51 protein-coding genes and 3 pseudogenes (1 of these 54 running past the window's edge) are annotated in these 57,671 nt (G+C 45.3%); 25 read left to right on the top strand and 29 right to left on the bottom strand.

Annotated elements, in window-relative coordinates; translation table 11 throughout:
* Window positions 1-542: the 3' portion of a class I SAM-dependent methyltransferase gene (locus D7D25_RS15155; RefSeq protein ID WP_122969775.1), read on the top strand. The gene continues 712 nt to the left of window position 1, outside the view; 542 of the gene's 1,254 nt are visible here — the last part of the coding sequence; its start codon lies beyond the left edge, outside the window; the stop codon is at window positions 540-542.
* Here the strand turns inward: D7D25_RS15155 and D7D25_RS15150 are convergent.
* From D7D25_RS15150 to hisG, 13 genes and pseudogenes are all read right to left on the bottom strand, one after another.
* Window positions 531-1,217: an ATP-binding cassette domain-containing protein gene (locus D7D25_RS15150; RefSeq protein WP_122969774.1), complete on the bottom strand. Its 687-nt coding sequence runs from the start codon at window positions 1,215-1,217 to the stop codon at window positions 531-533. The genes D7D25_RS15155 and D7D25_RS15150 overlap by 12 nt on opposite strands.
* Complete coding sequence (locus D7D25_RS15145) at window positions 1,204-2,169, bottom strand: hypothetical protein (protein ID WP_122969773.1); 966 nt, start codon at window positions 2,167-2,169, stop codon at window positions 1,204-1,206. Before D7D25_RS15145 ends, D7D25_RS15150 begins: the two co-directional genes overlap by 14 nt.
* A 126-nt stretch (window positions 2,170-2,295) precedes the next feature.
* Complete coding sequence (lgt, locus tag D7D25_RS15140) at window positions 2,296-3,120, bottom strand: prolipoprotein diacylglyceryl transferase (protein WP_122969772.1); 825 nt, start codon at window positions 3,118-3,120, stop codon at window positions 2,296-2,298.
* Window positions 3,121-3,187: 67 nt separating this feature from the next.
* Window positions 3,188-3,781 (bottom strand): hypothetical protein, encoded by a 594-nt coding sequence (locus D7D25_RS15135; RefSeq protein ID WP_122969771.1) that lies wholly within the window; start codon window positions 3,779-3,781, stop codon window positions 3,188-3,190.
* Window positions 3,782-3,795: 14 nt separating this feature from the next.
* Complete coding sequence (locus D7D25_RS15130) at window positions 3,796-4,287, bottom strand: RNA polymerase sigma factor (RefSeq protein ID WP_122969770.1); 492 nt, start codon at window positions 4,285-4,287, stop codon at window positions 3,796-3,798.
* A 464-nt stretch (window positions 4,288-4,751) separates the two neighbouring features.
* Window positions 4,752-5,339 carry a bifunctional phosphoribosyl-AMP cyclohydrolase/phosphoribosyl-ATP diphosphatase HisIE gene (gene hisIE, locus D7D25_RS15120; protein WP_122969769.1) on the bottom strand — a complete coding sequence of 196 codons (588 nt, stop codon included), beginning with the start codon at window positions 5,337-5,339 and terminating at the stop codon, window positions 4,752-4,754.
* On the bottom strand, window positions 5,336-6,088 hold the full coding sequence (gene hisF, locus D7D25_RS15115; protein WP_122969768.1) for an imidazole glycerol phosphate synthase subunit HisF: 753 nt from the start codon (window positions 6,086-6,088) through the stop codon (window positions 5,336-5,338). Before hisF ends, hisIE begins: the two co-directional genes overlap by 4 nt.
* Before the next feature lie 81 nt (window positions 6,089-6,169).
* Window positions 6,170-6,889, bottom strand: coding sequence for a 1-(5-phosphoribosyl)-5-[(5-phosphoribosylamino)methylideneamino]imidazole-4-carboxamide isomerase (gene hisA, locus D7D25_RS15110; RefSeq protein WP_122969767.1), 720 nt, complete (start codon window positions 6,887-6,889; stop codon window positions 6,170-6,172).
* A gap of 50 nt (window positions 6,890-6,939) precedes the next feature.
* Window positions 6,940-7,524, bottom strand: coding sequence for an imidazole glycerol phosphate synthase subunit HisH (gene hisH, locus D7D25_RS15105; RefSeq protein WP_122969766.1), 585 nt, complete (start codon window positions 7,522-7,524; stop codon window positions 6,940-6,942).
* Window positions 7,525-7,667: 143 nt separating this feature from the next.
* Window positions 7,668-8,756, bottom strand: coding sequence for a bifunctional histidinol-phosphatase/imidazoleglycerol-phosphate dehydratase HisB (gene hisB, locus D7D25_RS15100; protein ID WP_122969765.1), 1,089 nt, complete (start codon window positions 8,754-8,756; stop codon window positions 7,668-7,670).
* A 112-nt stretch (window positions 8,757-8,868) separates the two neighbouring features.
* Complete coding sequence (hisC, locus tag D7D25_RS15095) at window positions 8,869-9,885, bottom strand: histidinol-phosphate transaminase (RefSeq protein ID WP_122969764.1); 1,017 nt, start codon at window positions 9,883-9,885, stop codon at window positions 8,869-8,871.
* A 232-nt stretch (window positions 9,886-10,117) separates the two neighbouring features.
* Window positions 10,118-11,398, bottom strand: a pseudogene (hisD, locus tag D7D25_RS15090) (histidinol dehydrogenase); the annotation flags it as partial.
* 74 nt (window positions 11,399-11,472) lie between these two features.
* On the bottom strand, window positions 11,473-12,330 hold the full coding sequence (gene hisG, locus D7D25_RS15085) for an ATP phosphoribosyltransferase (protein ID WP_122969762.1): 858 nt from the start codon (window positions 12,328-12,330) through the stop codon (window positions 11,473-11,475).
* Window positions 12,331-12,823: 493 nt separating this feature from the next.
* Here hisG and D7D25_RS15080 point away from each other — a divergent pair, with 493 nt between their 5' ends.
* Window positions 12,824-14,929, top strand: a complete 2,106-nt coding sequence (locus D7D25_RS15080; RefSeq protein ID WP_122969761.1) for a putative porin — start codon at window positions 12,824-12,826, stop codon at window positions 14,927-14,929.
* A gap of 11 nt (window positions 14,930-14,940) precedes the next feature.
* A complete protein-coding gene (locus tag D7D25_RS15075; protein ID WP_122969760.1) occupies window positions 14,941-15,768 on the top strand; it encodes a transporter substrate-binding domain-containing protein in 828 nt (275 codons plus the stop codon).
* Window positions 15,769-15,890: 122 nt separating this feature from the next.
* Here the strand turns inward: D7D25_RS15075 and D7D25_RS15070 are convergent, their stop codons facing one another.
* On the bottom strand, window positions 15,891-16,343 hold the full coding sequence (locus tag D7D25_RS15070) for a hypothetical protein (protein ID WP_122969759.1): 453 nt from the start codon (window positions 16,341-16,343) through the stop codon (window positions 15,891-15,893).
* 318 nt (window positions 16,344-16,661) lie between these two features.
* On the opposite strand from D7D25_RS15070, the gene D7D25_RS15065 reads away from it, so the two are divergent.
* Window positions 16,662-17,072 (top strand): hypothetical protein, encoded by a 411-nt coding sequence (locus tag D7D25_RS15065; RefSeq protein WP_122969758.1) that lies wholly within the window; start codon window positions 16,662-16,664, stop codon window positions 17,070-17,072.
* A gap of 7 nt (window positions 17,073-17,079) precedes the next feature.
* Here the strand turns inward: D7D25_RS15065 and D7D25_RS15060 are convergent, their stop codons facing one another.
* From D7D25_RS15060 to proS, 4 genes are all read right to left on the bottom strand, one after another.
* Entirely contained in the window at window positions 17,080-17,994 is a 915-nt protein-coding gene (locus D7D25_RS15060) for a DUF368 domain-containing protein (RefSeq protein WP_122969757.1), read from the bottom strand.
* A gap of 363 nt (window positions 17,995-18,357) precedes the next feature.
* Window positions 18,358-19,896 carry a helicase HerA-like domain-containing protein gene (locus D7D25_RS15055; RefSeq protein WP_122969756.1) on the bottom strand — a complete coding sequence of 513 codons (1,539 nt, stop codon included), beginning with the start codon at window positions 19,894-19,896 and terminating at the stop codon, window positions 18,358-18,360.
* Between the two features lie 257 nt (window positions 19,897-20,153).
* A complete protein-coding gene (gene menA, locus D7D25_RS15050) occupies window positions 20,154-21,059 on the bottom strand; it encodes a 1,4-dihydroxy-2-naphthoate octaprenyltransferase (RefSeq protein ID WP_122969755.1) in 906 nt (301 codons plus the stop codon).
* Between the two features lie 51 nt (window positions 21,060-21,110).
* Entirely contained in the window at window positions 21,111-22,592 is a 1,482-nt protein-coding gene (gene proS / locus D7D25_RS15045) for a proline--tRNA ligase (protein WP_122969754.1), read from the bottom strand.
* A gap of 396 nt (window positions 22,593-22,988) precedes the next feature.
* On the opposite strand from proS, the gene D7D25_RS15040 reads away from it, so the two are divergent.
* On the top strand, window positions 22,989-24,806 hold the full coding sequence (locus tag D7D25_RS15040; RefSeq protein WP_122969753.1) for a DNA mismatch repair protein MutS: 1,818 nt from the start codon (window positions 22,989-22,991) through the stop codon (window positions 24,804-24,806).
* A 76-nt stretch (window positions 24,807-24,882) separates the two neighbouring features.
* Here the strand turns inward: D7D25_RS15040 and D7D25_RS15035 are convergent, their stop codons facing one another.
* Both D7D25_RS15035 and D7D25_RS15030 read right to left on the bottom strand, forming a co-directional pair.
* Window positions 24,883-26,262 carry an MFS transporter gene (locus tag D7D25_RS15035; RefSeq protein WP_122969752.1) on the bottom strand — a complete coding sequence of 460 codons (1,380 nt, stop codon included), beginning with the start codon at window positions 26,260-26,262 and terminating at the stop codon, window positions 24,883-24,885.
* A 101-nt stretch (window positions 26,263-26,363) separates the two neighbouring features.
* Entirely contained in the window at window positions 26,364-28,934 is a 2,571-nt protein-coding gene (locus tag D7D25_RS15030) for a glycoside hydrolase family 2 protein (protein WP_255417338.1), read from the bottom strand.
* Window positions 28,935-29,057: 123 nt separating this feature from the next.
* Here D7D25_RS15030 and D7D25_RS15025 point away from each other — a divergent pair, with 123 nt between their 5' ends.
* Genes D7D25_RS15025 through D7D25_RS15010 form a run of 4 tightly spaced genes read left to right on the top strand, consistent with a single transcriptional unit; the run spans window position 29,058 to window position 32,900 of the window.
* Window positions 29,058-31,259, top strand: a complete 2,202-nt coding sequence (locus D7D25_RS15025; protein ID WP_122969750.1) for a bifunctional (p)ppGpp synthetase/guanosine-3',5'-bis(diphosphate) 3'-pyrophosphohydrolase — start codon at window positions 29,058-29,060, stop codon at window positions 31,257-31,259.
* A complete protein-coding gene (locus D7D25_RS15020) occupies window positions 31,255-31,608 on the top strand; it encodes a transposase (RefSeq protein WP_370453862.1) in 354 nt (117 codons plus the stop codon). Before D7D25_RS15025 ends, D7D25_RS15020 begins: the two co-directional genes overlap by 5 nt.
* Before the next feature lie 41 nt (window positions 31,609-31,649).
* Complete coding sequence (locus tag D7D25_RS15015) at window positions 31,650-32,084, top strand: hypothetical protein (RefSeq protein ID WP_122969748.1); 435 nt, start codon at window positions 31,650-31,652, stop codon at window positions 32,082-32,084.
* An 18-nt stretch (window positions 32,085-32,102) separates the two neighbouring features.
* Window positions 32,103-32,900, top strand: coding sequence for a hypothetical protein (locus D7D25_RS15010; RefSeq protein ID WP_148038952.1), 798 nt, complete (start codon window positions 32,103-32,105; stop codon window positions 32,898-32,900).
* A 793-nt stretch (window positions 32,901-33,693) separates the two neighbouring features.
* Here the strand turns inward: D7D25_RS15010 and D7D25_RS14995 are convergent.
* Window positions 33,694-34,140 (bottom strand): 2-amino-4-hydroxy-6-hydroxymethyldihydropteridine diphosphokinase, encoded by a 447-nt coding sequence (locus D7D25_RS14995; protein ID WP_158602640.1) that lies wholly within the window; start codon window positions 34,138-34,140, stop codon window positions 33,694-33,696.
* A 95-nt stretch (window positions 34,141-34,235) separates the two neighbouring features.
* Between D7D25_RS14995 and D7D25_RS14990 the strand changes: the two genes are divergently transcribed.
* From D7D25_RS14990 to D7D25_RS14980, 3 genes are all read left to right on the top strand, one after another.
* Window positions 34,236-34,406 carry a hypothetical protein gene (locus tag D7D25_RS14990; protein WP_185140271.1) on the top strand — a complete coding sequence of 57 codons (171 nt, stop codon included), beginning with the start codon at window positions 34,236-34,238 and terminating at the stop codon, window positions 34,404-34,406.
* Window positions 34,407-34,500: 94 nt separating this feature from the next.
* Complete coding sequence (locus tag D7D25_RS14985) at window positions 34,501-36,267, top strand: IS1634 family transposase (protein WP_122969743.1); 1,767 nt, start codon at window positions 34,501-34,503, stop codon at window positions 36,265-36,267.
* Between the two features lie 210 nt (window positions 36,268-36,477).
* On the top strand, window positions 36,478-37,872 hold the full coding sequence (locus D7D25_RS14980) for a nodulation protein NfeD (protein ID WP_122969742.1): 1,395 nt from the start codon (window positions 36,478-36,480) through the stop codon (window positions 37,870-37,872).
* A gap of 139 nt (window positions 37,873-38,011) precedes the next feature.
* Here D7D25_RS14980 and D7D25_RS14975 read toward each other — a convergent pair whose 3' ends face one another.
* Entirely contained in the window at window positions 38,012-38,296 is a 285-nt protein-coding gene (locus D7D25_RS14975; protein ID WP_148038951.1) for a hypothetical protein, read from the bottom strand.
* Between the two features lie 247 nt (window positions 38,297-38,543).
* On the opposite strand from D7D25_RS14975, the gene D7D25_RS14970 reads away from it, so the two are divergent.
* Window positions 38,544-39,275, top strand: coding sequence for a 1-acyl-sn-glycerol-3-phosphate acyltransferase (locus D7D25_RS14970; protein ID WP_122969779.1), 732 nt, complete (start codon window positions 38,544-38,546; stop codon window positions 39,273-39,275).
* Window positions 39,276-39,590: 315 nt separating this feature from the next.
* On the opposite strand, the gene D7D25_RS14965 is transcribed toward D7D25_RS14970, so the two are convergent.
* From D7D25_RS14965 to D7D25_RS14955, 3 genes are all read right to left on the bottom strand, one after another.
* Window positions 39,591-42,215, bottom strand: coding sequence for a carboxypeptidase-like regulatory domain-containing protein (locus D7D25_RS14965; protein ID WP_158602639.1), 2,625 nt, complete (start codon window positions 42,213-42,215; stop codon window positions 39,591-39,593).
* 5 nt (window positions 42,216-42,220) lie between these two features.
* Window positions 42,221-43,150, bottom strand: coding sequence for a GLPGLI family protein (locus tag D7D25_RS14960; protein WP_122969739.1), 930 nt, complete (start codon window positions 43,148-43,150; stop codon window positions 42,221-42,223).
* A gap of 214 nt (window positions 43,151-43,364) precedes the next feature.
* Window positions 43,365-43,967, bottom strand: coding sequence for a hypothetical protein (locus D7D25_RS14955; RefSeq protein ID WP_122969738.1), 603 nt, complete (start codon window positions 43,965-43,967; stop codon window positions 43,365-43,367).
* A gap of 42 nt (window positions 43,968-44,009) precedes the next feature.
* On the opposite strand from D7D25_RS14955, the gene D7D25_RS14950 reads away from it, so the two are divergent.
* Together D7D25_RS14950 and D7D25_RS14945 are read left to right on the top strand one after the other, a co-directional pair.
* A complete protein-coding gene (locus tag D7D25_RS14950) occupies window positions 44,010-44,381 on the top strand; it encodes a topoisomerase C-terminal repeat-containing protein (protein WP_221408016.1) in 372 nt (123 codons plus the stop codon).
* On the top strand, window positions 44,378-45,277 hold the full coding sequence (locus D7D25_RS14945) for an Abi family protein (RefSeq protein ID WP_122969736.1): 900 nt from the start codon (window positions 44,378-44,380) through the stop codon (window positions 45,275-45,277). Before D7D25_RS14950 ends, D7D25_RS14945 begins: the two co-directional genes overlap by 4 nt.
* A 167-nt stretch (window positions 45,278-45,444) precedes the next feature.
* Here the strand turns inward: D7D25_RS14945 and D7D25_RS14940 are convergent, their stop codons facing one another.
* The gene (locus D7D25_RS14940) at window positions 45,445-45,633 is read right to left on the bottom strand and encodes a hypothetical protein (RefSeq protein WP_221408015.1); all 189 of its coding nucleotides are present in this window, start codon (window positions 45,631-45,633) and stop codon (window positions 45,445-45,447) included.
* A 4-nt stretch (window positions 45,634-45,637) separates the two neighbouring features.
* Window positions 45,638-46,057: a hypothetical protein gene (locus tag D7D25_RS18175; protein WP_185140272.1), complete on the bottom strand. Its 420-nt coding sequence runs from the start codon at window positions 46,055-46,057 to the stop codon at window positions 45,638-45,640.
* 507 nt (window positions 46,058-46,564) lie between these two features.
* On the opposite strand from D7D25_RS18175, the gene D7D25_RS14935 reads away from it, so the two are divergent.
* From D7D25_RS14935 to D7D25_RS14920, 4 genes are all read left to right on the top strand, one after another.
* Entirely contained in the window at window positions 46,565-47,578 is a 1,014-nt protein-coding gene (locus D7D25_RS14935) for a hypothetical protein (RefSeq protein WP_148038950.1), read from the top strand.
* Between the two features lie 160 nt (window positions 47,579-47,738).
* The gene (locus D7D25_RS14930; RefSeq protein ID WP_122969733.1) at window positions 47,739-50,186 is read left to right on the top strand and encodes a TonB-dependent receptor; all 2,448 of its coding nucleotides are present in this window, start codon (window positions 47,739-47,741) and stop codon (window positions 50,184-50,186) included.
* Window positions 50,187-50,203: 17 nt separating this feature from the next.
* Complete coding sequence (locus D7D25_RS14925) at window positions 50,204-51,250, top strand: DUF4249 domain-containing protein (protein WP_122969732.1); 1,047 nt, start codon at window positions 50,204-50,206, stop codon at window positions 51,248-51,250.
* A gap of 368 nt (window positions 51,251-51,618) precedes the next feature.
* Window positions 51,619-52,458, top strand: coding sequence for a head GIN domain-containing protein (locus tag D7D25_RS14920; protein WP_158602638.1), 840 nt, complete (start codon window positions 51,619-51,621; stop codon window positions 52,456-52,458).
* 79 nt (window positions 52,459-52,537) lie between these two features.
* Here D7D25_RS14920 and D7D25_RS14915 read toward each other — a convergent pair whose 3' ends face one another.
* A complete protein-coding gene (locus D7D25_RS14915; RefSeq protein WP_122969730.1) occupies window positions 52,538-53,524 on the bottom strand; it encodes a peptidoglycan bridge formation glycyltransferase FemA/FemB family protein in 987 nt (328 codons plus the stop codon).
* A gap of 323 nt (window positions 53,525-53,847) precedes the next feature.
* Here D7D25_RS14915 and D7D25_RS14910 point away from each other — a divergent pair.
* Together D7D25_RS14910 and galE are read left to right on the top strand one after the other, a co-directional pair.
* A pseudogene (locus tag D7D25_RS14910) lies at window positions 53,848-54,072 on the top strand (hypothetical protein); the annotation flags it as partial.
* 187 nt (window positions 54,073-54,259) lie between these two features.
* Window positions 54,260-55,291 (top strand): UDP-glucose 4-epimerase GalE, encoded by a 1,032-nt coding sequence (gene galE / locus D7D25_RS14905; RefSeq protein WP_122969729.1) that lies wholly within the window; start codon window positions 54,260-54,262, stop codon window positions 55,289-55,291.
* A 91-nt stretch (window positions 55,292-55,382) separates the two neighbouring features.
* On the opposite strand, the gene D7D25_RS14900 is transcribed toward galE, so the two are convergent.
* On the bottom strand, window positions 55,383-55,604 hold the full coding sequence (locus D7D25_RS14900; RefSeq protein WP_122969728.1) for a winged helix-turn-helix domain-containing protein: 222 nt from the start codon (window positions 55,602-55,604) through the stop codon (window positions 55,383-55,385).
* Window positions 55,605-55,830: 226 nt separating this feature from the next.
* Between D7D25_RS14900 and D7D25_RS14895 the strand changes: the two genes are divergently transcribed.
* The 4 genes and pseudogenes from D7D25_RS14895 to D7D25_RS14885 form a co-directional block, all read left to right on the top strand.
* The gene (locus D7D25_RS14895; RefSeq protein WP_122969727.1) at window positions 55,831-56,124 is read left to right on the top strand and encodes a hypothetical protein; all 294 of its coding nucleotides are present in this window, start codon (window positions 55,831-55,833) and stop codon (window positions 56,122-56,124) included.
* Between the two features lie 50 nt (window positions 56,125-56,174).
* Window positions 56,175-56,300, top strand: a complete 126-nt coding sequence (locus tag D7D25_RS18600) for a hypothetical protein (RefSeq protein ID WP_255417337.1) — start codon at window positions 56,175-56,177, stop codon at window positions 56,298-56,300.
* On the top strand, window positions 56,297-56,878 hold the full coding sequence (locus tag D7D25_RS14890; RefSeq protein ID WP_122969726.1) for a hypothetical protein: 582 nt from the start codon (window positions 56,297-56,299) through the stop codon (window positions 56,876-56,878). The genes D7D25_RS18600 and D7D25_RS14890 overlap by 4 nt, the downstream gene beginning before the upstream one ends.
* 14 nt (window positions 56,879-56,892) lie before the next feature.
* A pseudogene (locus D7D25_RS14885) lies at window positions 56,893-57,671 on the top strand (hypothetical protein); the annotation flags it as partial.

The raw sequence follows: 57,671 nt of genomic DNA, 5'->3' as shown, positions 1-57,671 counted from the left end.
ATATCGTTTCGGTAGATAACGAGTGTAAGGAGTTGCTTTTCCTATTGTCGAAGAGAGCAGTGAATGAACCGCTGTTTGTGGCCGTGAACCTTGGAAGGTCGGGAGGAAAAGAGATTTTTTCTTTCACGCCGGAGCAGGAACGGAATGCGTCAATCCCGTTGGCCGGCGAACCCGGGCGTTATTTATATGAGCCCAACACATCGATCCTGAAAGCGGGCGCTTTTAAATCGGTTGCGCAAGCATACAACCTCCAAAAACTGCATGCCAACAGCCATTTATATACATCTGACGAACTTGTGGCGGATTTTCCCGGCCGTGTCTTTGAAGTAGAGGCGTTTTTTGTCCCGAATAAGAAAAACATAAAAACCTTTTTACAGGATACGAAAAAAGCGAACATCGCAGTCCGTAATTTCCCTATGACGGTTGCCGAGATCCGCCGCAAAACGGGATTAGCGGACGGCGGTGATATCTACCTGTTTGCCACTACGCTTGCTGAAGGGCAGAACGTGTGGATTATTTGCCGGAAAGGATCAATCGATTAATTCCGTGATTAACCCGATATTCTTATTTTCTATTGATTTGAAAAGAGTGTCTTCAAATTCTTGGAAATGGGTTTTATCTGTAGTCAGGACTATTTTTCCATATTCCAGATAATGGATGTAATCGCATAGATTGGTTAATGTTTCCATAATATGCGATGTGATGATAATGGTTTTTTCCCGCTCTTTTAATCGCAATAAGATAGAACGGATAATGCGGCATGTTTCCATATCAAGCCCGTTAAACGGTTCGTCGAGGATCAGGACTGGTTTATCCTGTTTCAGGATGGAAAGTAACACCAGTTTCTTTTTCATTCCTGTGGAGTAATGGTCGATCAGTTCGTCAAGCGGCAACGAAAACAGTTCGTTCCATTTATCCAGGTCAAAACGCACATTCCGGAATAACCCGATGTATTCCCTGCCGGTAATGTTCGAATAGAAATAATTTTCCGTAGTCAGGTAGGATATATCCCTTTTGGTAATTTTCTGGTCCGCACGGTGTATTTCTCCGGAATCCATTTTTATCAATCCGTATATCGCGTTCAACAGTGTTGTTTTTCCTGCTCCGTTTAACCCCACGATACCGTGTATGCTGTTTTCTTCCATGGATAAATCCAGAGAATCAATAACGGTGGATTGTTTATCATACGATATAGTTAGGTCTTTAATGGAAATCATGTAAGTAGATGTTTAAGTTTTTCTGCGATTTTATATAAAACAGAACGGATAACGCCCATATAACAGGCAGGAGAACCGGGATGAACATGCTTACCATCCCGATGGCTCCGATAATCTGTGCGGCCTGTGAATTCCGGTTTGGCTCGTAAAAAGCGTATTTGGTCAATACCAGATAGGCATGTATCGATGTAAGGATCAGAAATTCAATGACCGGAATATACCATTTATTGGAATGGAAAACGATAAAGATAAGGATCAGAGGGAAAGCGACTATGCCAAATAATGTTATCTGCATTCCGATTTTACCGTACAAAAACCGGTTGACGCTTTTTTCATATAGAATAACCATTTGGTACGGTTCGTTTTGACTGTAGAAACCGGAAATGATAATGCCGAGAGTCAACAATGCTACCGGCACGCTTCCTATAAAAAAAGAAGAGCAAAAGCCGATGATCCATACCGGAACAAAGATAAAAAACGATTGCCTTATTCCCACTTTCCATTCAAAGGAGGATGCCGGAATAAAGGATTGAAACTTGGTATTCAGTGTGTGGAGGTGTCGTGGTTTGATGTCGGTCCTGGCAATCAGGAAAATGCTGCTCAATAGCACCAGCAACGCGATCCATTGCAAATGAACGGCCAGAAATAGAATGACGATGGACGCAAGCGCTGCATATTCCGACAAATAAATTTGTGTATGCTTTTCAAAACAGGTTTTCAGGAATAGTTTGTCTTTTCGTCGAATGTGCAGGCTCAGGATGATGAATACCGTTCCGGCGGCAACATACAGCGAACCGGGTTGTTTTTTCGTTGATGCGAACAGGAAGAGTAACAGATAAGCGAACAATAAGACCAGGAAAACAATACGGAACAACCCGATCCCCGTCAGACCCCGGTATAATTGCTTAAATCGTATTTTAAGAAAAGCTTCCACCATGTAATGCCCATTCATTGTGCCTCAAAGTTAGTGAAAAATGAACGGTTTAGATCTTTCATAGATACCCTTATCCTTGTTTTGAGGGAATTCAATCAATTTTCGAAATACAAAACTGATAAGATAGTGTTTATTTCTTGTATTTTATTTTTTTATCGGTTCCTTATAAAAAAATACCAGATAAACACCCAATAGAATAAAAGGAATACTTAACCATTGTCCCATATTCAGCACCAATCCTCTCTCAAAATCGACCTGTTCCTGTTTTAGAAATTCAATAAAAAATCTGAAAGTGAAGATCAACATCAACACCAAACCAAATAAAAATCCTCGTTTCAATGTTTCTCTCTTCTTTGTATAGATGTTGTAAACCAGTACGAAAAATATCAGATATGCGATCGCTTCATATAATTGGGCGGGATGGCGGGGAACCTGATCAACCCTTTCGAAGATGAATGCACAGGATACATTGGTCGGATTTCCAATTATTTCGGAATTCATTAAATTACCTAACCGGATAAACGCCCCTCCCAGCGGAACTGCAATGGCGATATAATCAAAAACCGTAAGATAATGAATACCTGTTTTTCGGTTGAAAACCAGGACGGCTATGATTAAGCCGATTGCTCCTCCGTGGCTGGCCAGCCCCCTGTAACCAGTCAACACGAACCGGCCGCCTTCCCATGAAAATGGGAGAATCATCTCTAAGGGATGTTTCAGATAATAATCAGGCTGATAAAACAGGCAATGTCCTAAGCGGGCGCCCAATACAATGCCCACCACACAATAGAGAGCCAGCTTTTCATAGTCATTGTCCGATAATCCTTCTTTTTGAAAGATCTTTCTTGCGATCCATGCGCTTAATATCAGTCCTCCGACAAATAACAAACTATAATATCCCAAACTGAATCCGTTTGCATCTATCAGCTTCGGATTCACATCCCAGTGAATATATAGGAATCCGTTCATATAAACTATACTTTATTGAACTTTCGTGTGTTATGCGATTACCGCTAAATCTTTTGGCTGGCGATGTTTATTCTTCTTCCAGTTCTTTGATCTCTCCGAGGCTTTTCAGGATCGAATCTATATTTTTTTGGTAAAGCCTTTTATATGACCATGCGGTTATCAGGGACGCTAAAACAAACATGGACCCCAACAATATCCATAACGAAACACTTACTTTCGCTTCGGCATACGCAGCGATGCAAAGTAAAGCGATGCTGGGCCCGACAAATGCCATGATCAGTTTTTCCCTTTTAACTAGAACCGCATATTTATTGGTGTAATAAATATTGTCGCGGATATTTTCCGTAACGTCTATTTTTATTAATTCCCGAATCTTATATATATACCATATAGCGGAAACGACGCAAATAATACCCCCATAGATAACTGCAATATCCCCGAACAGTAGTCTTCCTGAGTATTTGTCGAGCCAATAAACTATGACGGGAATGACCGCAATCAGGATGAAAACCGAAAAAATATCCCAAAATATTAACCTGTTTAACGTTTTTTCCACTTTTACTTGTATCATTTTCAGGATGATAACTTCGTTCAGTGTATTGTTCTCTTTTAACCGTTTGTCTAGCGCAGCCCACGTGTTTTTTAATTCGTCTAATTCCATAATTCCTGTTTTTTTTAGAGGTGTGACATTTCTCTGAGTTTCTCTTTTGCACGTTTCAGCTTTGTGGCCACATTACTTAATGTCAAGCCGGTGATGTCGGCGATTTCCTGATAGGATTTTTCTTCGAGATAAAGGAGGACAACCACTTTTTCGAGTGTTTTCAACCGATTGATCAGCAGGTACATTTCACGGATATTTTCGTTCAGGCTGTCCTGTTCGATAAACCAATCGGATAAATCTTCGATAGTGTAATCGCATTTCGGGCGTTTCTTCTCCTTGCGTATACCCGAGATACAGGTGTTCAAGGCAATTCGGTAAATCCATGTTCCGGGAGAACTTTCATTCCTGAATTTCGGGAAACTTCGCCACAAGTTACAAACCACTTCCTGATACAGATCGGCAAGGGGAAAGGTGTCCGAAACATAGAAAGAGCAGACTTTATAGATGATCCGTTCGTGTTCCTGAACGATTTTTACAAAGGCATGCTCTTTTTTATTCCCCTCCATTATCTTCTTTTTCTATATTAGACGCAATATATCCGGAAAAATGGCAAAAATAAACAACTTTTTTTATTAAAATAATTACCCGTCTCCGAAATCTTTTTATAATTTTTCCCTGCATGTATTCTGATATGTTAACTATCGGATAATATGTAAAATGAAGCATTTTAACTGACAAATATGCTTTCTATTTGAGAATTTCAGGTAAACACTGATATATATATATATATATACGACACTTATACCATTTATGAGTCCACTTGAAAAAGTCAAAATGTGGAGTTTTTAATATCTCAACTTCCTGATAATCAAAATGTGATTTTCTTCGCAAGAAGTTTTTAAAGTGGACTCATAAAACAATATCCGTAAAAACATACTCTTCGTACATAAACGAATACAAGACAGAACCAGACCAACAGTTTGTTTTTGAAATTGTTGAGTTCTAATGTAGGATCGTCCGGGTTTTTTAACTATTTGTGCCTCTCAACCAATATGGCTTCAATATCTTCCAGTTTGAGTTTTTTTGTCTTTAACAGGATCAGGAAGTGGTAGAGCAGGTCAGCAGCTTCATTTTTGAACAGATCGATATTGTCGTCTTTCGCTTCGATTACCAACTCCACGGCTTCTTCCCCCACCTTCTGCGCCACTTTGTTCACACCACGGCTGAACAGTTTTGAAGTATAGGAGCCTTCCGGGTTTTCGGTGATCCGCTTCTCTATCACATTTTCCAGTTCATAGAGAAATCCTTTCGATTGTTTGCCGCCGAAACAGGATGCGGAACCGGTATGGCAGGCCGGCCCCTGCGGATAGGCTTTGATAAGGATGGTGTCACTGTCGCAATCCGTCAGGATCTCGTCGACGATCAACCAATTGCCCGATGTTTCCCCTTTTGTCCAGAGGCGGTTCTTACTTCTGCTGAAAAAAGTCACCTTTCCTTCTTGCTCTGTTTTCTTCAACGCTTCTTCATTCATATAGCCGACCATCAACACCTGTAAGCTGAGCGTATCCTGAATGACGGCAGGAACTAATCCTCCCGATTTTGAAAAATCGATATTCATCGTATGGGTATATTTTGAGTTTTTAAATAATCTTTGAGTGTGGGGATGGAAATCTCCCCGAAATGAAAAATACTGGCCGCCAGTGCCGCGCTTGCTTTCGTTTGTGTGAATACTTCAGAAAAATGTGCAACGGTTCCGGCGCCGCCTGAAGCGATCACCGGGATGCGTACCGCTTCGCTGACAGCGGCTGTAATGTCGATGGCAAAACCATCCTTCGTGCCGTCGTTATTCATCGAGGTAAGCAGGATCTCCCCCGCGCCACGGTGTTCGCCTTCCTTTGCCCAGTCGACGGTGCGGAGGTCCGTCGGCGTTTTACCCCCATGGGTATATACGATCCATTCATTATTCTCGTAATGAGTATCGATAGCAAGTACTACACACTGGCTTCCAAATTGACCGGCAATTTCGGTGATCAGTTCCGGTCGCTTGACAGCTGCAGAGTTCAGACTGACCTTATCGGCCCCGGCCTGGATTATGGCGCGCGCGTCGTCTAACGAGTGGATACCTCCCCCCACGGTGAACGGGATATTGATCTCCTGTGCGACACGCGTCACCAGTTCCGTGAGCGTTTTACGCCTCTCGACAGTAGCGGTGATGTCTAAAAAGACCAATTCATCCGCACCTTCCCGCACATATCGCTTGGCAAGTTCCACCGCATCGCCCGCGTCGCGGATATCCACGAAATTGACCCCTTTGACGGTACGTCCGTCCCTGATATCAAGACAGGGAATAATTCTTTTTTTCAGCATTGCTTTTTATTTTAGATTTGAGATCCGGGATGAGGAGATCTCCCCGGCCTCCCTCTCCCGTTTTCCCTTATTTGCCTTTCCTTATCCACTAATAAACTCCCGCAATTCACGAAAAGTGATTTTTCCCTCGTAGAACGCTTTTCCTATGATTGCCCCGTCGCAACCAAGCTGCTTCAATACCTGCAGATCGTCGATTGAAGAAACGCCTCCACTGGCAATCAGTTTCACGCCGGTTTTTTCGATGATCTCTCGGTATAATTCGTTGGAGGTACCCTGTAGCATGCCGTCTTTCTGAATATCAGTGCAGATGACATAGACGATACCTTTCTTTGCGTGATCAGAAATAAAATCGACCACCTCCAGTTCCGATTGTTGCATCCAACCGTGTGTCGCTATTTTCCGATGGTTGCTGTCGGCGCCAAGAATAATCTTTTCCGGCCCGTAGGTGCCGAGCCATTGACGGAAAGTGTCAGGTTGCTGTACCGCGACACTTCCACCGGTAATCTGTGACGCTCCATTCTCGAAAGCAATACGGATGTCTTCATCTGATTTGATGCCACCGCCAAAATCAACTCTCAACGAGGTTTTCGAGGCGATATCGTGTAAAATCTTATGATTGACAATATGCTTCGAGCGGGCGCCGTCGAGATCCACCACATGCAGGTATCGGATACCGTTCGCTTCAAATTTTTTGGCTACTTCGAGCGGATCGTCGTTATATATCTTCTGTGTGTTATAATCGCCTTTGGTGAGGCGTACACACTTGCCGCCGATAATATCTATGGCTGGAATAATTCTCATTTTTCGATTTTCATACTGGCACATTGATTCACATTATTCATATTGGCACATTAGCGTGATAGGTCCAGAAAATTCTTCAGGATCTTTTCGCCCACGTCACCCGATTTTTCAGGATGGAACTGTGTGGCATAAAAATTGTCTCTTTGCATTGCGGCGCTGAAGGGCAAGACATAGTCGCAGCGGGCAATAGTTTGGGGACATATTTCCGCATAATAGCCATGCACGAAATAAACGGTATCATCTTCACCGAAACCGTTGAAAAGTGGATTAACCCCGACCTCCAGATTGTTCCATCCCATGTGGGGGACAATATCCGTTGCGGGGAATTTTTTCACTTTCGCATCGAAGATGCCAAGGCACTTTCTATCACCCTCTTCCGAATGCCGGCACATCAGTTGAAGCCCAAGGCAAACACCCAATGTGGGTTGAACCAAAGATGGAATAATTTTATCTAATCCTTTACTCTCCAAATGATTCATTGCTGATTTTGCTTCTCCCACACCCGGGAAGATGACTTTCCCAGCAGATAGAATTGCATCCATATCATCGGTCACCTGACACTCATAACCCAGCCGTTCGACCGCATTTTTGACCGATGTGATATTGCCAGCGTTGTATTTGATTATCGCTATCATTGTTGAATTATTTCAAATTCAAAATTTATATTATTATATTGATCTTGACTCCACCTGACGTTGATTCAATTCAGATTTTATCACCATCTCGTCACCCCGCCATCTCGTCACCCCATTCACAAACCAATCCATCATCACATCCACTACAGTGTTCCTTTCGTGCTGGGCACACCTTCTGTTCCATCTCGCTTTACTGCCATCTTTATTGCCCGGGCAAAGGCTTTAAATATAGATTCGATCTTGTGATGCTCATTGTCGCCTTCCGCTTTAATATTGAGATTGCAGCGGGCGTTGTCACTGAACGATTTGAAGAAGTGCATGAACATTTCCGTGGGAAGATCACCCAAGAATTCGCGTTGAAATTCCGCTTCCCATACTAACCAGGGGCGTCCTCCGAAATCAATGGCCACTTGTGCCAGACAATCATCCATCGGTAACAGGAAACCATACCGTTCCACTCCCTTCTTTTTTCCCAACGCCTGTGTAAAAGCTTCCCCCAGGGCGATTCCCGTATCTTCTACCGTGTGATGCTCATCCACCTGCAGGTCACCTTTGACGCGAATGGCAAGGTCGATATTGCCGTGGCGGGAGATCTGGTGAAGCATATGGTCGAAGAATCCCAGTCCGGTTGATATATCGCTTTCCCCTTTGCCGTCAAGGTTCACCTCGACGAAGATGTCGGTCTCGGATGTCTTTCTGTGTACTTTCCCTCTGCGTGGCTCCTCTTTCAGAAACTGATAGATCTCTCCCCAGTCCGTAGTATGGAGTGTGACTCCCGGATATGAATCATTATTCAGTAAGATAGATTTACACTTCATGTTTTGGGCCAGTTGTACATCTGTTAGCCGGTCTCCGATTACATAAGAATGCTCCAGATCGTATCCTCCTCTCATATAATGGGTGAGCATACCGGTGCCGGGCTTTCGGGTGGGTAGGTTCTCGTGGGGAAAAGACCGGTCGATCAGTACTTCACTGAAATGTACTCCCTCATTTTCAAAAGCCTTGATGACTTTGTCCTGTACCGGCCAGAAAGCCTCTTCGGGAAATGAGGGAGTACCCAACCCATCCTGGTTGGTAACCATCACCAATTCGTATTCCAATTCGCCGGCGATACGGGAGAGGTTCCGGAATACCTTCGGATAAAATTCCAGTTTTTCCAGATTGTCGATCTGTTGATCCTCAGGTTCTATGATCAACGTCCCGTCACGGTCGATAAATAATACTTTTTTCATATATTTTGCACTTAGAATTTAGAATTTAGAATTTAGAACTGAGAACTGAGAACTGAGAACTTGGAACTGAGAACTTGGAACTTAGAACTTAGAACTTAATAATTCTCCATTCTTAATTATAATTTTTCAATTCGCTTATCAGCATCCGGTTTTCTTCCGGTGTGCCGACCGTGATACGGAGACAATTGCGGATGACAGCACTGCGGTTTCTGACAATCACCTTTTTCCCGACCAGATATCGATAAATCTCATTGGCTTCCGTCACTTCTACCAGCAGGAAATTGGCATCGGAAGGATAGACATGATGTACCACGGACAAACCTTTCAACTCTTTTTCCAGCAATGCGCGTTGCTCCAGAATGATGGAGAGTTGCCGCTCAAATTCAAGAGGATTAGATAACGCCCTGAGCGCTTCCGCCTGATTCAGTGAACTTACATTGTAGGGAGGTTTTGTTTTGTCCATCAATGAGATGATCTCAGCGCTTGCATAGGCTACGCCTACACGTGCCCCAGCCAATCCCCATGCCTTACTGAAAGTCTGCATCACAATCAGATTGGGATAATCGGGCAATTTTTCTAGAAAGCTGTTACCGCCGCTGAAGTCGATATAGGCCTCATCGACTACCACGATGCCCCGGAACTCCTGAAGCAGCCGTTCCACATTTTGAAGACTGTTCCCTGTGGGATTATTGGGTGAGCAGACGAAGATACATCGTGCCTGAAGGGATAGTATTTTGTCGATGTCCAATTTGAATTGATCGGTCAGCGGCACCCGGAGCACTTCCACGTTGTTGATATTGGCTGATACCTCATACATGCCGTAAGTAGGGGGACAGATGATTACACGATCTTGTCGCGGTTCGCAGAAGATACGGTAAACCAGGTCGATTGCCTCATCGCTGCCGTTCCCGATGAAGATGTTCTCCACCGGGATCTGTTTTCTTTCGGAGAGGGCTTTTTTTAACAGGCGCTGATGAGGGTCGGGATAACGATTCCTTTGTCCGAACGGGTTTTCGTTAGCATCGAGGAAGATACCCTCATCACCCGTGAATTCATCTCGCGCGCTGGAGTAGGGGTCTAATGCCCGGATATTGGGGCGTACCAGCGATTCCAGATCAAATTTCTCCATTTTCGTCTTCTTGGTGTTCTTTTTGAGTCAGCTCTTCGGCATCGTACCACTCTGATTGTGAGGATGCTTGAGATTCCTCTTGTTGTATTTCTTGTTTTTGTTCTTGTCCCTGTTCTTGTCCCTGTCCTTGTCCTTGTCCCTGTCCTTGTCCCTGTCCTTGTTCCTGTCCTTGTTCCTGTTCCTGTTCTTTTTCCTGCTCCTGCGTGTAACCTGTCAGCGTTATCTGCCTTGCCTTCACCGCTCCCAGACGAAGAGTCATGGCATTCTTGTGGGCGATGAGTTGTTCCTCTTCAGCCATGATCTCCACTGTATTGCCGATGCTTGTCACTCCCTCTTCGGTAAGTTGTTGGAAGGTGATCTTTTTCACGAAACTGTCGAGTGATACACCACTGTAAGCCGCCGCATGTCCGCTTGTGGGGAGGGTGTGATTGGTTCCGCTGGCATAATCGCCGGCGCTCTCACAACTATAATGTCCGAGGAATACGGAACCGGCTGTGGTGACATCCCGGCTTAATAGTACCGGATTTTCGGTAGCCAGGATAAGGTGTTCCGGAGCATAGAAATTACTGAAGTCGATACATTCATCCAAATCTTTGAAGAGAATAGCCTTGCTGTTTTTAAGAGCCCGTGACGCGATTTCTTTCCTGGGCAGGTTTTCCAGCTGTACATCAAGCTCTTTATTGACCGCCTTGATCACCTTTTTATTGTCTGAAAGCAGGATCACCTGGCTATCTGGTCCGTGTTCAGCTTGTGACAATAGGTCTGCAGCCACGAATGCCGGGTTGGAAGTGTGGTCGGCAATGACCAGAAGTTCACTCGGCCCGGCTGGCATATCGATAGCCGTGCCATAATACTGGGCAGACCGTTTGGCAGCCATTACGTACTGGTTGCCCGGGCCGAATAGTTTATCAACCTTTGGAATACTCTCCGTGCCGAAAGCCATTGCTCCGATAGCCTGGATCCCTCCTACAGCAAATATTTTCGTCACTCCCGTCAGCGCGGCGGCATAGAGTATGGCGGGATGGATTTTCCCTTCCTCGTCAGGGGGCGTGCATAATATTATTTCGCCGCATCCAGCGATTTTTGCAGGTACCGTGAGCATCAGCACGGTGGAAAAGAGCGGGGCAGTGCCGCCGGGCACATAAATGCCTATCCGGGAGATTGGACGCGATTCACGCCAGCAGAACACGCCGGGAGCGGTCTCCACTTTGCGTGTCTCTTCCTGCTGTGAACGGTGAAAGGTTTCTATATTCTTTCGTGCCATTGCGATAGCCTGTTTTAGCCGTTCGGGCACTAATCCCGCCGCCTGTTCAATGGTCTCACGATCCACTTCCAATGTCTCCTGGGCAGGCCAGTCGAATTGACGGCTATAGGTGAGCACTGCCTTATCTCCTTTTCGATGGATATTGTAAAATATCTTTTCCACAATATTCATCAACTTCCGCTGCCTGATCATAGGGCGTTCGGCCAGTTTCTTCCTTTTGCTTTGCGAAGGGTTTGAAATGGTTTTCATTATAACTGATTTACTGATTTATTGATTTGAAGATCAATTGGCACATCGTCACATCATCGAATTATCACATCAATTCAGAGGATCATCTTCTCAATGGGCACTACAAGGATTCCTTCGGCACCCAGGCGCTTTAGTTCATCGATGATTTCCCAGAAATCGTCGTCATGAATCACGGAGTGGACACTGCTCCAACCTTTGTCGGCCAGCGGAAGGATACTGGGAGAACGCATGCCGGGCAATAATTTCACAATATCGGGGATGATCCCGTTGGGTGCATTAAGCAAGACGTATTTTTTATCGCGTCCGTTTTTGTAAGCCTTTATACGGAATAACAACCGCTCCAGCAGTTCGGTTTTGGCAGTCGAAAGGTTTTTGTTGCCAATGAGCACAGCCTGGCTTTTGATGATGGCTTCGGCTTCTTTCAACCCGTTCATGATGAGGGTACTTCCGGTACTTACTATGTCGAAGATGGCGTCGGCAAGGCCGATTCCGGTAGCAATCTCCACACTTCCCCCCAGTTCTTCAATCTTCACATCCATTCCTTTCTCCCGGAAAAATTTTTTCAGTATCCTGGGATAGCTTGTCGCTATTCGCTTGCCATTGAAATAATCGAGTCCGGTGTAAACTTCATCTTTCGGGATGGCGAGAGAAAGGCGGCAGTTTCCGAAACCCAGTTTTTCGATCTCTATTACATCCTTTTCTTTTTCCCATACCTCGTTTTGCCCCAGGATACCGATATCTGCCACACCTTGTTCCACATATTGCGGGATATCGTCATCCCGCAGGAAGAGGATCTCCATAGGAAAGTTGTGTGCTTCCGTTCTCAGTTTGCGGTTGCCGTTGGAGACATTGATGCCGCACTCGGTGAGCAGGTCGAGGGATTTTTCGCTTAACCGTCCGCTTTTTTGAATAGCGATTTTGATTGTTTCCATTTTTTAGTCACTTTACTCAATCGGCCCGGATGGGTCCGATTGAATGTTAAACAAAAACCCGCCTGAGTTCCTTCAGACGGGTTTATGCATATATGCTTTTTCTGTTCGTACATACCAACCTCAACTCGCCTGATTGCAAGTGTGAAAATGATGATGATGGAACAAGTTTGCTTTCATTTTTATTATTTTGATGGGACAAAGATAATGAAATTATTGAAAACAATCCATAATAAGGAGTATTTTTTTAAACAGATGCCCATCCTGTGTCGGAGTATGTGAAATAAACGTAATGGGATGGTCGACAAGTGAGATTGGAGGCGCGATCCTTGGGTCGTATTTCATCCTAAAAAAACTCAAAAATGAGAGAAAAGCGGGCTCGATTATCGGGGGATGGCAATTTTTTATGTAGATTTGCATAATATAGGATGCGCCTTGGAAATGCAGACAAGTTTGGCGTTTCTCTCGGCTTTCACTATATTTATATTTGCATCCGATGAAAGAAAAGTTGTTCATATCCCTTCTGGCATGTGTTCTCTGCGTGACGGCCACCTATTCGCAGGCACGCGTTATTCTGCCCGATTCATCGCAGATCACGACGAATCCTGATTCGCTGGATCTTCTTCCCCGGCAGATTCCGGAACCTAACGGCCAGAAGTTGAATTCGAGGTCGCCCCGACAGGCGTCGCACCTCGATCACCTGATAAACGATCATGGGGCGGAGGCCGATTCGCTTCGCCGGCTGGCACAAATGACTATCTGGAAGATCGATGCCCGTACCGGTAACCGTCTGCCTGCCGTTTCGGACACATTACTCCATAATTACCAACAGAGCATCCTTCCCGACGGACAATCGGTAGCCATGGGCTTCTTGGCGCCACTGGGATCGCCGGCTTTCTCGAAGATCTTTGCCGACAGGCCGGAAACCGAACAGTTTATATTCAACAATGCTTACTATCTCTATCTGAAAGATCCGGAAGAGGTGTTGTTCGTCAATACAAGGGTACCCTATTCCAGATTGAGTTACAACCGTGCTGCTCCCAAACAAACCAGAGAGGAACGCTTTGAAGCACGATTGGTCTCTAATTTCGGGAAAAGCCTGAATGTGGGATTAGACGTCGATTTGATCAATGCCCGGGGTTATTACAACTCTCAAGCGGTGAAGCATAATAATTTCTCACTCTTTGGAAATTACCTTTCCGACAGGATTGAAGCCCATGCTTTCATGAATATTGGATCGCTGGTCAATGCCGAGAACGGTGGAATAACGGATGAGCGCTTTATCACGCATCCTGATTCCGTTCAACAGAATTTCACGTCGAGGGATATCCCGGTGAAATTCACCAATACATGGAACTCATTACGCAATAACCGTTTCTTTTTGTCAGGCAGGTACAATCTGGGGTATGTGGAGGCACCGGCCGATTCGTCACACAAAGGGCAGGGACAGTTTGTTCCTGTGGCGAGTATAGGTTTTTCATCGCAGTTCACCCAGCAATATCGGCGGTTCCTGTCGCATGATACCGCCTTTGTGAATGTGGATGGCGTGTATATGCACCGGATAGACCAGTTTTATCCCAATCGGTTCTATGAGGAGGCCGTGGATGACAGTATCCGTTTCTCGTCGGTGAAGAACACTGTTTCTCTGGGGCTGCGGGAAGGATTCAAAGAGTGGGTGAAATTCGGGCTGACCGCTTTTCTGGAACATGATCTGCGCAATTATTCCATGAAGGATAGTGTGGGGCCGGGAATGACGCGGCACCGGGAAAGTGCCGTTACCATAGGAGGTGTGCTGAATAAACAGCAGGGCGATAATCTCCTGTTTAATATCCGCGCCGATCTGGGGGTATTGGGAGCGAACCTGGGTGAATTCAGGGCGATGGGGGATGTGGAGACCGGTTTTGATATTGCCGGAAAGCGGACTACCCTCTCCGCGCATGCCTACATTAAAAATTTAAAACCTAAATATCTCGAAGAGAATTATTACTCAAAATATTTCCGTTGGAACCATAATTTTGGTGATATTCGCAGGGTCTATGTCGGAGGTAAGCTACATATACCGTTTACAAACACCACGTTAAGCGCAGGGGTGGAGAACCTGCAGAATTTCATTTATTATAACAGTGAGAGGCAGATTGCCCAGGAGGGCGGTAATGTGCAACTGGTGACCGCGCGTATAGAGCAGCACCTGCGTTTTGGCATATTCAACTGGGATAACCAGGTGGTTTACCAGGCTTCGAGCAATCAGGAAGTAATCCCTGTGCCTCATCTCAGCGTTTATTCCAATATGTATCTGAAGACCAAAATTGTGAACGAGCTCACCTTGCAACTGGGTGTGGATGCGCATTACCATACAAAGTATTATATACCTGGTTATGAGCCGGCGTTGTTGCAATTTTACAATCAGCGGGAGAAAGAGATCGGCAATTATCCCATAGCAACGGTCTATGCCAACATGCACCTGAAACAGACCCGTTTTTATGTGATGTATTATAATGTGGCCTCGCAGTTCATGAATCCAAAAGAATATTTTTCATTGCCAGGGTATCCCGTCAACCCCGCTATCTTCAGGCTTGGCGTTTCAGTGAATTTACATAATTAATCTTTTACAGTTTGCAGCCCCGAAAACGTTTATATCTCTATCTTCTTTTGTTGATAGCCGCTGTAGTGGTGATGATACTGCTCAGGACCGGTATGAAAGCCTCCCGGAACATTCTTCCGGCTCCGCGCGATTATCATGAGATAATAGCATCTGATGAATTGAATGTGGTGACAGACTACAATAGTATCGGATTGTATGTTTCAGGAGATTCGTTACAGGGTTTTCAGCGGGAGATGATTCTGGCTCTTGAGAAAGAATGGGGGATAAAAGTGAATCTCTTTCTGGAGAACAGTCTTGATGAGAATCTGGAAGGGCTGCAGGCAATGCGCTACGACTTGGTCGCCCGTAATATCCCGGTCAATATACAATTGAAAGACACCTTTGCCTTTACCCATCCTATCACGCTGAACAAGCAGGTGCTGGTACAACGGAAGCGGGAGTATAACGACCGTATAGAGCCCATTCGCCAACATCTTGACTTGGCCGGGAAAACCATCCATGTAGCCGCGGAGTCACCTGTTATCCTTCGGCTCAAGAATCTTTCCCATGAGATAGGAGACACTATTTTTATAGTGGAAGACACCACCTATGAAACGGAACAGTTGGTGATAATGGTGGCGTCGGGCGATATAGACTTTACGGTATGCGATGAGAAAATGGCCCTGCGTCTGGCCACGGTCCTGCCGGAGATAGATATTGAGACTGATATCAGTTTCACTCAAATGGAATCCTGGGCAGTGCGAAAAGATTCTCCCGTGCTGCTGGACAGTCTTAATAGTTGGCTCGACCGGTTTAAAACAACAGCAGCATTCAGGCAGATGTACCGGAAATATTACTAACCAAAAAGCCGCCCCGTTGTGTGAGGCGGCTTTTCGAATTTACCCGTAGTTATTTAATTGATTCAATGAAGGCTCATATGCCGGTTGTCGGATACCTCTTGTGAAGGTCATCCTATTCAACCTCAACGAGGCCCCCTTCTTCCCTCGCGGTTTGAACTACGCATCTCTTTCTGGCGGTCGGCTCGATACTGCTTCCACTGTTCCATCTTTTCCTTTCCGATAATAGCTTCCAGTTCAGCATCGTTTTCGGCCATCTCTTTTTCACGCAATGCCTGCATCTCTTCGCGACGTTTGACGCGATCCTGCATCTGCTCATCTCTCTTTGCTCTCTGTTCGGCAATCTGCTCAGCCCGTTTGGCATCCTGTTGTTCAAATAAAGCCTGCACTTTCGCTTTCTCGTCGGCAGTCAGTCCCAATTGCTTCTCCATATTGTCGGCACGTTCCTTGGCCGTCCATCTCATACCGCTGCGGGTATCCTGCCTGTTGTCCCTTCCACTTCTTGTCGTATCCTGAGCCTCAAGGGTAAAACTCAGGGTGAATATGGCAACCATCGCCATGAATACAATCTTCTTCATAATACATCCATTTTAAAAAGTGAATAAAAATATGATCTGCTCTTATGACCTCCGAAGGTAAGCAAAAGTTTAAAGGGAAAATACCCTTTTTTGTTATTTAAGTGTCATATATTCAGTGTTGTATCGATGAGATTACACGGTTTGTCCATTGAAAAGCCGGTTTCGTCGACAAAAACAACCTGTTGATCTATTCTCCGATTATTTTCATTTTTTAAACCCTTTTTTCAGAAATAAGTGTATATTTGAGCAATATATTTGGAAAGTATTCAGAAACAAACGAATGTGTTCCCGGAGTAATATAACTTTAATTCAACGGTTGTGGAAAAAAGATATAAAGCGGACAACGGACTTGGGAATCTTTTCTGGGGAATTGTTTCACTCTTCCTCTTAGGTGTGGTTATTTACAGGTTCAGACACGGCGAGAGAATCTGGATGGATTTTATTTACTTTGCTTTTGCCATTGTTTTCATTCTCTCGACCACCATAAAGGAGTATGCTGTCACTGAACGGAATTTTTTGGAGATCCGTTTTGTACTGAAATTGTTTTCAAAAAACAGAAGAATAGCTATTGGTGATATAATAGGATTGCAAAAAATAAAGAAGAACCAACTCCGCATCGACAAGGTACGGGGTTTTGAAGTGCTGGGAGTCAATGAGGCGGATATAGACGGCCTGATAGCCGAGCTGAAAGGGAGAAACCCGAGGATCAGGATCGCTGGAGAGGAGTGAAACTTGTCTAAAACATTTCTTCCCTCGGATATTTCTCTTCCACTTTGCTGAAGAGCCATGAGGCGACGGTGCCTGCTATGAAAAGCAGAAGGCTCATAAGCAACGCTCCCCAAAAAGTTAACCCGGCCGCGGCAAGTTGTTCAGCGGTGAATGCCGGGAAAACTACGGTGGGGAAAATGGCCAGTGAGGAGCCCACCACCATTCCCAGAATGAAGTGGTACATGCCGGAGTAATATCTCCTGAAAAGCCAGGAAGCCAACTTGGCAAAGAGCAGCACACAGACGATAAACCCGATAATCAGCGGAATAATGACACCAAAATCAAAATCTTTAATACCGATTGCCATCTTGTCATAAAGGCCGAAATAGATAAGGAAATTGGAAGGGCTCATCCCCGGGACGATCAGTCCCAGTCCCATCAGCAGCCCTGATCCGAGCCATACCATGAGGTTGGGGGTTACTTCGGTAAGTTGTTGTCCGCCGACCAACATCAGCGCAAAAATGGCGATCGTGGTGACAATAAGAATGCCCATGTCTGACGATTTTCTTCCCTGCTTCCCGGCTGTTTTATAGAGAGACGGAAAAGTTCCTGCCACAAATCCCACGAAAAGAGAGACAAACAGCGCGGCATATTTGCCGAAAGCCTTTTCTACCACTACGGCAAAGAGAACGATCCCGATAGCGGCACCGATTGCCACGGGAAGAAAGTAAAGTGCATTTTTCAGGAATTTCCGCCGGATATCGGCAAGAAAGCGGATCAACGGATCATAGATGCCGAAGATAACAGCCAACACGCCACCCGACAGTCCGGGAAGGATAAATCCGATCCCCACGAGGACACCCTTCAGAAGACGGATAAACCAGTCCGCCACGGGGTTAATCTGTTTTTGTTCTCTTATAATCCCGCTCTCTTGTTCCTTCATTATTCCCTGTTATATGATGGTTTTTTCTTCCAGTCGTTTTCACGCCCCAGTAGAAAGTAAATAATTTGCCTCCCGCTTGCTCGGGAGGCATGAAATAGTTGCAAAGATATAATATTTATATGTTTTGAGCACCTTCAGATGACGAAAAGATCACGCTCAAATTTCACCTCGCCGGCCCCGCGCCCATGAAAACAGTCGTCGGTGTGTCATTGCGATTGCCTACCTTGATATTAGCGGCAATGGTGCCGGAAAAGAGGATGACGTTCCGCCTCATCACTCTTTGTATATTTCTTCCTCTTATTTGGATCAAATACCTGCCATGATGGCCAAAACAAGGAAGAGGAAACAAATTCAAATAGTCTCTTATTTTTTTCCGAAAAGCGTCCCGAAAATACTGCGGGTGATGGTTTTTCCCAGTTCGTTGCTGACTTGCCGTTGTACGCTTTTTCCTACCTGGTTGAGGATATCACCCAGATAACCCTGATCGGCTTTCCGTTGCCGTGCTGCCGTGCGCTTTGCTCTCTCTTCTTCGAGGGCAGCCTTCTGTGCTTCTTTCTGCTGACGGACACGCTCTTTTTCCTCTGCGGCGAGACGCCGTTCTTCTTCAAGCAGCTCCTGTTTTTTGGACAATATTTCAAAGGCCGATTCCCGGTCGATCAGTTTTTCGTATACGCCGTAAATCAGGGAGCTGCGTATCAGCTGATCTCGTTCACCCACCGTTATTGGTCCTATCTGTCCCTGCGGCGGGAGGATATTGGCACGCTCCACCATTTGCGGAGCCCCTTTCTCGTCAAGAAACGAGACAAGCGCCTCCCCTGTGTTGAGCTGGGTAATAGCGTCGCCGGTATCGAATGCGGGATTGGCACGGAAGGTGTTGGCCGCTACTCGTACTGCTTTCTGGTCGTTTGGCGTGTAGGCGCGCAGCGCATGCTGCACACGGTTCCCCAGCTGCCCAAGGATGGTTTGAGGAATATCTGCCGGATTTTGGGTGCAGAAATAAATACCCACGCCTTTGGAACGGATCAGGCGGACGATCTGCTCTACTTTTTCGAGTAGTGAGGCAGGCATGTCGTTGAACAGCAGGTGGGCTTCATCGAAGAAAAAGACCAGCTTGGGCTTTTCCAGGTCACCCACCTCGGGAAGTGTTTCATATAAGTCGTTGAGTAACCACAACAGGAAAGTGGTATATACCCGTGGTGATCTCATCAACTTGTCGGCAGCCAGGATATTAATTACTCCTTTGCCTTGTTCGGTTTGGATGAAATCGGTGATTTCCAGGTCCGGTTCGCCAAAGAATTTGTCGGCGCCTTCGTTTTCGAGCCGGATCAATCCCCGTTGGATGGCGCCGATACTTGCCGGGGAGATGTTTCCGTACCGGGTGGTGAACTGCGTCCGGTTGTCGCCCACATATTGCAACATCTTCCGCAAGTCTTTGAGGTCGATCAGCAGCAGGTCATTATCGTCGGCAATCCGGAAGGCCATGGAAAGAATGGCTCCCTGTGTCTCGTTCAGATCCAGCAGACGTTCCAGCAGCAGCGGCCCCATGGAGGTGACGGTAGTGCGTACCGGATGCCCTTGCTCGCCGAATACGTCCCAAAAGCGTACAGGAAACGGTTTGTATTCGAATCCTTTTTCCGGCAGGTTATATTGCTCAACCCGTTTTGCAACACTCTCCTTGTTGCCTCCTGTTTTTGCCACTCCGGACAGGTCGCCCTTCATATCGGCGGCAAACACGGGCACTCCCATGTCACTGAATGTTTCGGACAATGTTTGCAAGGTGACGGTCTTTCCGGTACCGGTCGCGCCGGTAATAAGACCATGGCGGTTTGCCATCCTGGGTACAAGGCATACTTCCGCACTATTGTTAATGGCTATAAAAGCGCGTTGGCTGTTATCGAACATATTACCAATTATTGAATGTGTAAGTAGCGCAAAGTTAACAAAATAATTGAAATGCAAAATTGAATTATGATATTGAGTTAAATTTTTTCTGTTGTAAAAATTATACTATACCTCGGTCACTTCATATTCAAACTGGAGCGAGTCCGGCAGAGTTTATCAATTGGAATTGCCAGATGAATTCAAAGTGAATGCTTCTTTTGTTTATGGGTTCGACAAGGGTCGGGTGGGAGAGTTTCTTATGCCGTTCCCCGTCCGCTTTAGATGTTGATACATGCCGAAAACAGCAATGACAGCAAAAATCCCGATAGCGATGTAAGCCTGAGATAGGGGTCGAGCGCATGGCCGTTTTTCCGGCGAATGCCATCCATCATCCTGAACAAAAAGAGAAAAATGAGCAGGTAAAGGTAGCGGTACCAAGGTACCGGTTCGTATAGATTGCTGTATCCGAGAAAAAAGAAAAATGAGGCGAGGGTCAATCCCCCATGATATGCTTTTGCCCGGCTAAGCCCCAATTTCACAGCAATGGTGATTTTCCCCGAGGCTCTGTCATTTTCTATATCCCTCATATTGTTGATATTTAATATCATGGTGCTGATAAGTCCCATCCCAATGGCAGGCATGACCGGTTCAAAACTGAACCCGTGGGTATGAAGAAAATAGGTACCTATCACCGGTACGGGGCCAAAGAAGATAAAAGCCAGCAAGTCACCCCAACCTCTATAGCCGTAGGCGCGCTTTCCCAGCGTATAAAAGAGTGCCGCGAGAATGCTTAATCCTCCCAGGCCGATTAGTATGGCCGCGGAAGACCAGTGAATATAAGCAATGATATTCAGAATCAAAGAAAGTCCGGTAAGGATACAGATGGAGGAGAATAGGGCAATAGCCCCTTTCATTTCCCGGGGTGTGATCTTTCCACTTTGCAAGGTGCGTGTGGGCCCTTGCCTGCGACCGGTAGTGTCGGTCCCTTTCTGAAAATCACCCAGATCGTTGGAAAGATTGGCCAGTATCTGGATGGAGACAGCCAACAGGAGGGTGAGCATGAAGGTGGTCATACTGAAACTCCCTTCGTGCAAGGCCAGCCCGCTTCCCAGGACGACAGTGGCCACAGCCAGGAAAAGTGTCCGCGGACGAAAAGCGGAAAGCCAGTCTTTTACTGTTGCCATGGGGATAGTGAATAGTGAAGATCCACGTCGCTAAAAATGAATTTTCGGTTTTTAGTACGCCCGTGCAAAGAGTACCCGTTGTGCCGACGGCTTGCCCGTTACCATGCATTGACCGGGTGTTTTGTCTCCATCGAGCGGAATGCAGCGGATGGTCGCCTTGGTTTCCTCCTTTATGCGCTCTTCCGTTTCGGGAGTACCGTCCCAGTGGCAGAGCAGGAATCCGCCTTTCTCTATCTCCACTTTGAATTCCTCGTAGGAGTTCACTTCGCGGATTTGGGAAGCGCGGAAATCCGCCGCTTTCTTGTAGATGTTTTCCTGCATTTCGTCCAGCAGAGACTTGATGTGGTTTTCAATATTGTCACAGGGCAGCGTCTCTTTGGTGAGAGTGTCGCGGCGGGCTACCTCGATGGTGTTGTTCTCCAAGTCGCGTCCACCCATGGCCAGACGTACCGGCACCCCCTTGAGTTCATATTCCGAGAATTTCCATCCCGGTTTCTTGTTGTCGGCATTGTCGTATTTCACGCTGATGCCGAGGGCTTTCAGCCGGTCTATGATGCCGGCTGCCTTTTCGTTGATCTGTTGCAGTTGTTCACTATTCTTATATATAGGGACGATCACCACCTGATAGGGAGCCAGTTTGGGGGGGAGCACCAGTCCGTTGTCGTCGGAATGCGACATGATCAGGGCGCCCATTAACCGGGTGGAAACACCCCAAGAGGTGGCCCATACATAGTCGCGTTTCCCGCCCTGGTCAGTGAATTGCACGTCGAACGCCTTGGCGAAATTCTGTCCCAGGAAGTGGGAGGTGCCTGATTGCAACGCTTTACCGTCCTGCATCAATGCCTCGATAGTGTAAGTGTCGATAGCGCCGGCGAACCGTTCGGATTCCGATTTCAATCCTTTCACTACCGGCATGGCCATATATTTTTCCGCGAATTCCGCATAGACATTGATCATCCGTTGTGCCTCATCGATGGCTTCCTCTTTTGTGGCATGGGCTGTATGGCCTTCCTGCCATAGGAATTCGGCTGTACGCAGGAAAAGGCGCGTACGCATCTCCCACCGCACCACGTTGGCCCACTGGTTGATAAGAATCGGCAGGTCGCGGTAGGATTGTATCCAGTTCTTGTAGGTGCTCCAGATGATGGTTTCCGAAGTGGGACGTACAATCAGTTCTTCTTCGAGTTTGGCTTCCGGATCGACCACTACGCCACTGCCGTCGGGTGCATTTTTAAGGCGGTAGTGTGTTACCACGGCGCACTCTTTGGCAAACCCTTCCACATGATCGGCTTCACGGCTAAGAAAAGACTTTGGGATGAACAACGGGAAATAGGCATTCATGTGTCCTGTTTCCTTGAACATGTCGTCTAACTGACGCTGCATCTTCTCCCATATCGCGTAACCATACGGTTTGATCACCATACAACCGCGCACGGCGGAATTTTCTGCCAGTTCGGCTTTAATCACCAAGTCGAGGTACCATTGGGAGTAATCTTTACTGCGGGGCGTAAGCTCCTTCAATTCTTTAGCCATTTTGTTATAGTTCTATTACATTAGACTATTTCTACGCTCGGCAAAGTAAATAAATTCACTTTGCACTTGCTTGACGAAATAGTTCAATTTCATTAGACTATTTCTACGCTCGGCAAAGTAAATAAATTCACTTTGCACTTGCTTAACGAAATAGTTCAATTACATTAGACTATTTCTGCGCTCGGCAAAGTAAATAAATTCACTTTGCACTTGCTTAACGAAATAGTTCCAATATTTTCTTTGCGGGTGCAAAGATAATAATTAATGTGCTAAGGTGAAATGAGGGAGGATGGAAACCTCAAAAAATTGTATCTTTGGCGGCGTGTTTTTTAATTCAAGTGATACTTCTGGGCTATGGATACCCTGCAAAATATCTGTTAGTATAGACTTTAACTAATGAATAGTGATTTATCGATTGAAGAAATGAACAAGGACTATTATAAAAGCAAAATAGAGGAGAATAGTATAGCGTTGAATAAGATAAGATCCCGGTTAAGGATATTCCCTTTTCTGAAGCTGCTGTTCTTTCTCACAGGTGTTTTCCTGGTGATTGCCACCTATCGATGGGGATGGGACAGGACAATCTGTTTTATCCTCGCCGCACTTTCGCTTGCAGTTTTCTCGTTGTTGTACAAGTGGGATGAGCACTATCTGCAAAAGAGGGCTTATCATGGGGCTTTACAGCGAGTGTACACGGATGAAATCAGTTTTCTGGATGGCGATTACAGCCCTTTCGATAACGGAGAACCATTTATTGATAAAAAGCATGCCTATTCTTATGACCTGGATATTTTCGGTGAGAACTCCATTTATCATATGATCAACCGGACAGTGACGCATGAGGCAGGTGCTATCCTGGCTGAGAAGCTGAGTTCAATTCCGAAAAGCGAAGAAGAGATTGTGGCAAGGCAGGAGTCGCTTTCGGAATTGGTGCGAAAAGATGATTTCAGGCATCAGTTCATGGCTGTCTGCAAAGGTTTCGATGAAGAGAAAAATGACTACAGGCTGATCACTACCCACAAGGGTGACAATACCCTGCTGACCTCCAAAACAGGGTTACTCCTTCTCTGTATCTCTATCGCTATTACCCTGACATCGCTGATATTGGCATGGTTGGGGTACCTGCCCTGGGCGGTATTCGTCACCTTGTTCATGATTCAGCTTTTCTTGCCGGTGATCTTTAGCCAGGCGCTGAACAAAGTCGGTGCCGACATAGGTTTTCTCCATAAAAATAACCGGATACATGCCGATTTGTTGCATGTCGTGCATCAGGAAACTTTTGAAGCTTCCCAGAACAGGACTTTAAAAGAGAAATTATTCGGCATCCACAACTCTCGTGAAGCGTTGAAGGAGCTTTCCATCCTGTTGAAGAAATTTGACCAGCGCCATAATGCTTATATCCTTGTGTTGCTCAACGGCTTTTTTCTGAGGGACCTGTTCCTGTTACGGCAATTCTACCGGTGGAAAAACAATTATCTGTGTCATCTCCAATCCTGGATCAGTACATTGGCGGAAATGGAAGCGAGGGTGTCGCAGGCTACCTATATGTTTAATCTGCCTGAATTCATCCAGCCGGAAATCACGGCACGCGCAGATCTTCTTCTGGATGCATCCGGGTTGGGGCATCCGTTTATATCCAAAGAAAAACGGGTAAACAATGACATACTCATCATCAAAAAACAGTTTCTGATTATTACCGGCGCCAATATGGCCGGGAAAAGCACCTTCCTGCGCACGGTGGGTGCCAATTATATATTGGCGGTCAGTGGCATGAATGTGTGTGCCTCGAAGTTCAGTTTCACCCTTTTCCATTTATTCAGCAGTATGCGCAACACAGATGATCTCTCATCGGGGACCTCTTATTTCAAGGCGGAGTTGGAAAGGATGAGGGAGCTGATAAGGTATTGCCGTTCTCACCAACATACTTTAATCATTCTGGATGAACTGTTAAAGGGAACCAATTCCAAAGATAAACTTGACGGTTCGATATTGTTCCTGAAAAAAATGAGGGAATTACCCGTGACGGGCATTATCGCTACCCACGACCTGGAACTGGCAAAATTGGAGAATGACCTGCCTGGCTTGTTTCTAAATTATTGTTTCGAGATATCTCTTTCCGAAGAAGAGCGGTATAGTTATAAAATACAGAGAGGTGTTTCCAGAAATCTCAATGCCACTTATCTTTTACAAAAAATATTGAGGGAAGAACTGTGATGACTTTTATTCAAGACCCAACAAAAAATTGCTGAAAAACAATGGATGAAAAAAATCAAAACAGTTTCTCAGCCTTTTACACTTTTCTTTTCAAATTTCCACGGTTGAATGAGAAGTAGATACCCGGCACGCCGATCAGGGAGAAGATGATAAATCCCCATCGCATGGCCTGTAAAAAAACGGAATTGGGTACTTCCTCTATCGACCGGTTACCGAACAACAGCGCGAAGATCAGGGTGACAATGCTCATGCTTATGATCTGTCCGAATACCCGCATGGAAGAGGCGAGTCCCGAAGCTTGTCCATATTGCCGTCTCTCTACCGAACTCATAATGGTATTCATGTTGGGAGAGGAGAAAAGGGCAAAGCCGACTCCCACCCATATAAGGATGGCGACAATGATCCAGATGGCCGTTGTGGGGCCGAGGAAAGCCAGCATGCCTAATCCGGTTGTGCACATGGCCATGCCGGTGGTGGCAAAGTAGCGCGGCTGTATCTTGTCGGACAGTTTTCCCACGATGGGAGAGAAGAGGGCCATCATGGCCGGTTGCGCCACGATTACCGCGCCCGCGTCGCGTGGCGAGAGCCCCTGTACCTTTTGCAGGTAGAGGCTGAGGAAAAAGACGATGGCGAAGGTGGCGGTATAATTGATAAGTGCCGACAGGCTGGAGTAGGTGAAAAGGCGGTTGTGGGAGAAGAGCCGCGTGTCGAGCATCGGATGTTCCGCCCGGCTTTCATATCTCCAGAAAAGGAAAATCAGCATTACTGCCCCGGTCATCATTCCCCAACCCACAGCGGAAGGGATCAGTGAGGAGCCGTAGACCAATGCGGCGAGTCCCACCATGAAAAGGAAGGTGCCTGTTTTGTCTCCGCCTTTTGCAGATGTGTGTTTGGTTTCATCATTCTTCAGGAAAAGATGGGAGATAAGGATGGTGAGCAGCCCGAAGATAGCGGCAATCAGGAAAAGGGAGCGCCAGCCGACATGAAGAGTGATAATCCCACCGATGACGGGGCCCAGCGCCAGTCCCCCATAGACGGAAGCCACGGAGATGCCCAGTACCTGCCCCCGTCGCTCGGCCGGGAACGACGATACTAAGATAGCCTGGCCCGTCGTGCCGGTAAAAGCAGCGCCAATACCCTGCAGAAAGCGTGCGCCAACGAGCCAATACCCGTTGGGTGCCACATAACAGATGGCTGAGGAGACGGTGAACAATATCAGCCCCAGTTTGAATAATCGCCGGTTGTCGCTCCTGTCGCCCCAGCTTCCCGCCGGAAGCATGAAAAGCGCCATGGCCAGTATAAAAGCGGTGATGACCCAGCTCAGCTCGATGGCATTGAGCGCCAGATCCCTTTCAATGGTGGGCAGGGCGATATTGACCGCCGACACCAGAAAAGTACCCATAAAGGAGGTGACCGCCACCACCAATAATATTGAAAAGTCTTCTTTTTTCCCCATTGCGTTTTTAATTACCCATTGGCTGATTTCTAATTGCCAATTACTTCTTTTATCATGTGGCGCCTCATATTTCCCCTTTCCCGCTTTTCCACCTTTTCACATTAGTAAGTTTCCCTGACATGTTTCACCGTAATAGGGGTTTTGTCAGCCGCTTTCAGTGCGGGGGAAGTGATGGTGATGGTTCTTTTCTCTCCCGGTAGCAGATCGATGAAGTTATCGCTGAAGCGGGCGCCCTGGATGGGTATCTCCACAAAGACGTCTTTTGCCAGCTTTTTGCTTGAAAGGGTCACCCTGTATTCTCCGTCGCGGTATTGCACATTGGTTTTCACTTCCGTTTCCGGCAATTCCAGTTTGTTGGGCCAGTAGAAGAAATGATCCTTGGAAGAGATCACATTCCCTTTACTGTCGCTCAGGAAAGCATGTATCATGGTATGCCTCTTTTCTGCTTCACTTACCAGTGCTGAGATATTGAATGTTTTGACGATCCGGCTGTCGTTGGCTTTGGCATTGACACGCTCGGTAAATTCGTTCCGTTTTCCTGTCGAGAAGTCTATCACCTGCACGGTCAAGCTGAGGTTGTCATGGTCCTGGAGATAATCGGACATAGTGTAATAATTCAGTTTACCATCCTTAGACTCGACGCCCAAGGCCAGGGGAGCCAACACATCCCGCATACGGTAGTGTTGCGCTTTCCAGTTGTTGTAGTAGTCGATACTCGACCAGGAAACCACCGGCCAGTCGTCGTTGATTTGCCAATAAAGCGCTCCCATGCAATAGGGCCTTCCACGACGCATCGCTTCCACCGACTCCTCCATGCCGTTGCCCTGCATCACCAGACCGATATAGACAAAATCCTCGAAATTTCCCGGTTCCGGATAATACATATCCATATATTTTTTGATAAGGGAGTTGCCGGTCGATGCTTTCTGATGCACCGTCATGACCTCACTTTCAAGGCTCCATTGATCCTCGGGAGCGAAAGATCGGATGGTTTTCATTTCAGGGAATGACTGAAAGCCAAATTCGCTGGCGAAGCGGGGTAACCGGTCTGCCATTCCTTCAAATGGGAGATGCCCGTACCACAACCCCCAGTCGTGCGCGTCGCTTGCGGCGAATTTCTCGGGATTTCCCCAGTTCGAGTCATAAGGCGATCCGTGGATATAGCTGCGTGTACCGTCAAATTCGTTCACTAATCCGGGGATCAGTTCTCGGTATGTTTTATCGTACCCTTTGAACCATGCCTCCATCACTTCGGCCGGGTATTCTTTTTGCCAACCCCAGTGATTAAGGCCCTCTTCTATCTCGTTGTTGCCGCACCAGAAGGCGAGCGAAGCGTGGTTGCGGAGACGTTTGATATTGTAGATCGCCTCTTCCCGCACATTGGCCAGAAAAGCATCGTCGGAAGGGTAGGGCACGCAACCGAAGATGAAGTCCTGCCATACTAAGACACCCCTTTCGTCGGCCTGACGGTAAAACTCCTCGTTTTCATAAATGCCACCTCCCCATACGCGTACAAAATTCATGTTGGCCGCGGTGATGTTGTCAAACAGTCTTTCGTAAAAACCGGCATCCTGTTGGGTTGTGAAGATCTCACCGGGGATGTAGTTGGCTCCCTTGGCAAAAACGGGCATACCGTTCACTTCCACGTAGAATGATTTGCCGTGCTCATCCGGTTCCTGTACCAGCCGAACTGAACGCAAACCTGTCCGGACAGTTTTTTTTGCGATTTCCCGGTTGCCCGACACAACGGTCACCGTAAAATCATAGAGATGTTGTTCTCCCCAATGCGCCGGCATCCATCTTTTGGGTTGATTGATTTCCAGGGGTAGAGAGAGTTGATTTTTACCCGGTTGCAAGGTGATATTCTTTGAAATCGGCTTGCCTGCACTCACATTACCCTGCAAACCGTATTCAATGGTGATGACGGCTTGTGCCGGTTCGTTGGATAGGGAATGGATCTCTATCTGATTGTCGATCTTGGCGGACTGTTCCGTCACGGAGGTCTGCTTTACATAATAATCTTCTATATGGGCATCGTTGTAAAAATTCAATGACACCGGTTTCCAGATACCCATCTGCACAATCCGTATGCCCCAGTCCCATCCGAAATGATAGGGAGCTTTACGGTTATATATGCTTAGCTTTTCTTCCCGGTGGTCGTTCCCCGCCGGATAATCGTATCCAAAAGTAGTCCTGGCGGGCATCATCAGTTGTATGGGCGAATAAAAACGAATATAGAGGTGATTTTCCCCCTCCTTGAGTAATTGCTTCACCGGCACCTTATATCCGATGAACATATTTTCGGAGCGGAGAATGCGTGAACCATTCAGAAACACATCGGCATGGGTATCCAGTCCCTCAAAAAAGAGTTGCGCCTCGTCGTACTGTAACTGGTCATCCGTCACGGTGAACGTTTTTCTGAAATCCCAGTTTTCATCCTCCACCCACTGCACTTTTTCTTCGTGGGTGCCATAAAAAGGGTCAGGCAGCACATTATGCCGCACCAGGTCGCGCTGTACCGATCCCGGCACTTCCGCAGCATACCACTGCCCTTTGTTCATTTGTGAAAATTCCCAGCCTTCATTCAATAAAAGGATTTCACGCTGCTGCGCTGATAAAATAAAGGGCATTACGAGAATAAGAGGAAATAAAAAAGATAGATTTTTTCGCATAACAAACGGATTTGATTTTGCCTGCAAATATAGCCATTTGTTCCTGAACTTTTAGCCGCTTCTTCTTTGATATTCGGGAGAAAATTATAAATTTGTGAATGGAAAAGCAACAAATCAAAGAAAATGAGAGAGGATACTTTTACGGACCGTGGTGAGTTTTTACGACTCTATGGCAGGCTTTATTCCTTTTTCAGGCAGGAATGGGATCTGCGAAGGGTGTGGGGACTGAAAGAGTTGTTGCGCCGGTCCTTTGAAAAAGCGGAAGAGCAGCCTGGCAGCGAGACGCTGTATCGCCTGGTGTCGGCCATGCGGACGGCCGTGATTATTATTGATGAGATAGGGCTGAGGCAACCGGCAGTATGCGCGGTCTTGCTTTTTCATAGCGTCGCGGCCGGTGACCATTCTCCGGATGAGATCGAGCGGCTATTTGGCAGTGAGGTGGAGAGTATTCTCAGGGGATTGAAAAAAGTGAATCAATTCAGTGATAAGAAGACGGCGGTGGAGTCGGAAAACTATATCAAGTTGCTGCTTTCCATCGCTGAGGATATCCGGGTGGTATTCATTATGATAGCGCGACAGCTGCAACGTATGCGCGATGCGAAGGGGAGAGCGCCGTCACACAAGTTGGATCTGGCGGTGGAGTCCACTTATTTGTATGCCCCTCTTGCACACCGGCTGGGTCTCTATACCATCAAGTCGGAGCTCGAAGACCTCTCCCTGAAATATACCGACCGGGAGCAGTATGATTTTATTGCCCATAAGTTGAATGAGACGAAGCGGTCGCGTGACCGTTATATCAGTGAGTTTATCGGGCCGGTAAAGGAACGTCTGGATAAAACAGGGCTGAAATATGATATCAAGGGGCGTACCAAATCGATCCATTCCATCCAGAACAAGCTCAAAAAACAGAAGATTGAATTTGAAAATATTTATGATCTGTTCGCGATCCGGGTGATACTCGATTCACCGCCGGAACAGGAGAAAGCCCAATGCTGGCAGGTATATTCCATCATCACCGATATGTATCAGCCCAACCCCAAGCGGTTGAAAGACTGGCTCTCCATTCCCAAAAGCAATGGATACGAATCGCTTCATATTACGGTGATGGGACCCGACGGAAGATGGGTGGAAGTGCAGATACGGTCGAAACGGATGGATGAGATCGCCGAACGCGGGCTGGCAGCACATTGGAAATACAAAGGCGTAAAGGGGGAGACGGCCCTGGATAACTGGCTGAGTTCGCTGCGGGAGTCGCTGGAAGACAGCGAAACCAATCTGAGCCAGAAGTTGACCGATTTCAAACTCGACCTGTACGACGAGGAAATTTTTGTATTTACCCCGAAGGGAGATCTGCTCAAGCTTCCCAAAGGAGCGACAGTGCTCGATTTCGCTTTCGCCATTCACTCCAACCTGGGAGCTGCCTGTATGTCGGGAAGGGTGAACGGGAAAAATGTGCCCATCAGGCATGTCCTGAAAAGCGGCGACCAGGTAGCGGTCAATACCTCGTCGCATCAAACACCCAAGCAGGATTGGCTGAGTTTCGCGGTAACTTCAAAAGCACGGACCAAAATACGCCAGTTGCTGAAGGAGGAGGCCGGCAAGCAGGTGGATATCGCAAAGGAAACGCTGTTACGGCGGATGAGGAACCGGAAAATTGAAGTGGATGAACCACATCTGATGCAACTCATCAAAAAACTCAGATATAAGACTGTCACCGACTTTTACGTGGATATCGCTTCGGAAAAAATCGACGTGAACTGGGTGATCGACCGCTATCTGGAATTGGAAAGTAAGGAGTCGGAAGGCAGGGAGAGCCATCCTGTGGTGAGTGCCGGAGAGTTTACTTTAAAGAAGCCCTCACCTGAAATGACAGGTTCCGATGAGTTGATTATCGACCAGAACCTGACCGGTGTGGATTATAAACTGGCGAGATGTTGCAATCCTATTTTCGGAGATGATATTTTCGGCTTTGTCTCTTCGCAGGGGATCAAAATACATCGCGCGAGTTGTCCAAATGCCCATGATCTGTTCTCCCGGTTCGGTTACCGCATATTGAAGGCCCGCTGGTCGGGTAAGGCAAGCTCTTCCAGTTATACTATTGTGTTGAGGGTGATAGGGAATGATCAACTCAATATTGTGGCCAACCTGATGTCCATCATTTCGAAAGAGGAGGGTGTGCAGATGCGTTCCATCACCATTGATTCCAACGACGGCCTTTTCCAGGGAAATATCGCTGTGATGCTGGGAGATACTTCGATGCTCGACCAGCTAATTAAAAAAATGCGCGCGGTGAAAGGTGTGAAATCCGTTTCAAGATTGAATTGAAGGTGGTCGTGGTAAACCCCGGGACTCCGTCCATCACCGAAACGGAAACGACATTGGGGAAGAGGTCAGGAAAGAGATGGAAGAAAGGCTGGGGAAACTGCTTGAAAGGCCTCCGGTTTACACGAAAGAAAACGGAGAGGATACCGAACTTGATAAACTCAAAAAAGGCATTGCCAAACACCGGGATTATATCTTTACTTTCCTCTCCAATCCTGAGGTTCCTCCCACGAACAACAACTCCGAAAAAGCATTGAGACCGGCCAAGACGAAATTGAAAGTCAGCGGGTGTTTTCGTTCCGAAGAAGGAGCCGAGAACTACGCCACCGTTGTACACAAAGTTTGCAGGTAGTAAGGGTTCTTTGTATTATCATTCACTTAGAATCAAACGGAATGAAAACAAAAACATTTTTATTATTTACGGTGATTTCCATATTTCTACTCGTAATGATTGGAGGGTGTGAAGAAGAAGCCAAACTGAAAGTTCCAGAGGAAGAACAATCGAGTGAACAGGCACAAACTCGCCTTGCCAAAGAACGAGCATGGGTTTATCGTGTAAAGCCAGGAACAGTAGAATGGAGCTTGTTAAAAAGCGAGGAAGAACGAATAGCTGCCGTTCAGATTCCTGAAGATGTATTGATGAGATCATCTTCAGATGAAATCGTAGACTTTTTTGTTGATTTTCCTCTGTTTGGATACTTTACGGCATTTAACACCCCTCAAGAAGGATTCCTTATAATGCTATCCAGTTTTAATATTTTTCAACATTTGCTGTCAAGAAAAGACGTAGGAAAAGATTTGATCGGACAATTTTATCAAAAACGTTAACAATCAAAAATGATTACAATGAAAAAACTCCTTTATATTTCATATCTGGCATTGGTGTTTGCTGGATGTTCGCAAGACGATGATTTATCGTCTGTAACGAGAGATGACTGGAATGCAATCAAATCCAGATATGGGACTTATCAACAGAGATGTGGTAGCGTTTCCGATGGGATTCAGTATTCTGCTAACTGGACAATAAAAGACGCAGAAGCATTTGTTGTCAGCGATGAAACAATCCGATCCATGAGTACATGCGGTTTATTAGATACTTACCTTACCCATCCTGAACGGGTATTGGGGCCATGGTGTGAGGCGTGTTCTTATTCTCTCCATCCGGGAGTGACAGAGTTCAACAATATGGTCAATAATGACAAAATTTTAAAAGAGATTTTCGGTAGGGATAACTGTGTTGAAGTTTTAGCATCACGGTATCTTTCGATGATAGAACAGGGTGAAGAAGTAATAGGGCGCAAGAAATGTTTGGAAATGATAATAGCAAGTGATGCGTGTATATCTTTACTAAAAGAGGAAGAGAGGGTTCAATTTATGATGATGGCGTTGAAGATGATGAATCGGGAGAAGAAGTTGTTGAAAGAACCGAGACATATCCTGGTTGCTATCATGAAAGCAGGTAACTATACTCCATTCCTTACAGAAGCAAATAAGGATGGTAAATACAGCGCTTTCAAGACAGAAGATGGTGTGGGTGACCCTCAACGAAATGGTCTTAGTGAAAATACATGGGGGTATGATATATGTGTTTATGATGTAGTTGAAAAATACGCGAAACTTTTTTTGAATGACTTAAAAAGATAGTTATGAAAATACATTAAGTATGTAAGATAAATCTTATTTTGTCAATAATGATGATTAGTGCATATGCTAATGCACAATATACTAATGTAATTATTTATACTCCTAATAATACTCCTGTTGTAGCAGGTCAGTTTATAGGAGCGGATTATACGTCAAAGGAAAAAGATGATTTGAAAAAATATTGGTTGAGAGTTTACATTCGATGTATTACCACAGGGATTCACGGTGCTGTGGGGTACAAATAACAGTAATCTAACACTGGTTTCAGGTCAGGGTACTAGTAAAGCTGTATATAGAAAAACAAGGAATGGTTCGGATATGATTCAGTGCAAAATTGTGTATAGCAACTGCACGACTAATGTAGCTCCATTGAGAGTCCATTTTGGGGCGCCGGCAATACAAAGAATTGCAGGGCTGCAAAGCCCTCCGAATGGACAGGAAGCTCGATATGAAGCCATTCTTCCAGATGGAGCTCCGATCCCGTCCAATTTCGAATGGATATTGAACCCCAGAGGCCGAAACTCTGTTTATCCTTCTGGTCGTTTTGTCGATATTGCTTTTTATGATCCGGGAACATACCAGCTTGTATGTCGGGCAACGAATAGTTGTGGTGTGGGGGATTATTGTGTTATAACGTTGAATGTTACCAACTAAAAGCTAAACAAAAATCGAGAAATGCACTACTGTTATCTTTTACGAAATTGAGTTCGGAAACACCTAAACAACTCCGTCTACCTTGTCAAAGCATTACAAGTGTGGATGGAGTTGCTTGAATTTATTCCCAAGATACCTGTTAATCTTCCTCTTCCGTGATTTCAGTGTCTGTTATCGTATCGGCAGTGTCCGGCATGCCGGGAATCGTTACCTCAAGGTCCGACAGGGTGGGTAATAGCTGCTGGACGTAATCCCTCTCATAGTCCTGCGGACGGAGAATCCGACCGTCATATTGAATCAGATCGATATCAATGATCATTCTGCCTAAATACTTATCCCTGGGAGTTCGTCCTACAGCCCGTTCCGTTTGTTTGATCTTGTCAATAACCTCTTCCGGAGACATTTCTGTATTGGCTTTTGCAAGCACATTCCGAAAAAGGTAGGCATACTTATCGTCTTCCGGCTCAGTCAGGATGGGCTCACTGAAAACAATATCGGGGAAAAGAAATAAAAGCATTCTCTTGGCTTTGTCGATATTGGTTTTGGCGAACGTGTTTGATCCTATGCTTAGTAAAATTGCGCTCATACTGATAAATTGAAGTACAAATATAGACATTTTAAATTAAAATGAATAGTGAATCGCAAAATCTATTATCTTTGTTGTATTAAACCTTGTGAAAAATGAGAGAATTTCAAATCATATTGTCCCTGTTTCTTCTGATCCTTTCTTTTGATCTTTCGGCGCAGGATGCCAAACCCATGATATACCGGATCAATATAAAGGAAAATATAGGCAGTAATACATGGATATATCTCCAGAACGGACTTCATCACGGTAGTTTGACACAATAAATTTTCGATTTTTTTGATAAAAGACCCCCAGAGGTCTTTTTTTTGTCAAATATTATTTCTATATTTGTGGTATATATTGGTAGATATTAAAAACATGAGACTAGTAGCCAAGAAAAGCGGACGCTTCACCTACCTCTATGCCATCAAGGGGTATCGCGCAGATGACGGAAAAAGCACAACCAAAGTTGTGGAGAAGTTCGGGACTGTTGAAGAACTGCGCGAGAAGTTGAATGGTGAAGACCCGATTGAATGGGCAAGGACTCAAGTTGCCGGGATGACCGCACTTGAAAAAGAAGGGAACAAGCACGTCATTATTGACTGCAACCCCATGGCGCTTATCCCCAAAGGCGAGCGGCGCTCGTACAACGGCGGCTACCTGTTCCTTCAGAAAATATATTACGAACTGGGCCTGGACTACATCTGCAAGAAGATAGCGAGGAAGCACAAGCTGCTGAAGTATGACCTGAACGGCATTCTTTCGATGTTGGTATACACCCGGATACTGTATCCGGGGTCCAAGCGGTCCTCGTTGGAAGATGCAAGGAAGTTCCTCGAGCAGCCGGAGTGCGCGCTGGAGCAGGTGTACAGGGCGTTGTCGCTGCTGGCCGGTGAGTTCAACGAGATACAGGCCGGCGTGTACAAACGCAGTCTCAAACTCGGGAAGCGCAATACGCGGGTGGTGTATTATGACCTGACGAACTACTTCTTCGAGTGTGAAGAGGAAAGCGGCTTGCGCCAGTATGGCCACAGCAAGGAGAACCGTCCGCTGCCCATCGTGCAGATGGGCCTGTTCATGGACCACGACGGCTTCCCGCTGGCGATGTGCGTCGAGCCGGGGAACACGGCGGAGACCGGCACGCTCAAGCCGATGGAGCAGATACTGAGGGACAAGTTCGGCCTGTCCAAGCTGGTGGTCTGCACCGATGGAGGCCTTTCAAGCTATGAGAACCGCAAGAATGACAGCGTGGGAGACAGGTCATTCATTACCGTGCAGTCACTGAAGAAGTTGAAAAAGCACCTGCGGGAATGGGCCCTGGACAGCAAGGGGTGGCGTATTGCCGGTTCGCGGGGCAAGGAGGAGTATGACATCAGCATCCTGGACGCAAAGGAGTACCATGAGACTCTCTTCTTCAAGGAACGCTGGGACCCCACGCTGATGTCAACTGGAGAGACGTTGGAGCAGCGCGTCATCGTGACCTTCTCGTTCAAGTATCAGGAGTACCTCCGCCATGTCCGCGAACGTCAGATAGCCCGCGCCAAAGCTTTGCTTGCCAAGGGACGGGGTGCCACCTCAAAGAAGAAGAGCCCCAACGATGCCAAGCGCTTCATCAAGGCCGAGCATGTCACCGCGGACGGTGAGCTGGCCCAGATAGAGAACTTCTCGCTCAATCAGGAGATGATAGACCAGGAGGCGCGCTTCGACGGCTTCTATGCCCTGTGTACGGACCTCGAAGACCCGGCCCCGGCCATCATCGAACTCAACGGCGGCCGTTGGATCATCGAGAACGGCTTCCGTATCATGAAAACCGACTTCGATGCCCGGCCGGTATACGTGAGAAGGGACGACAGGATCAAGGCGCACTTTCTCACTTGCTTCCTGGCACTGCTGGTATACAAGTATCTGGAGAAGAAAGTGAACCGTGGCGGGAAGCACTTCACAACAGATGAGATATTGGATACGCTCAGGGGGATGGACTTCCTAAGCATACCCGGTGAAGGATATATCCCCACTTACACCAGGACGGACTTGACCAATCATCTCCATGGCAGTGCCGGCTTCAGGACAGACACCCAGATAGTAACCAAACAGAAGATGAGGAGTATCATCTCACAGACAAAGAAAAGAGAAAAAGAGGATTGACAGGGAGGAGGCTCCCCCCCCCACCTCTATATACCACAAAGTCAGAAAAAACAGCAAGGCCACAAATCGCCCGTACAGCGGCCTGTGGCCTTGATCTATCACCAGTCTGACAAAATCAAAGTGTCAAACACCGGAATATAGACATTTTAAATTAAAATGAATAGTGAATCGCAAAATCTATTATCTTTGTTGTATTAAACCTTGTGAAAAATGAGAGAATTTCAAATCATATTGTCCCTGTTTCTTCTGATCCTTTCTTTTGATCTTTCGGCGCAGGATGCCAAACCCATGATATACCGGATCAATATAAAGGAAAATATAGGCAGTAATACATGGATATATCTCCAGAACGGACTTCATCAGGCCGCCGGAAAAGATGCGGCCGCAGTGCTTTTACATATGAATACTTATGGAGGGAGCGTGCTGGAGGCCGATTCTATGCGCACGGCCATTCTGAATGCATCCCTTCCCGTATATGTTTTTATTGACAATAATGCCGCTTCCGCCGGCGCGCTGATCTCCATTGCCTGCGACAGTATTTTTATGCGCAACAGTGCCTCTATCGGTGCTGCGACAGTGGTGGAAGGAGGGAGCGGTGAAAGGGCATCCGACAAACATCAGTCCTATATGCGCGGTATCATGCGTGCCACAGCCGAGAGCCATGGCCAGATAGTGACTGTTAACAATGGGGATACCATTAAAAAATGGAGACGCGAACCGAAAATTGCCGAGGCGATGGTGGATGAAAAGGTTGTGATACCCGGTTTTGCCGACTCCACACAGATACTCACCCTTACAGCCAGCCAGGCTAGCGAGTTGGGCTATTGCGACGGTATCGCGGAAAGTGTGCATGAAGTGATCGTGACCCATCTGGGGTACAGCGACTACACTTTAGAGACCTATAATCCCTCTTTTTATGATAAGGTCAGAGGTTTTCTTACCAACGGGATCGTGCAGGCATTCCTCATCATGTTTATCATAGGAGGTATCTATTTTGAATTGCAGTCGCCCGGCGTAGGCTTCCCCACAGCCGCAGCCGTTACGGCCGCGATCCTCTATTTCACGCCCCTTTACCTGACGGGGTATGCCCAGAACTGGGAAGTGCTGCTGTTTGTCCTGGGGCTAATCTTTATTGTCTTTGAAATATTTGTCGTCCCCGGTTTCGGGATAACCGGTATTCTGGGAATAGTCTTTGTCTTTTCGGCATTGGTGCTCGCACTCATAGGCAATATACGGTTTAACTTTGAAGGATTACCCGCCATGGAAATGTTCAAGGCGCTGATGGTTGTCTTAGGTGGTACGGGTATGGGGCTGGTGCTTATTATTTACCTGTCGGGCCGGATCGGCAAACCCGGCTTCCTGCGGTTCGCGGCATTGCATGCCGATCAGGAAGGATATGTGTCCGTATCGATGGAGCCGGTTTCCATGGTGGGCAAGAGCGGTGTGGCGGCCACTGATCTTCGTCCTTCGGGCATGGTGAATGTGGATGGTGACTTTTACGATGCCATCTCACTGAAAGGTTTCATTGATAAAGGAGATGAAGTGGTGGTGAAGCGGTATGAGAATTTCCAGTTGTATGTGGTAGGGAAAAGTGCGCAAAGGTGATTTAATCTCCCTTGAATGCTATTCTAATACTGGTACTGGCGATAAGTAGGGGAAAATCAAAAACACCCCGGGTTGAAACCCCGGGGTGTGTATTTTTTTCTCGTAATCTTTATATTCTGTGGTGAAACAGATGGTTTTTTCAGTTATAAGCAGCTATTTCTTCTTCGGAATAAGCCATTCTCTTTGAAATGAAGAAGATGGCATAGGGGACTATCAACAATATAATTGCCCAGATAATATTACTCACCATACTGCCTTTTTTCATGTTGTTCACATAGATGTGTCCCAGTAATCCCTCAACTACCAATATCAGTCCGATGATTAAATTGGTGTTATTGGTTGCACACGTCAAAAAGGGAATCACCAAAATAGCAACGCCAATGAGCATTACCAATACCCCGATGTTTCTCGCTAATTCTTTCATGTGTGTATAATAATTTATGTTTCTGATTTCGTAACGCAAATAAACACAAAATTCAACAAACAAGGAAATAATTTGAGATAAAAATTTTATATTCAGCGAAAAAATGAACTTCGCAGATAAAAAAATGACTTTTTATCGCTTTGCAATGCTCAAATTGTATATTTTTGTGAAAAAGTTTCCGTGGATGTGGACGAGAGACAGGGAGGCTGGTAAAAATGAAGAGTGACCACACTAAAACTGAATGGTGATGAAAAAAAAACTTGTTTTTTTGTATCAATGGCTCATATTTGTGCCGATCTTTATTGTGCTTACCCTTATCACGGCATTGACGGTAATGGTGATGGCTCCCCTCTTCGGAAGCAAGTTCTGGGGTTACTATCCTCCCCAATGGTGGTCGAGGTTGACCTGTTGGCTCGCGCTTTGTCGTGTGAAGACCAGAGGGCATGAAAACCTGGATCGGCGACAATCCTATGTGTTTGTTGCCAATCACCAGAGCGCATTTGATATTTTCCTGGTGTATGGTTTTCTGAACCAGAATATCAAATGGATGCAAAAGCAAAGTCTGCGGAAAATCCCGTTCGTGGGATTTGCCTCAGAAAAGGCCGGTCACGTGTTTGTGGACAATACCAATCCTAAGGCACGGGCAGCCTCTATTAAGAAGGCGAAAGAACAGATAGTGGATGGCGTCTCCATGGTGATATTTCCGGAGGGAGCACGTACCCGGAGTGGTAAAATGGGGCGTTTTAAACGGGGCGCCTATTGTCTGGCCCATGATATGGGCCTTCCCGTGGTGCCTCTGACTATAAACGGTGCTTATGATGTCCTGAAGAGGGATGGTTTTCGTCTCAGGCCCGGAAAAATGGAACTTGTGATCCATCGGCCAATACCCACCGCATCACTTGCAGAGGCAGAGATACCTGGCTTGATCGATAAAACCAGGGATACCATCTTTTCCGCATTATGGGAGCAATACAAATAAAAGGAGCGGATCTTTAAAATTGGCAGAATTGTTCGGGCCTATATATAAAAAGAAATGGTTGTCTCACGACAACCAATCTTCATTGTTAACCTTAAATCTAATACCATGAAAAACACGTTGCAAAATTAAGACGATGATTCCGTTTCTCCAAACAATCCGGCAGGAAATATTGGCCTTTTAATTTTATTTAGTACTTTCAAGCCTACTCTTGTACCTAAAAGAATATTGGTTGATCTTTGTTTACATATTTTCGGGAATTGTTTTGTTTTTAGTCGTACATAGGATAGTAATGACGAATGGGCAACAGTGAATTATTCACAGTATTTTGAACCTTACCCTTAACAACACTTCCGCCGGACGCAATTCATATACCGAATAATAACTGCTGATATCGCTATAGGAATAGGTCACGAATTGCCGGCTGTTGAAAATATTTGTCCAGTCGAGCATCCAGTCCGCGTTCTTCATCCTGTACCGTGCTCCCAGGTTTCCGAACCAGGATGAACGGGCAGACGATTCGATCATGTTATTATAGTAATGGTTGATTGAAGCGGTCAGGGTAAACCCTTTCGCGGGGATCAGCGATAAGGCGATGTCCTGTGTGAAATAATTTACCGGTGCCATTTCATTGTCCCTGATTCTGGTATGGCTATGCCGGTAGGAAGCACCGTATTTTATAATCATCCGTCGCCCGATATCGGTAGTGATACCAGGGGAAAGGGAATAGCCGGTTGAACTGTAGCCGGAGACTATCCCCTGGTGCAGGGTTGCCGATTGATTACGGTCATAACCGGTACTGAATCTCACTTCGGAGTTGATCGCATCGATGCTTTTACCGATGGAATAAACCGCACCCCAATCATGCGAGGTGTGGGGATGGAGAATGGCTACGCTGCTGCTCAGGATACCGTTGTATCCTACATCGTAAATCATATTGCGCAATGTGTTGTTGTAGAACAAACGCAGTGATGTAAAGAGGGTGGTGAACGGGTTCTTATAATTGAAGCTTAGGTTTGCCCATGTGCGGCTGTTTTTCGACAACAACCCGTCGCTGCGGTTCATGCTGCGGTAGGTGTTCAGTATATATCCCCTGTAATCCTCATTCACCGAACCGATATGGTTGGAAAAGGAAATATTGGAAAAGATAGCCAGTCTGGTACTGAATGGATATTGGAACCACAGGTAGGGTGAAACGAGCAGATGCCCTCTCTTTTGCCTAGTCTGTCTTATCCCGTCTTCCCTGTTCAGGAACAGGTAGTCCAGGGGAAAGGAAAAGTACAATTGGAGACCTGATGGAGGCCTGTACCCGAACGACGGGGAGAAATTGAGTTTTGCTTCCGTACGGCTGGCATTGTTTTGCAAGGTATCTGCGGCAACCGGCGTATGGGCAGTGCCCGAAAGCAGGCCCGACTCCATCCTGTAATGCAGGAAGGAGGCTCCGGCAGTGTGCCCGAAGCTAAACCGTTGCAGGTCCCTATGTCCGGATACGCTGGCCGAGGCATTGAACCGGTCGAAAGAAATATCCTGCCGGATAAGCGGGCCGGAATTCTTCAACTCTTCGAACAATACGGGTGAGACATCCAGCGAATGGCGCCGGGTGGTATATGCCACGTTTGCCTTTATCCGGTTTCGCCGTGAGTCATTCCGCCGCAGGTAGTCGAAGTCGTTTTCAATATGGAAGGAGGGGAGCTGCAGGAACTGGGCCACCGGTTCACTACCCGCGATATTGCCTGTATGGGTATTCCATGAAGAGCGTACATTGAGTTTGTTGTTCAGGAAGTAGTTGTCGGTATTGCCTTCGAGGGTGACTGACCCTTCCAGTTCCCGTTTCAGCAGGCGGGCATCCATCTCCTCCGCTATCTGCAGGGTATCGGAAGGAGTCAGGTAGATATCCTGCCGTGAGAAGCTGCTGCTTTTCTGTTTGTCGTGCAGGAAGTTTATGTTGGTGGTGAGTGCGAGGTCTTTCTTGATCCCTCTCAAATCGTTCAGCGATACCAGGTGGGCATCGTTGAAAAGATAGTGCTGTTCCCTGATGGAAGGCGGGGCGGGGGCAATCACCGATAAGAGGTTGGAGGGGCCGCTTCCGAAATGGTCGTAATAGGAAGTCAACTCTTTGCTGATATCCCTTCCGGTATTGTCGCCCTTATACACCAGCAGGTTTTGTTGCGAGCGGGTAAAGCGCATGCCCACGGCCTCATTGCTGAGCAGGATTGGAGGAAGCCCTGTCCCCAGTTGTGCCGTGGCAAAGAAAGCACCCATGGCCGACTGTTTCAGTTTCAGGTTGATGGCGGCATTCTCGGGTATCTCCATCCCTTTGAGTGCCTTGATGGGCTGGTGGTTCTCGAGTATCTGCACCGATGCCACCTTGGAGGCATCCACGTTTTGGGTGGCCAGGCCGTATTTGCCTTGGAGCAAGTCGAGCCCCTCGATATAGAATTTGCTGATCTCCTTGTTCTGGTAAAGGATCTGTCCCGAAGAGAGCACCTGCACGCCGGGCAGTTTTTCCAGCACGTCGCCGATGCTGCGGTCGGTCTCATCCATGAAACTGGCCACGTCGTAATGGATGGTGTCGCCCAACTGGCGTATTTTGGGCGCTTTCACGACCACCTCTTTCAATTCCATCGTCTTCTCGGTAACCAGAAATTCCACCAGTTTGGCATCACTCTTTACGGTCTTCGACTGCCGTTCGATGGTCATGGCCGATACGGTCACCGTGACCGAGTCGGGGAGGTGGTTGCGTTTCAGGATGAATGTGCCGTCTTCCGCGGTCATGGTATAGGCCAGGATGGAGGAAGAACCCACAGGGTGCATCGTGACTGTGGCCGAAACAACGGGTTTGCGGTCTTGTGAATCCAGCACCCTTCCTTTGATCTCCTGTTGGGCAAACGAAGGGAAACAGCTACAAATCAGCAGCGAGATCAGTAAATAACGCCTTGCCACATTCATCATTCACTCAATTCCAAATCATTGTATTTCACAGGGTTTCTTTTCCTCAATATAGTCATCGTGCCATTATCCATATAACTGAGCGATATGTCTTTCAGTTTCGACCTTCTGTAATCGTTAACCTGTTTCAGAGTTTTGGCTTCTTCAAAGTCTCTGTCGGACGGAAACCGGATAGGTACGTCTTTGATCTGCTCAATTCCAATCGCCTGAAAGCGAAATAACCCATCCTCCGTTTTTGCACTCAGGATCGCTCTGGGCAGACCGTATAACTTCCATGGCCCCTCGTTGATCGGTATTTCCGGTGAAAACCATGCCGTATAATTACGTCCCCGGAATGGGACTGTAGCTTTGTAACAAAGGTAACCCATTATGGAAATAGTATCTTCCGATATTTGCCAATCCATGGGAGGTATTGGTTCTTTTAATCGGAGATATATACCTTTACCCGCTCCGGTAAGTGGACCTTTGTCTATGGTAATAGTTGTGTTGTCAGACCGGTTCTTAAATATCCGCGCATCTTCACCTTTCCGGTCGTTCATAATTTCGGGTTTTCGGTGCATGGCTTCAAAACGCTCGAAAATTTCATTCTCGGGATCTTTCAATACATTTACCGATTTAAGTGTTTGTATTAATTTCTGATCTTTTACTTTGGCGACAGAGTCTCTCCGCTCTTTGTTCCAATCATAGTACACCGACCAGTTTTGTGCAATATCCAATGCCATCGTGTCAGTGATTAAAATTTTCTCATCCTCTTTTGTTGCTTGCTGGTCGAACACATAAATAATACGGAGAAAAGCCTTATCCAATTCTTCCTGTTGCGGCGGGGGATCAAGCTGATTATTTTTTGCCGCTTGCATAGCGTTAAGGTTTCCGGTTGTCAAAAGAAAGAAAAATATTATACATCCGCTGGCTACTGTTTTGTTTCGCATAATTTGGTCTGTTTTGAAGTTTATACCGGCAAAGTAACTAAATATTTTCGTTATAAAACTAATATTATTAGTTAAAAGATGGTGCTTTTCTGAATCTCACGTTTCAATACCGTGTCATGGCAAACAAATCTGATCTTAATAGATTGAAAATAAATGAAATATAAGCTGTTTGTGTTTATTCGCTATTATTTTTGTAAAGGAAGATTTACTTACACTATATGGCAGACTGATAAATTATTTTTATAATTCTATTATTTTTCTGAGGATATATAATCCCGTGTTTGACACTTTGATTTTCCTGATACTTGAACGAGAAGGTCACGATGACACGCTGCTCCAACGCGCACTCCGGCTGCTCGAGGAACTTCCTTGCATCTTCCAACGAGGACCGCTTGGACCCCGGATACAGTATCCGGGTGTATACCAACATCGAAAGAATGCCGTTCAGGTCATACTTCAGCAGCTTGTGTTTCTTCGCTATCTTCTTGCAGATGTGGTCCAGGCCCAGTTCGTAATATATTTTCTGAAGGAACAGGTAGCCGCCGTTGTACGAGCGCCGCTCGCCTTTGGAGATAAGCGCCATGGGGTTGCAGTCTATAATGACGTGCTTGTTCCCTTCTTTTTCAAGTGCGGTCATCCCGGCAACTTGAGTCTTTGCCCATTCAATCGGGTCTTCCCCATTCAACTTCCCGCGCAGTTCTTCAACAGTCCCTAGACGCTTGACCACTTTGGACGTGCTTTTGCCGCTTTCGCTCTTGTAAGAACGTGCCGCGTAGAGAATAGTACAGTTCTTGGACTTGACAATATTCAGTTTCATATCTGCACAATGCTATATAATGCCATAAATATAGAAAAATATTTGACAAAAAAAAGACCTCTGGGGGTCTTTTATCAAAAAAATCGAAAATTTATTGTGTCAAACTACCGGCTTTCGGAAATTGATGTAAAAGCTATTCTAACAAATAAAAAATCTTCTTTATTGAAAGGGCTAAAAAGCAAAACGGGAAAAACGTTTGACACTTATATCGTGTTGAAAGAAGATGGAAGCACAGAGTTTGAGTTTCCTCCCGCGGACGAAAATGAAAAAATAAGAAAAATCGGTATTATTTACTCAATAATTTGGTCAGGTAAAAACAAAATTGTACTTTTGCACTATGTAGAACCTGCCAAGCCTCTTAACAATGCTCAAATCGGCAGGTCGTTTTATTTATATACCTTCCTATTCATATGAAGAAGACATTCAACAAAGGATTTCTATCGGTTCCCGAGCAACTAAATCTCTTAAAAGAACGAGGGTTACTTATTGATAATGATGATCGGGCGAAGGATTATTTGAAGCACATCGGATATTTTAGGCTAAGTGCTTATTTCTATCCTCTACTTCAAACTCCTAAAAATCAACATTTATACAAAGCGGGAGCGACATTTAATCAGGTGTTGGATATGTATCGTTTCGACAGAAAGTTACGTTTGTTGCTTTTTAATGAAATTGAGAAAATTGAAATTGCCATACGCACAGAAATTGTTAATAGAGGATGTAGCTTCTTAAACGATATATTTTGGCTGACAAATCCGATATATTTTAGAGATAGAAATCGATACATCCAAAGTCTATCATTAATAGACGCTGAACATTCAAAATCCAAAGAAGATTTCATTCTCCATTTCAAACAGAATTACAGTAATCAGTATCCGCCTTCCTGGATGTTGGCAGAAATAATACCGTTGGGCGTTCTTGGTAATTTGTATATAAATATTGCCGATAGGCGTTTGCAAAAGCAGATTGCCAAATCCTTCGGACTGCAGGCACCCGTGCTGGCTTCTTGGTTGATGGTACTCGCTAACATTCGAAATATTTGTTGCCATCACGGAAGAATGTGGAACCGTGAGCTACCTAACATCCCTTCTGAACTAAGAAATCCTACTTATAAATGGATTGATGACACGACTACTGACCGAAGGCGTATCTACTATAAAATATGTATGATAAAATATCTGTTGCATACGATAACTCCAAATAACAAATTAAAAGAAAGGCTAATAGAGTTGTCTCAGCGTTATCCAACGGTTGATTTTCGAGCGATGGATTTTCCAATCGATTGGCATTCACAAAAATTTTGGAATTAGCGTAATTTTCCCATTTTTCAAAAAATCCTTACCTTCCGGTGTTTGACGCTTTGGTTTTGTCAGAGTGGTGATAGATCAAGGCCACAGGCCGATTCAGGGGCGATTTGTGGCCTTGCTTTTTTTTCTGACTTTGTGGTATATAGAGGTGGGGGGGAGCCCCCTCCCTGTCAATCCTCTTTTTCTCTTTTCTTTGTCTGTGAGATGATACTTCTCATCTTCTGTTTGGTGACTATCTGGGTATCCGTCCTGAAGCCGGCACTGCCATGGAGATGATTGGTCAAGTCCGTCCTGGTATAAGTGGGGATATATCCTTCACCAGGTATGCTTAGGAAGTCCATCCCCCTGAGTGTATCCACTATCTCATCTGTTGTGAAGTGCTTCCCGCCACGGTTCACTTTCTTCTCCAGATACTTGTATACCAGCAGTGCCAGGAAGCAAGTGAGACGGCCGGGCATCGAAGTCCGTCTTCATGATGCGGAAGCCGTTCTCGATGATCCAACGGCCGCCGTTGTACGAGCGCCGCTCGCCTTTGGAGATAAGCGCCATGGGGTTGCAGTCAATAATGACGTGCTTGTTCCCTTCTTTTTCAAGTGCGGTGATCCCGGCAACTTGAGTCTTTGCCCATTCAATCGGGTCTTCCCCATTCAACTTCCCGCGCAGTTCTTCAACAGTCCCTAGACGCTTGACCACTTTGGACGTGCTTTTGCCGCTTTCGCTCCTGTAAGAACGTGCCGCGTAGAGAATAGTACAGTTCTTGGACTTGACAATATTGAGTTTCATATCTGCAACAATGTTATAAATATAGAAAAATATTTGACAAAAAAAGACCTTTGGGGGTCTTTTATCAAAAAAATCGAAAATTTATTGAGTCAAACTACTGATAAATTATTTTTATAATTCTATTATTTTTCTGAGGATATATAATTAAGATTGAAAAAAATATTTTAGATTTGCAGGCGCTTCATATGAATTATTTTCAGATGATCCGGTATCATGAGAAATATTCTTATGACGAAGATCCTTTCCCTTGAGGATGCGAAATAGGAACACTTTAGCAAAACGAAAGAAATACATACTTTACTTTAATTATTATCATTTTTATGAAACATGTTTGTAGGCCCATCGTTCGCGGGTCGAATGGAGTCTTCAGAGTTCCTGCTGGTATCTTCAATTGCCCTTGGCCCCTTGTTCTAATCCCCGCGTTATCCAACAATGAGATACTCTGCTACTCCTAATGAAACTAAAACCATTAGGAGGATAAGATAATAAATAATGTATCATCAAATAATGAATAGGAGATTATTTTATTTAATATTGACTGCTTTTTTATTATTTACCAGGGTTAACGCTGACATTGCTCCCAACCCGATTGTTGTCAAAGGAATTTATACAAATGACAGTTGTAAAATCCAGATGACAGAAGAATATGTTTATGCTGACTTGTTTAATGATTCAGCCAAAGTATCATGTACTTTTGAATTATTAAACCATGGGGAAAGCATAACTATTCAGGTTGGATTTCCGGTAATGAATTTTCAATACTGGTCTATGGGTGACTATTCTGATGATGATAAATCGCATTTCAGGATTTTTGTTGACAATAAAATGCTGACAGAAGAGGATATTGGCGTGCCTTCAGAGTTAGATAGCATTTACAATGCTTATATGTATATATACCATATTGAGAAAGAATACCAGCGGAAAATGGATAGCATATATTCAGCAAATAATGTGACTATAGAAGAGAATGTATTTTTTCAATATTCTTCAAATCCATCATATCAAGCAGCCAGGGCAGCTTTGGAGGATTTGTTTAAATGGAGAGAGACAAAACCACATTTCGGATCAGACCTTTGGCAACCCTTTGGAAAACAAATGGAAAAAGGTAATTTTCCGTGGTATGTATGGAATGTTCATTTTTACAAAAATGAAAGGAAACAAATAAAAGTAGAGTATTCACTGCCATCCGGACAAGGATATGGTGCTGATTATAGATATTTTAAGTATATTCTGGAGACTGGTTCAGGATGGTATGGCTTGATAGAAAAAGCCGATATTGAATTAAAACTACATGATATTAAACTGGAAACCTTGGAAGAAATCTCACCGTTTGGGTATCAAATGGCTGAAAATGATAAAATAATTAAATGGAGTTTTACAAATTTCGAACCTTCGCAACAGGACGATATTTATGTAAAATACTATAACAAAAAAGAGAGGAAAGACTGGCAAAGGTATAAAAGAAAAAGGAAAAGAGCGATTTTTTTGAGAAAAGTCAATCCTGTCAATTGGTTTAGATAAATAAAAATATACACTACAATGGCAATATTGCAAGTGGCGTGGGAGACAGAGTGATTTTTCAGTATATTAACGATTTCGGATGAGTGATTTTTGCCGGTTCCGCATCATATAAGCATGTCACGTAAAAAACAACAGTGAGTATTGCTCGTTATTTAATTTTATGAGGAAACAAACCCCACTTTACCTGATGCTGCTGTATATGATCGCCCATCCGGTACTCGCGCAACGTTACACTATCAGCGGATACGTTACCGACAGGGTAAACGGTGAAACCCTTATCTCCGCTACTGTTTTCGACTCAAATTCCGCTAAAGGAACGGCAACCAATAGCTTTGGCTACTATTCGCTGACGTTACCGGCCGGGGATGTGACCCTCGAGTATTCTTATATCGGATACAGAGCATCAAAACAGGAATTTCACCTGCAGCGCGACACGGTGTTGAACATCCAGTTGGATCTGGATAACATGCTGGAGGAAGTGACGGTGATTGGAAACCGCTCCGAAACAGGAGTGAGGGGATCGCAGATGAGTGCCGTGGAAGTACCCATCGAGCAGATAAAAAATATCCCGACCCTCCTTGGGGAAAATGACCTGATCAAAGCATTGCAACTGTTGCCGGGTGTACAATCGGGTACCGAAGGATCGGCCGGGCTGTATGTGCGGGGAGGCGGGCCGGATGAAAACCTGCTCCTGTTGGACGGGGTGCCGCTGTATAATGTCAATCACATGCTCGGTTTCTTTTCCGTGTTCAACAGCGACGCGCTGAAAAACGTGACCCTTTACAAAGGCAGTTTTCCCGCGCGGTTTGGCGGACGACTTTCATCTGTGGTGGACGTGCGGATGAAAGACGGAGACGATAAAAAAATTCGTGGCACGGCAAGCATCGGCCTTATCTCATCCAAATTACAGTTGGAAGGCCCTATCATAAAAGAAAAGACCACGTTCAACCTATCATTGCGTAGAACCTATATCGATGTGCTGGCCCAGCCGATCATCAAAATGGCACAGGACAATGAAAACGGAGGAGTGAACAGGGCGGGATATTTCTTTTACGATATAAACGCCAAGTTCACCCATAAGCTATCGGATAAGGACAAACTATACCTGAGCACCTATTTCGGGGATGATGCAATTTACCTGAAAGCGCAAGACGGACATTCATATGGTGATAATCTGGAATCCAGAGATCATACGAAGCTCGACTGGGATTGGGGCAATGCCATTGCCGCACTCCGCTGGAACCGCATCCTGAACAACAAACTGTTTATGAATACTACCGCTTCATTCACCCGTTACCGCTCTGCATTAGGCAGCGGCCACGAAAGCGAAACCCGCCATCCTTCCAATTCTGGTCAACCCCAAACGAAAGAAGAAACGCGGCTCACCTATAATTCCGGAATACAGGATTGGACACTGAAAACCGATTTTGATTTCACGCCCAACGTCAATCACGACATCAAATTCGGTGCCTCTTACACTTACCATACATTTGCTCCCGATGTTGTTTCCCTGAAAGTCATGGATACGAGCCAGACAGAGCAAAACATCGATACTGTAGCCGGAAGCCCCAAAATATATGGCCATGAGACGGCGGCTTACCTTGAAGATAACATCTCACTCGGAAAAATGCTGAAAGTGAATTTGGGGGCGCATTTCTCTTCATTTCACGTGCAGAACGGCAGCTACTTCTCTTTGCAGCCGCGTGCGGGATTGAGGCTGCTGCTTACCGACAACTTGTCGTTGAAAGCCGGCTATGCTTCCATGAGTCAGTACATCCACATGCTTTCCAATAACACCATCAGCCTGCCGACGGACTTGTGGGTGCCGGCCACATCAAAAATCAAACCGATGAAATCACACCAGTATGCCTTGGGAGCATTCTATTCGCTTCCGCATGTCGCTGATTTCTCCGTGGAAGGCTATTACAAGACAATGGACAATCTGCTTGAATATAAGGATGGCGCCTCGTTTATGGGAGTATCCACCAATTGGGAAGAGAAGGTGAGCATGGGACGAGGGATAGCTTATGGCGTAGAATTCCTGGCCCAACGTTCATTCGGGAATACGACCGGATGGATAGGATACACTTGGTCTAAATCCGACAGGCTCTTCGACCGCCCCGGAAATACCATTAACAATGGGAAGCGGTTTCCCGCCAAGTACGACAGAAGGCACGACATCAGCATTACCGGCACGCATAAGTTCTCGGAAAAGATAGATTTGTCCGCCTCATGGGTATTCAGCACGGGGAATGCCGCAACCTTCGCCTTCCATGAATATGCGGCAGCCGATTCTCCCACTTACAGGCATCAATCCTATTCACCCGCAGCCTATTCTTATGTGGAGGCACGGAACAATTTCAGGTACAACAATTACCACCGGCTGGATCTGGGAGTGAATTTCCACAAAAAGACCAAACGGGGAAACCTCCGCACATGGAATGTCAGTATTTACAACGTGTACAACCGCCTGAATCCTTTCTATGTATATGTATGGGATGAAACCTCCGTGAATCAGGAGACGGATGAACGGAAAACAAAAAAGGTTTTGCGGCAGGCCACGCTCTTTCCCATTATCCCTTCGGTAAGCTATACAATTAAATTCTAAGATTAATTTGTGAGACAATGAAACGGGCATATCAATCCTTTACCCTTCCGCTATTCATCTTCGCGTCTTGTTTTATATCCTGCGAAAAAGAGATCGAATTCAAAGGTAAGATCACCGATCCGCTAGTGGTGGTGAATGCATTGCTTACCCCTGATTCGGTTGTTTCCCTGCATCTGTCCCAAAGCCGTTTTGTGCTTGGGGAAATAGCCTCGTTCAATCCGATTTCCAATGCGATAGTATCCGTATTTGCCAATGACGATCTGAAAGAACAACTCTCGCGTGGTGAGAATGGATTATACAGGGGGACCTACTTGCCAATGCCGGGTGATCATATAAAGATTGAGGTTGTTGCCGAGGGATTCAGCAGGGTCACGTCTCAAACCCGGATCCCGAAAAAACCCCGTGTCGTGGTCAATGATTCCACAGTGACTGTCCAGGAAGAGGAATACAGTAATCCCTATCAAGCCAATACCGTAACTAAAACCACATCCCGTAATATGCGGCTACAACTGAGATTGACGGATGCAGCCCACGAAGAGAATTATTATTTTATAAAAGCCTCACAGTACTTCTCAGATAATGGCACGCTCATCACGGAAAGGAAAGTGGGGTTGAAACTCAGTGAAGTATTGAAGAACAATATTACGGATACCGGTAATATCTTTGAGGGTATTTTCGGTGATGAGGAAGAGTCGGACAGGACGGATAACCTTTTTTCGGATCTGTTTGTGGACGGGAAAGATATCCTTTTCGATTTCTCATTGTCTGATATTCTGGAGTCCGCGACTTATGTCAATGGAGAGGAAATAAATGACGGGAACAGTTCCCGTGAAGAGGTGACAGTGGAATATATCATAGAGATAGGTGAGATTTCAAAGGATATGTACCATTACCTCATTTCAGGCAATAAAGCCTTGAATGCCGAAGATTATGGCCCCTTTGCCGAACCGGTGCAGGTCTATTCCAATATAGATAATGGCGTGGGTATTCTTGGCGCGTACACTACCTACCGATTCTCTTCTCGCTTTAAATCAAATTATTTGCCCTATTATTTTCCGCACTAGAATTTAGAAACCGTTTAAATTTTTCATATGATTATTTTATTTTTTTATTTCGGTATATGGAACCTTTGATGTTCAAAATAATCATTCCCTTCGGGTGTTTAATGATTATTTTAAACATGTCGGTTTCATACGTAAATGGTTCGATATATAAACATCTATTAATTAATGATTTAATTTATTTTAAAAATTTGAATTCTCAGGGGGTAATTATAGGAAGAAAGTTATTCATTTACTGGCAGGATGAAAGAAAGAAAATAGTGAAAAAAGATAAAGAATGATGTAACCAAATGAGCGTAAATTACGTCTAACAATAAAGTGGTGGATTAAAAAATAATTACCATAAAAGTATAAATTAAACACTGATGACAATGAAGACATTATTCACTATTATCCTTGCCACTGTGGCATTTATCAGCGCTCCGGCGCAAAACAGAGTCATAAAAAAGAACCCTCAGGTGGCACCATTTACCGCCATCAATGCGTCGGGAGGATGGGATGTTATTGTACGCCAGGGCGACCGTCAGTCGGTTTCCATAGAAGTGAGCGAAGAGGTGTCGGACAGGGCCGTTGTGGAAGTCAAAAACGGCACGCTGCATATCTATAATAAGAAAAACAACCGGACATTCTCCCTTCGCGACTTAGGTAACAGGCGAAACACAATCCAAAAGGCATATGTCACCGTTACGGATTTAGGAAAGATAGATGCATCGGGTGGTGTGGATATCGGTTTTGAAACACCCCTAAAAACCGGCGATTTCGAGCTTGCACTGAGTGGGGGCACCGATCTGGAAAATTTAAGGCTGGAGTGTAGGCAATTTAAAGGAGAGTTTTCGGGCGGATGTGATGCGGGGATCAGCTTTATTTCCGCGCAGGTCGTAAGAGCCGATGTGAGCGGTGGCAGTGATGTGGAATTGTATGATATATCCGCACAAACGACCCGGATTTCCGCCAGCGGCGGTTGTAACATTGAACTGACGGGGAAGACCGGCGAGCTTACCCTGACCGCGAGTGGAGGATGTGATGTTTCTGCTTCCAAACTCAACGCGCATAATTGTAATGCCGATTTTTCAGGTGCCGCAAACGGTAGTATCCGTGTCACAGGCCGCCTCGATATCACTGTGTCGGGTTCAGCCGACGTAACCTGTTTCGGTAATCCGGGCGAGGTAAACAAAAGAGTAAATAAAAGCAGTTCATTGAAATTCAGCTGATAATAACACAGCCACAATGCAAATTAAAGCCATTTTCCGATACATCGCAATATCGGGAAGTGGCTTCGGCGCGTTTGTCTCAATCATAAATGCGGTTTGCGAAAAAGTTGAGTAATCCCCAGTTGAACCGGTACCAGCGCCTCGTGGCCCGCTGTTTACCGCCAAATTGGAGCAGGAACCGGGAGCGGCCGGCATTTTTATTCAGAAAACTCACATCCATAAAATCGAAATAATGAAAACCCTTGTTTTCCGATACTTGCATCGCCTGATAAATGGTGAAAATGGTGGGGTAGAGTAATTTGTACCGTTTCGATTTGCCCCAATAGTAAAGGCAATAGACCGTCTCTTTTTTCTCGAATCCCAAAATGGCGCCCCCGATAATTTTACCCTGATAGCGGGTAAGCAATATTTTTCCTTTGCCTCGCCTTATATAGTGACAGAAGAAATTCTTGAAATATTGGAAGGGTGGGAGCCGGCGCGATATTTTTTTGTTGTTTGTGTCACGGATCAGCTTGTACATCTCCGGTAATTTCTCTTCAGAGGTGAATTCCTCTATCCCGATCCCCTTTTTCAAGGCCCTGTTGACCTGGTTCTTCCTGCTCTTCGAGAGCTGATCCCAGATTCTTCTTTTACGTTGGAGCGAGTTCCGGACATTGATCCATTTTACCGAATAGAATCCGTTTTCCCGAAACCCCTTATAACCGAAAATGGCGTTGCCCAGATTTTCATAGCGGATGAAAAAAACCCGGTTACGTACCTCTTTTACCAAATGGGCAATAAGGGCGTCGAATATCTCTATCTGAGGCAGTTTTTTTTTGAAGAAAGCCGGCTGTTGAGAGATGACGCATCTTTTAAACAGTTTACCTCTCAGGAAACGATTGATCCGTACAATGACGGCAAACATGGCGGCTACCGCCACCTCATCCTCGAAAACAACAAGCATGAAAGGGGTATAGGCGGGACTGGTGCCGTACCAATCGAACGATGAGGGGCTGTGGAAAAAATTGATTTCCTCCATCGGAGGAAGATCCTCTTTACGATAATATGCTTTTACACTGTATCCCATATCTGTTTGTGCGCGCAACACGGATCAATATTAAACAAAAATACTAAAAAAAACGAATATCGCAATGTGATTGTCCCTTTTCGATAATCAGGGCCTGTTTCACCCTATTAGGGTTTTAGGTTTTATAAATTTTATGTAATTTTGCAAATTAACGGCTGTAAACGGTATGATACCCTCTGACCGCCCATGATCCAATAAATATTTCAATGAGAAAAATCCTGCTTTCTTCCCTGCTTTTACTGGCCGCGCTTTGGCTGCGTGCCCAGGAAGCCCCCCTTTGGCTTCGTAATAGTGTGATCTCCCCGGACGGTCCCGCCGTGGTGCCCCTTCCCGGAACCATGACCGCCGTATGGTGGGAGACACAGATCGATCCGTCGCTGGTATTCGGTATCCCGCAGGTGACTGTGGTGGATACCAAAGGTACCGTGATGGAAAACAATCAACTGGAACCTGATGTGGAGGTATATAATTCTCCGGAATCACTGCTCAGTGGTGATGATATGCAACTGAAACGCGCAGTGGAGGAACTGTTGAAGAGTGAAAAGTGAAGAATGAAGAGTGAAGAGTGAAGAATGAAGAATGAAGAGTGAAGAGTGAAGAATGAAGAGTGAAGAGTGAAGAGTGAAGAATGAAAAATGAAAATAGTTGGGAGTCGAGACTTGGAGATAAGGTGATTGGTAGACTGGGAGGTATGGAAAGATCGATAATTAGTAATTTGTAATTTGATAAAATATTATGGCAAAAAAAATTCTTGTGACAGGAGGAACCGGATACATCGGTTCCCATACCGTGGTCGAACTGCAACAGGCCGGCTACGAAGTGGTGATTATTGATAATCTGTCCAATTCCAATGCCGATGTATTGGAAGGCATCACCCGCATTACCGGAAAACGCCCTGTTTTTGATAAACTCGATTGCACCGACTTTGAGTCGATGAAGGCATTGTTCCGGAAATATAGCTTCGACGGAATCATCCATTTTGCAGCCAGCAAGGCGGTAGGGGAATCGGTGGAAAAACCGTTGTTGTATTATCGCAACAACATAGTGTCGTTGATTAACCTGTTGGAACTGATGCCGCCGCATAATGTGAAAGGCATCGTGTTCTCTTCTTCATGTACCGTTTACGGAGAGCCTGATACAAATCCGATCGATGAGAATGCACCTGTCAAACCGGCCGCATCACCCTACGGAAATACCAAGCAGATCAACGAAGAGATCATCCGCGACTTTGTACATTCGGGCGCTCCTGTCAAGAGTATCATCCTTCGTTACTTTAATCCTATCGGCGCTCATCCGTCGGCCGAGATCGGGGAACTACCGTTAGGCGTGCCGCAGAACTTGGTGCCTTATATCACGCAGACAGGGATCGGCATACGCCAGCAACTAAGCGTATTCGGCGACGATTATAATACTCCCGATGGTTCTTGTATCCGTGACTTTATCAACGTGGTAGACCTGGCCAAAGCGCATGTGATCGCTATTGAACGGATGCTTGAAGAGAAGTCGGATGAGAAGGTGGAGATATTTAATCTGGGAACCGGAACCGGCCTTTCCGTACTGGAGCTGATCAAAGTATTCGAAAAAGTGTCGGGGAAGCCTTTGAATTATAAAATTGTCGGGCGAAGGGAAGGTGATATTGAACAGATCTGGGCTCAACCCGATAAAGCCAATAAGGTGCTGCACTGGAAAGCAGTTGAAACCATTGAGGATACCATGGCTTCGGCCTGGAAATGGCAGCAACGTCTCCGGGAAAAAGGGACGATGTAATGGTTCTCCTGACAAAAGGAATGCAAAAGAGGGTGCGCTTCACAAATGCGATGAGAGTCACCCTCCTTTCATTGTTTTGAATGCTAAAAACTTAGAAATAGTATTCTACTACAAGATAAAACAGCTCGTTGCCATCATCAGTTGAAGAATCGATCTCGATCTTGTTTTCACGCGCCAGCCATCCGATGGCGGTATAGACCTCTTTTTCCGATAACCCGGAGGCCTTGGATAGCTTCGGTATGTCCCACTTTTGGTAGTCATTCAGCAGGTTCCATATAATGCCTGCATTGGTTCCGATCACTTTCTTGTTCATAGTGGTACCTGTTTAAAAGGATTACCTTTGAAACGCTTTTCGGAACAGTTTTGTTCTTGCTCGAATAAGTAAAATTATTTAGAAGCTGTTTTGAATTTTTTCATTCATTGTTTTTTAGCCATTTTTTGATGGGTTTGGATTTTCATTTATTGAAATGTGGCGGGCTACTTAAAAGAAATGAAAGTTCAAAGGCGCGAAAAAGGGCAACAAACAATATGAAACCGACATGTTTACAATAATCATTACACACCCGGAGGGAATGATTATTTTGAACATCAAAGGTTTTGAAGAATTATTCAAGCGAGAAAAATCAGCCTATGGTTTAGTGAACCATTATAAGATGCTGGAACCATTAAATGTTCAAAAAAATTGGAGTGATTTACAAAAAGGAGAATATGCTTTCAATATACTATGTGTGGAACTTCTATTATCTCATAAGTCAATGATTGAGCAATTAGATAATAAGATGTTAAAGAGCCTTTTGGAAGAAGCGGTTAACAAATACGATAAAAAAGCATAGTGTATTCAATGTATAGTGTGATGCCTACTGTGAAATTAAGTTTAAGAACAATGGATAAATTAAATTCAACCTCTTTGAAATATAAAGAATTTCAAAGAATTCTCCACTTGAAGGAAAACAATACGATTGCAAAGGCTCAGTTTATTATGGATCAAGCAAAACAAGAATTAAAATGAAACAGATACAGATACTGATAACTTGTAGTATGTTGCTTGGCATGATAGCATGTCAACGACAAAATATTAATATCTCTGAATTTAAGCATCAGGAGCTGTTTAATATTCCAAAAGAAACAGAAAATTTTATTATAGCTAATAATGAATATGAAATTCTGAAAAATGAGTTTTCCGGTTTTGATAGCTACATTGATTATTATATAGCTCACGGCAACACATATCAGACGGATTATTCATCTATGTCAGACAACGAAGCCATTAGAATAGCTTGTGTCGAGTATCTGATGAGTCAAAAAGACTTTTTGCTGCAGTTAAACTCCAAGCAACGAAAAGAACTTTTATGTTTGTCCATGAAAAAGCAGAAAATCAAGTTTGATGTTAAATACAGTAATCCGATGATGGCAAGACAAACAGGCTTACAACTGATTACTCAACTGCTGTCAATAGAAGGAGAAAAAGAAATATTACAGTCTATTTCCGATTATTGTAGCCAACATGAGTTTGAATATGGTATTTATAATGATAAAGATTTTAATGATTTTTTAATGCAGATTATTTCAAATCATTGCAATAAGTAAAATTCGACAACACCATGAAGAAGATAATTTTATGCTCCCTATTTTTAGGGAGCATTTGTAATTTGTCGCTATCCCAAGTATATACTCCCAATGGAACTGTTGTAGAAGCACACACTCTTTCTGCCGGTGATGTTGCTTTGTTTGAAGCACAAGCTGCGGGCTGGTTAGCCGACCACAATCTGACAGATTCCGTTCAAAGGGTTGGTGCTGCCACCCGGGAATATAATTGTCACTCTTTTGCCTGGAATATTTCGGAAGGTGGAAACAATGTTTGGGTTAATGCCTTTCTCGATAGTGATTATAACTCTTTCAATCCATATAATTCCAACAGTATTCCTCCGCTTCCCCAAAATATATCAAAATATTGGGATGATGGCAGTTACATACAAGTAAGCAATGAAAGTTTAGCAAGTAAGGTGTGGTATGGGTCTTGTTGGACATGGACAGTTTATGGATGGAGTGATAATTGTGATCATTCAGCCGTAAGACTTTCTAATGGGTTATATAAATCGAAATGGGGGGCTTGGCCTCTATATATCCATGCATATAACGATTGCCCATACACATGGTCAAATAGAAAGTATTATATTAAACGACCTGCCCTCTCCGGCCCCCGAAATATTTGTGGTCAAGAAACTTATACATACACTATCAATCTACCTAATAATATACCCGTCTCATGGAATGTCTCTTCGGATATCCGTATTGTTTCCGAGCAAAACAATTCTGTTACTGTAGAAAGAAATCCAAATACCTATTATATGTATACGGACTCTTATATTGTTGCAGATGT

Origin of the sequence: Proteiniphilum sp. X52, assembly GCF_003712195.1 — a bacterium.
Lineage (GTDB): Bacteria > Bacteroidota > Bacteroidia > Bacteroidales > Dysgonomonadaceae > Proteiniphilum.
Note: the sequence above shows the minus strand (reverse complement) of the source record. Positions and strands in the feature narration are given on the sequence as shown.

Bases quoted from the DNA above. Each gene is read 5' to 3' on its own strand.
- D7D25_RS15150 (WP_122969774.1), bottom strand. From the start codon at position 1,217: ATGATTTCCATTAAAGACCTAACTATATCGTATGATAAACAATCCACC.
- D7D25_RS15145 (WP_122969773.1), bottom strand. From the start codon at position 2,169: ATGAATGGGCATTACATGGTGGAAGCTTTTCTTAAAATACGATTTAAG.
- lgt (WP_122969772.1), bottom strand. From the start codon at position 3,120: ATGAACGGATTCCTATATATTCACTGGGATGTGAATCCGAAGCTGATA.
- D7D25_RS15135 (WP_122969771.1), bottom strand. From the start codon at position 3,781: ATGGAATTAGACGAATTAAAAAACACGTGGGCTGCGCTAGACAAACGG.
- D7D25_RS15130 (WP_122969770.1), bottom strand. From the start codon at position 4,287: ATGGAGGGGAATAAAAAAGAGCATGCCTTTGTAAAAATCGTTCAGGAA.
- hisIE (WP_122969769.1), bottom strand. From the start codon at position 5,339: ATGAATATCGATTTTTCAAAATCGGGAGGATTAGTTCCTGCCGTCATT.
- hisF (WP_122969768.1), bottom strand. From the start codon at position 6,088: ATGCTGAAAAAAAGAATTATTCCCTGTCTTGATATCAGGGACGGACGT.
- hisA (WP_122969767.1), bottom strand. From the start codon at position 6,889: ATGAGAATTATTCCAGCCATAGATATTATCGGCGGCAAGTGTGTACGC.
- hisH (WP_122969766.1), bottom strand. From the start codon at position 7,524: ATGATAGCGATAATCAAATACAACGCTGGCAATATCACATCGGTCAAA.
- hisB (WP_122969765.1), bottom strand. From the start codon at position 8,756: ATGAAAAAAGTATTATTTATCGACCGTGACGGGACGTTGATCATAGAA.
- hisC (WP_122969764.1), bottom strand. From the start codon at position 9,885: ATGGAGAAATTTGATCTGGAATCGCTGGTACGCCCCAATATCCGGGCA.
- hisG (WP_122969762.1), bottom strand. From the start codon at position 12,330: ATGGAAACAATCAAAATCGCTATTCAAAAAAGCGGACGGTTAAGCGAA.
- D7D25_RS15080 (WP_122969761.1), top strand. From the start codon at position 12,824: ATGAAAGAAAAGTTGTTCATATCCCTTCTGGCATGTGTTCTCTGCGTG.
- D7D25_RS15070 (WP_122969759.1), bottom strand. From the start codon at position 16,343: ATGAAGAAGATTGTATTCATGGCGATGGTTGCCATATTCACCCTGAGT.
- D7D25_RS15060 (WP_122969757.1), bottom strand. From the start codon at position 17,994: ATGAAGGAACAAGAGAGCGGGATTATAAGAGAACAAAAACAGATTAAC.
- D7D25_RS15055 (WP_122969756.1), bottom strand. From the start codon at position 19,896: ATGTTCGATAACAGCCAACGCGCTTTTATAGCCATTAACAATAGTGCG.
- menA (WP_122969755.1), bottom strand. From the start codon at position 21,059: ATGGCAACAGTAAAAGACTGGCTTTCCGCTTTTCGTCCGCGGACACTT.
- proS (WP_122969754.1), bottom strand. From the start codon at position 22,592: ATGGCTAAAGAATTGAAGGAGCTTACGCCCCGCAGTAAAGATTACTCC.
- D7D25_RS15040 (WP_122969753.1), top strand. From the start codon at position 22,989: ATGAATAGTGATTTATCGATTGAAGAAATGAACAAGGACTATTATAAA.
- D7D25_RS15035 (WP_122969752.1), bottom strand. From the start codon at position 26,262: ATGGGGAAAAAAGAAGACTTTTCAATATTATTGGTGGTGGCGGTCACC.
- D7D25_RS15030 (WP_255417338.1), bottom strand. From the start codon at position 28,934: ATGCGAAAAAATCTATCTTTTTTATTTCCTCTTATTCTCGTAATGCCC.
- D7D25_RS15025 (WP_122969750.1), top strand. From the start codon at position 29,058: ATGAGAGAGGATACTTTTACGGACCGTGGTGAGTTTTTACGACTCTAT.
- D7D25_RS15015 (WP_122969748.1), top strand. From the start codon at position 31,650: ATGAAAACAAAAACATTTTTATTATTTACGGTGATTTCCATATTTCTA.
- D7D25_RS15010 (WP_148038952.1), top strand. From the start codon at position 32,103: ATGAAAAAACTCCTTTATATTTCATATCTGGCATTGGTGTTTGCTGGA.
- D7D25_RS14995 (WP_158602640.1), bottom strand. From the start codon at position 34,140: ATGAGCGCAATTTTACTAAGCATAGGATCAAACACGTTCGCCAAAACC.
- D7D25_RS14990 (WP_185140271.1), top strand. From the start codon at position 34,236: ATGAGAGAATTTCAAATCATATTGTCCCTGTTTCTTCTGATCCTTTCT.
- D7D25_RS14985 (WP_122969743.1), top strand. From the start codon at position 34,501: ATGAGACTAGTAGCCAAGAAAAGCGGACGCTTCACCTACCTCTATGCC.
- D7D25_RS14980 (WP_122969742.1), top strand. From the start codon at position 36,478: ATGAGAGAATTTCAAATCATATTGTCCCTGTTTCTTCTGATCCTTTCT.
- D7D25_RS14975 (WP_148038951.1), bottom strand. From the start codon at position 38,296: ATGAAAGAATTAGCGAGAAACATCGGGGTATTGGTAATGCTCATTGGC.
- D7D25_RS14970 (WP_122969779.1), top strand. From the start codon at position 38,544: ATGAAAAAAAAACTTGTTTTTTTGTATCAATGGCTCATATTTGTGCCG.
- D7D25_RS14960 (WP_122969739.1), bottom strand. From the start codon at position 43,150: ATGCGAAACAAAACAGTAGCCAGCGGATGTATAATATTTTTCTTTCTT.
- D7D25_RS14955 (WP_122969738.1), bottom strand. From the start codon at position 43,967: ATGAAACTGAATATTGTCAAGTCCAAGAACTGTACTATTCTCTACGCG.
- D7D25_RS14945 (WP_122969736.1), top strand. From the start codon at position 44,378: ATGAAGAAGACATTCAACAAAGGATTTCTATCGGTTCCCGAGCAACTA.
- D7D25_RS18175 (WP_185140272.1), bottom strand. From the start codon at position 46,057: ATGAAACTCAATATTGTCAAGTCCAAGAACTGTACTATTCTCTACGCG.
- D7D25_RS14935 (WP_148038950.1), top strand. From the start codon at position 46,565: ATGAATAGGAGATTATTTTATTTAATATTGACTGCTTTTTTATTATTT.
- D7D25_RS14930 (WP_122969733.1), top strand. From the start codon at position 47,739: ATGAGGAAACAAACCCCACTTTACCTGATGCTGCTGTATATGATCGCC.
- D7D25_RS14925 (WP_122969732.1), top strand. From the start codon at position 50,204: ATGAAACGGGCATATCAATCCTTTACCCTTCCGCTATTCATCTTCGCG.
- D7D25_RS14920 (WP_158602638.1), top strand. From the start codon at position 51,619: ATGAAGACATTATTCACTATTATCCTTGCCACTGTGGCATTTATCAGC.
- D7D25_RS14915 (WP_122969730.1), bottom strand. From the start codon at position 53,524: ATGGGATACAGTGTAAAAGCATATTATCGTAAAGAGGATCTTCCTCCG.
- galE (WP_122969729.1), top strand. From the start codon at position 54,260: ATGGCAAAAAAAATTCTTGTGACAGGAGGAACCGGATACATCGGTTCC.
- D7D25_RS14900 (WP_122969728.1), bottom strand. From the start codon at position 55,604: ATGAACAAGAAAGTGATCGGAACCAATGCAGGCATTATATGGAACCTG.
- D7D25_RS14895 (WP_122969727.1), top strand. From the start codon at position 55,831: ATGTTTACAATAATCATTACACACCCGGAGGGAATGATTATTTTGAAC.
- D7D25_RS18600 (WP_255417337.1), top strand. From the start codon at position 56,175: ATGGATAAATTAAATTCAACCTCTTTGAAATATAAAGAATTTCAAAGA.
- D7D25_RS14890 (WP_122969726.1), top strand. From the start codon at position 56,297: ATGAAACAGATACAGATACTGATAACTTGTAGTATGTTGCTTGGCATG.